This window comes from Streptomyces sp. NPDC007088 (assembly GCF_042869355.1).
GTDB lineage: Bacteria > Actinomycetota > Actinomycetes > Streptomycetales > Streptomycetaceae > Streptomyces.
Map to the genome: position 1 here is coordinate 395,516 of NZ_JBIAFO010000002.1, position 55,697 is coordinate 451,212.

Consider the following 55,697-nt stretch of genomic DNA (forward strand, 5'->3'; position numbering starts at 1 on the left):
GCCATGGACGTGGTCGAACCCCTCATCGTCGACCTGTGCACCGGCTCGGGCGCCATCGCGCTCGCCCTCGCGCAGGAGGTGCCGCGCTCCACCGTGCACGCCGTCGAGCTGTCCGAGGACGCCCTCGTGTGGACCCGCAGGAACACCGCCGGCTCCCGCGTGCACCTGCACCAGGGCGACGCCTTCGGCGCGCTGCCCGAACTGGACGGCCAGGTCGATCTGGTGATCTCCAACCCGCCGTACATCCCGCTGACCGAATGGGAGTACGTCGCTCCCGAGGCCCGCGACCACGATCCGCAGATGGCGCTGTTCTCCGGCGAGGACGGACTCGACACCATCCGCCGCATCGAGCGCACCGCGCACCGGCTGCTGCGGCCCGGCGGGGTCGTCGTCATCGAGCACGCCGACACCCAGGGCGGACAGGTGCCGTGGCTGTTCACCGAGGAGCAGGGCTGGGCGGACGCCGCCGACCACCCCGACCTCAACAAGCGCCCGCGCTTCGCCACCGCCCGCAGGGCCACGCCGTGACCCTCGCCCGCCCCTGTCCCACCCACCCGCTCACCACCACGCACCTTGAGGAGACCGGCTGATGGCTCGGCGATACGACTGCAACGACGCGACCGACCGCGCCACCGGCCTGCGCGAGGCCGCCTCCGCCGTCCGCCGCGGCGAACTCGTCGTGCTGCCCACCGACACCGTCTACGGGATCGGCGCGGACGCCTTCGGCGCCGACGCGGTCGCCGACCTGCTCGACGCGAAGGGCCGGGGCCGCAACATGCCCACCCCCGTGCTGATCGGCTCGCCGAACACCCTGCACGGGCTGGTGACCGACTTCTCCGAGACCGCGTGGGACCTCGTCGACGCGTTCTGGCCCGGCGGGCTCACCCTCGTCGCCCGCCACCAGCCCTCCCTGGCCTGGGACCTCGGCGACACCCGGGGCACCGTCGCGATCCGGATGCCGCTGCACCCGGTCGCGATCGAACTGCTCACCGAGTTCGGCCCGATGGCCGTCTCCAGCGCCAACCTGACCGGCCACCCGGCCCCCGAGACCTGCGACGCCGCCCAGGCGATGCTCGGCGACTCCGTCTCCGTCTACCTCGACGGCGGCCCCACCTCCGGCAACGTGCCCTCCTCCATCGTCGACGTGAGCGGCGACACCCCCGTGCTGCTGCGCAGCGGGGTGCTGGACGCGGACGAGCTGCGCAAGGTGGTACCCGACCTTGAGGTGGCCAATTGACGGCCCCCGCAGAGGGGCGAGGCATACCGGCCGGGACATACGCTCCGGCCCCCTTCCGCATCCTCCACGTCAGCACCGGGAACGTGTGCCGCTCGCCCATCACGGAGCGGCTGACCCGGCATGCCCTCGGTGACCGGCTCGGCGCCTGGCCCGGCGCCGAACTCGTCGTGGAGAGCGCCGGCACCTGGGGACACGAGGGCGCCCCCATGGAGGCGCACGCCGAGACGGTGCTCGCCGACTTCGGGGCCGACGCGAGCGGCTTCAAGGGGCGCGAACTCCTCGACGGGCACGTGATCCAGGCCGACCTCGTCCTCACCGCGACCCGCGACCACCGCGCGCAGGTCATCTCGATGGGGCACTCCGCCGGGCTGCGCACCTTCACGCTCAAGGAGTTCACCCGGCTCGTACGGGCGATAGACCCGGCCACGCTGCCCGACCCGCTCCAGGACGGCCTCGCCGAGCGGGCCAGGGCCCTCGTGCGGGCCGCCGCGGCCCTGCGCGGCTGGCTGCTGGCCCCGACCGTGGACGCCGACGAGGTGCACGACCCCTACGGCGCCCCGCTGACCTTCTTCCAGGCCATCGGCGAGGAGATCCAGGAGGCGCTCGGGCCGGTGGTGACCGCGCTCACCGGCCTGCCCGGACCGCGCTGACCGTGACCCGCGCACACCGGGGACGGCGGAGGGGGCCGGTGATTTCCGCCGGATCACGGGCTGCTGCCCCTGTGTGTACGGGTTTTCGGGCAACCGGCCTCGCTACCCGGAAGTCCGGGGACCCCTGCACGCGAAGCTAGGGTGTGCACTGGAGATGGCCGGCGAAATCTGTGGGGAAGCCCGTGCGTGAATACCTGCTGACGCTCTGCATCACGATCGCGGTGACGTATCTACTGACCGGACCGGTGCGGAAGTTCGCGATCGTGGCCGGGGCGATGACGGAGATCCGCGCGCGTGACGTGCACCGCGAACCCACGCCCCGGCTGGGCGGGATCGCCATGTTCGCGGGGCTGTGCGCGGGGCTGCTGGTCGCCGACAACCTGGACAACCTCAACCCGGTCTTCGCCGACTCCCACGAACCGCGCGCCCTGCTGTCCGGGGCGGCGATCATCTGGATCGTCGGAGTCCTGGACGACAAGTTCGAGATCGACGCCCTGGTGAAGCTCGGCGGTCAGCTGATCGCGGCCGGTGTCATGGTCATCCAGGGCCTCACGATCCTGTGGCTGCCGGTCCCCGGCGTCGGGACGGTGCTGCTCAGCTCCTGGCAGGGCAACCTGCTGACCGTGACGATCGTGCTGATCACCGTCAACGCGGTCAACTTCGTGGACGGACTCGACGGACTGGCCGCCGGCATGGTGTGCATCTCGGCGATCCCCTTCTTCCTGTACGCCTACCGCATCTGGTACGGCTACGGGCTGGAGGCCGCGGCCCCCGCCTCGCTGTTCTCGGCGATCCTCATCGGGATGTGCCTGGGCTTCCTGCCGCACAACATGCCGCCCGCCCGGATCTTCATGGGCGACTCCGGCTCGATGCTCATCGGCCTCGTGCTGGCCGCCGGGGCCATCTCCATCACGGGGCAGGTCGACCCGAGCGCGCTCAACCTGTTCGCCGGTTCCGAGCGCGACGCGGTGCACGAGACGGTGCCCTCGTACATCCCCCTGGTGCTGCCGCTGACGATCATCGCCGTACCGGCCGTGGACCTCGTCCTGGCCGTCGTACGGCGCACCTGGCGCGGGCAGTCGCCGTTCGCGGCCGACCGCGGGCACCTGCACCACCGGCTGCTCCAGCTCGGGCACTCCAAGAGCCGCGCGGTGCTGATCATGTACTTCTGGTGCGCGCTCATCTCCTTCGGCACCCTCGCCTACTCGGTGAACTCGGCCTCCATGTGGATCGTGCTGGCCGTGGTGGCGCTGAGCGGGGTGGGCCTGGTGCTGCTCCTGCTGCCCCGCTTCCGGCCCCGGGTGCCGCACTGGGCGGAGTCCGTCGTGCCGCCCCGCTACCGCCGCAGGAGGGCCGCCCTGCGCCGCGCGCGGGCCGAGGCGGCCGCCGCCCGCGAGGCCGCGGAGGCCGGCCGGCGGCCCTCCGCGCCCACCCGGACCCTCAACGGGGCCACCGCCCTGCGGGCCGGAGACGACCTGGAGGAGCGGCGCAAGGCCGCGTCGAGCCGGTGAGAGGCCGGACGGGGTCCGGACCCGGGGTGGTCACGGGTGCTCCCGCAGATCGTTGCAGGTTCACCGTAACGCGCCGTACTCATCGAACCGGGGGCAAAATCCCGTTAATACCAGACATGTTGACCAGAGGTCACGCCCAAACGGGCGGGTTAGCCCTCACGTGTGACAGTAAGCACACGTTCGAGGTAAAGACCTCATCAAATAGTTTGTGATACCGTTCACGAAGCCGAGGGAACAGGGTCGAAGAGCCGTCGCACGACGGCACGTTGGCCGGAGGTCCTCTCTCCGCCCCGGCTCTACGCTCGTCCCCGCAAACCTTGCCCCACCCAGCTGCGGAGCTGCCGCCATGTCCTCCCAAGACACCCGCCTCCTCCTGCGGACCGCTGTCCCCACAGCCGCCGCCGGCGCGATCGCCGCTGTCGTCAGCGCGTTCGTGGCGGGCGGCAAGGGCGCCCTCGGTGCCGGGATCGCCGCCCTCGTGGTGATCCTGTTCATGGGCATCGGACTCGGCGTCCTGCAGTGGGTGGCGAAGGCGTACCCGCAGATCTTCCAGGCCATGGGGCTCGCGCTGTACACCGCGCAACTCCTGCTGCTGTTCGTCTTCGTGGCGGCCTTCAAGAACACGAGCCTGTTCAGTCCCAAGGCGTTCGCGAGCACCATCGTCGCGACCACCCTCGTGTGGATCGCGGCCCAGGCGCTCGCCCACACGAAGGCCAAGATCCTCTACGTGAACCCTGAGGCGACCGACGCCAAGCCGGAGGCGAAGTCGGGGTCCGCCGCATGAGAGGTAGGGCCGGGATAAATGGCGGTTCTCGACACTGCTATTGTCCGGTTCCAACTGCGGCGTTGCGGGCGCGGGCGTCACAACTGATGCCCGCACGACCGCGACCCCGGGCGCCCGAGAGCCGCCCCCACACCCGAACCACCAGTCCAGTGCCGACCAGCGGCTCCGCGCCGCGCCGACACATCGAGGTTGCCGTACCTATGCGCCACGCTGAAGGAGCCCGCGGTGAGTGCTGACCCGACGCAGGTGCTCGCCTTCGAGACCAATTGCCACATCTTCGACGGATGTGGCTTCCCGGCCCCGGGCCTGCACTCGTTCCTGTTCGAGCCGCTGTTCGGTGACGGGGACAGCAATCTGTACTTCAACAAGACGATGCTGCTGGCCCTGCTCGGGTCGGTCATCATCGTCGGCTTCTTCTGGGCCGCCTTCAGCAAGCCGAAGGTCGTTCCGGGCAAGCTCCAGATGGTCGCCGAGGCCGGCTACGACTTCATCCGCCGCGGCGTCGTCTACGAGACGATGGGCAAGAAGGAAGGCGAGAAGTGGGTGCCGCTCGTCGTCTCCCTCTTCTTCTTCGTCTGGATGATGAACCTCTGGTCGATCATTCCGGTCGCCCAGTTCCCGGTCACCTCGGTCATCTCGTACCCGGCCGTGCTGGCCGCGGTCGTCTACGTGACCTGGATCAGCCTCACCTTCAAGCGCCAGGGCTGGACCGGCTTCTGGAAGAACGTGACGGGCTTCGACAAGTCGCTCGGTCCGGTTGCCTACCTGGCCGCGTTCATCGAACTGTTCTCGAACCTGCTGGTGCGGCCGTTCACGCACGCCGTGCGACTGTTCGCCAACATGTTCGCGGGCCACACGCTGATCCTGCTGTTCACGATCGCGAGCTGGTACCTGCTGAACGGCATCGGTATCGCGTACGCCGGGGTCTCGTTCATCATGACCATCGTGATGACCGCCTTCGAGCTGTTCATCCAGGCGCTTCAGGCGTACGTCTTCGTGCTCCTCACCTGCACTTACCTCCAGGGCGCCGTCGCCGAGCATCACTGAGCGCCCGTCCAGCAGATCCCCTGATCGTCCGGTGGCCAACCCCCACCGGCCCTTGTAAAGAGAAGGAAGAACCGGCATGTCCGCTCTCCAGACCCTTGCCGCCGATGGCGTTACCGGCTCCCTCGGTTCCATCGGTTACGGTCTCGCCGCCATTGGCCCCGGCGTCGGCGTCGGCATCATCTTCGGTAACGGCACGCAGGCCCTCGCCCGGCAGCCCGAGGCGGCCGGCCTGATCCGCGCCAACCAGATCCTCGGCTTCGCCTTCTGTGAGGCGCTCGCCCTCATCGGTCTGGTCATGCCGTTCGTCTACGGCCCCTGATCCGACCGTTCGACGAACGCCCACTAGACGGAAGGCACTGAAGTGAGCTCATTGCTGATGCTCGCGGCCGAGGACGCGGAGAACCCCCTCGTCCCGCCGATCCCCGAACTGGTCATCGGCGCCATCGCCTTCGTCATCGTCTTCGGCCTCCTCGCCTGGAAGCTCCTCCCGAACATCAACAAGGTTCTGGACGAGCGCCGCGAGGCCATCGAGGGCGGGATGGAGAAGGCCGAGGCTGCCAAGACCGAAGCCGACAGCGTGCTGGAGCAGTACAAGGCCCAGCTCGCCGAGGCCCGGCACGAGGCGGCCCGGCTGCGCTCGGAGGCCCAGGAGCAGGGTGCCGTGCTCATCCAGGAGATGCGTGCGGAAGGCCAGCGGCAGCGCGAGGAGATCATCGCCGCCGGCCACGCCCAGATCGAGGCCGACCGCAAGGCCGCCGCGCAGTCCCTGCGCCAGGACGTCGGCCGGCTGGCCACCGACCTGGCCGGGAAGCTGGTCGGCGAGTCCCTTGAGGACCACGCGCGGCAGAGCCGCACGATCGACCGCTTCCTCGACGAACTCGACGCGAAGGCAGAGGCTGCGCGATGAACGGAGCGAGCCGCGAGGCACTGTCCGCCGCCGTTGAGCGTCTCGACGCCCTGACGGACTCCGCGTCCGTGGACGCCGTCACGCTCGCCGACGAGCTGGCAGCCGTCACTGCGCTGCTCGACCGCGAGGTGTCCCTGCGTCGGGTCCTCACCGACCCGGCGCAGCCCGCCGAGGCCAAGGCCACCCTGGCCCAGCGCCTCATCGGCGGCCAGGTCAGCGGTGCCACCGCCGATCTGGTGGCCGGAGTCGTGCGCGCCCGCTGGTCGCGTTCGCGCGATCTGGTGGACACCCTGGAGGAGCTGGCCGCCCTGGCCGACCTCACGGCCGCACAGCGGGCCGGTGCGCTGGACGACGTGGAGGACGAACTCTTCCGCTTCGGCCGGATCGCCGCCTCCGACCACGCGCTGCGCGCCGCGCTGACCGACTCGGCCGCCCCGGCCGCCGCCAAGGCGGAGCTGGTGCGGTCCCTGCTGGCCGGCCGCGCGCACAGCACGACGGAGCGCCTGATCGCGCGCCTCGTCTCGCAGCCGCGAGGACGTAGCCTGGAAAGCGGTCTGGAGACCGTGTCCAAGCTGGCCGCGGACCGGCGCAACCGGCTGGTCGCCATCGTGACCTCCGCGGTCGCGCTGACCACGGTGCAGCAGCGGCGGCTCGGCGACGCGCTCGCCAAGCTGTACGGCCGCACGATGCACCTCAACCTGGAGGTGGACCCCGAGGTGGTAGGCGGAGTCCGGGTCCAGGTGGGCGACGAGGTCATCAACGGTTCCGTCGCGGACCGTCTCGACGACGCGAGCCGTCGGATGGCCGGCTGACCCGGCCTGCCCCGCGCGGCACACCGAGCAGAACCAACAGCTAGATCCAACGGCCCGGTTGGGCCGTCCACAGGATGAAGAAGTTCTGGGGGGAGCCCCCAGGAACCCCCAAAGTACTTCGGGCCCAACAAGGAGAGCAGGGAACCCAGATGGCGGAGCTCACGATCCGGCCGGAGGAGATCCGGGACGCGCTGGAGAACTTTGTCCAGTCGTACAAGCCGGACGCGGCCTCGCGCGAGGAGGTCGGAACTGTCACCGTCGCCGGCGACGGCATCGCCCGGGTCGAGGGACTGCCCTCGGCCATGGCGAACGAGCTGCTGAAGTTCGAGGACGGCACCCTTGGTCTCGCCCTCAACCTTGAGGAGCGCGAGATCGGTGCGATCGTCCTCGGCGAGTTCAGCGGCATCGAGGAGGGCCAGCCGGTCACGCGTACCGGTGAGGTCCTGTCGGTCGGCGTGGGCGAGGGCTACCTCGGCCGCGTGGTCGACCCCCTCGGCACCCCGATCGACGGCCTCGGCGACATCGAGACCTCGGGCCGCCGCGCCCTCGAACTGCAGGCCCCCACGGTCATGCAGCGCAAGTCGGTGCACGAGCCCATGGAGACCGGGTACAAGGCCGTCGACGCCATGACCCCGATCGGCCGCGGCCAGCGCCAGCTGATCATCGGCGACCGCCAGACGGGCAAGACCGCCCTGGCCGTCGACACGATCATCAACCAGCGGGACAACTGGCGCAGCGGCGACCCGAAGAAGCAGGTCCGCTGCATCTACGTCGCCATCGGCCAGAAGGGCTCCACCATCGCCTCCGTGCGTGGTGCGCTCGAAGAGGCCGGCGCCCTGGAGTACACGACCATCGTGGCCTCCCCGGCGTCCGACCCGGCCGGCTTCAAGTACCTGGCGCCGTACACCGGTTCCGCCATCGGCCAGCAGTGGATGTACGAGGGCAAGCACGTCCTCATCATCTTCGACGACCTCTCCAAGCAGGCCGACGCCTACCGCGCCGTGTCCCTGCTGCTGCGCCGCCCGCCGGGGCGCGAGGCGTACCCCGGAGACGTCTTCTACCTGCACTCGCGTCTCCTGGAGCGTTGCGCCAAGCTCTCCGACGCGGAGGGCGCCGGCTCCATGACGGGTCTGCCCATCGTGGAGACCAAGGCCAACGACGTCTCGGCGTTCATCCCGACCAACGTCATCTCCATCACCGACGGCCAGTGCTTCCTGGAGTCCGACCTGTTCAACGCCGGCCAGCGGCCCGCGCTGAACGTCGGTATCTCGGTCTCCCGCGTCGGTGGCTCCGCCCAGCACAAGGCGGTGCGCCAGGTCTCCGGCCGGCTGCGCCTGGACCTCGCCCAGTACCGCGAGCTGGAGGCCTTCGCGACCTTCGGCTCCGACCTGGACGCGGCCTCCAAGCAGCAGATCAACCGGGGTTCGCGCCTGGTCGAGCTGCTCAAGCAGGACCAGTACCAGCCGATGGCCACCGAGGATCAGGTCGTCTCCGTCTGGGCCGGCACCACCGGCAAGATGGACGAGGTGCCGGTCTCCGACATCCGTCGCTTCGAGCGCGAGCTGCTGGACTACCTGCACCGCAACGAGCAGGGGCTGATGACCTCCATCAAGGAGGGCGCCAAGATGTCCGAGGACACCCTGACCGCCGTCGGCGACGCCATCGCGGCGTTCAAGAAGCAGTTCGAGACCTCGGACGGCAAGCTGCTCGGCGACGACGCCCCCGCGACCGCTGCCAAGTGACGACCGAAGGGACCTGACTCATGGGAGCCCAGCTCCGGGTCTACAAGCGTCGCATCCGGTCCGTCTCCGCGACCAAGAAGATCACCAAGGCGATGGAGATGATCGCCGCCTCGCGCATCGTCAAGGCGCAGCGCAAGGTGGCGGCCTCCACGCCGTACGCGACCGAGCTGACGCGCGCGGTCACGGCGGTGGCGACCGGGTCGAACACGAAGCATCCGCTGACCACCGAGTCCGAGGCGCCCACCCGGTCCGCGGTCCTGCTCCTCACGAGCGACCGCGGCCTCGCGGGGGCCTTCAACGCCAACGCGATCAAGGCGGCGGAGCAGCTCACCGGGAGGCTGGAGAGCGCGGGACGCGAGGTCGAGACGTACGTCGTCGGCCGCCGCGGCATCGCGCACTACAACTTCCGTGAGCGGCCCCTGGCCGACTCGTGGACCGGCTTCACCGACGAACCCACGTACGGGGACGCCAAGACGGTCGCGGGGCCCCTCATCGAGGCCATCGAGAAGGACACGGCCGAGGGCGGTGTGGACGAGATCCACATCGTCTACACCGAGTTCGTCTCGATGATGACGCAGACGGCGATCGACGACCGCCTGCTGCCGCTCAGCCTCGACGAGGTGGCGAAGGAAGCAGCCCCCCAGGGCGAGATCCTGCCGCTGTTCGACTTCGAGCCGTCGGCGGAGGACGTCCTCGACGCTCTGCTGCCGCGCTACGTCGAGAGCCGTATCTACAACGCGCTGCTCCAGTCGGCCGCTTCCAAGCACGCCGCCACCCGCCGCGCGATGAAGTCGGCGACCGACAACGCCGGAGAGCTGATCAACACGCTCTCCCGGCTTGCCAACGCGGCCCGCCAGGCCGAAATCACCCAGGAAATCAGCGAGATCGTCGGTGGCTCCAGTGCCCTGGCCGACGCGAACGCGGGGAGTGACAAGTAATGACGACCATTGTTGATACGGCCGTCGCGACGGGCCGCGTCGCCCGGGTGATCGGCCCGGTCGTCGACGTGGAGTTCCCCGTCGACGCGATGCCGGAGATCTACAACGCGCTGCACGTCGAAATCGACGACCCGGCCAACGCCGGTGAGCGCAAGACGCTGACCCTGGAGGTCGCCCAGCACCTGGGCGGCGGCCTGGTCCGCGCGATCTCGATGCAGCCCACCGACGGTCTGGTCCGCCAGGCCCCGGTGACCGACACCGGCACCGGCCTCACCGTGCCGGTCGGCGACTTCACCAAGGGCAAGGTGTTCAACACCCTCGGCGAGGTGCTGAACGTCCCCGAGGAGAACGCCAACGTCGGTGAGCGCTGGCCGATCCACCGCAAGGCGCCGAACTTCGACGAGCTCGAGTCGAAGACCGAGATGTTCGAGACCGGCATCAAGGTCATCGACCTGCTGACCCCGTACGTCAAGGGCGGCAAGATCGGTCTGTTCGGTGGTGCCGGGGTCGGCAAGACCGTGCTGATCCAGGAAATGATCTACCGCGTCGCCAACAACCACGACGGTGTGTCGGTGTTCGCGGGCGTCGGTGAGCGTACCCGTGAGGGCAACGACCTCATCGAGGAGATGTCCGACTCGGGCGTCATCGACAAGACCGCGCTGGTCTTCGGCCAGATGGACGAGCCGCCGGGGACGCGTCTGCGCGTCGCGCTGGCCGGCCTGACCATGGCCGAGTACTTCCGCGACGTCCAGAAGCAGGACGTGCTGTTCTTCATCGACAACATCTTCCGCTTCACCCAGGCCGGTTCCGAGGTCTCCACGCTGCTGGGCCGTATGCCCTCCGCGGTGGGTTACCAGCCGAACCTGGCGGACGAGATGGGTCTGCTCCAGGAGCGCATCACCTCGACGCGTGGCCACTCGATCACCTCGATGCAGGCGATCTACGTCCCCGCGGACGACCTGACCGACCCGGCGCCGGCGACCACCTTCGCCCACCTCGACGCGACGACGGTTCTCTCCCGTCCGATCTCCGAGAAGGGCATCTACCCCGCGGTGGACCCGCTGGACTCCACGTCCCGCATCCTGGACCCCCGGTACATCACGCAGGAGCACTACGACACCGCGATGCGGGTCAAGACGATCCTGCAGAAGTACAAGGACCTCCAGGACATCATCGCCATCCTCGGTATGGACGAGCTGGGCGAGGAGGACAAGCTCGTGGTGTGGCGCGCGCGCCGCGTCGAGCGCTTCCTGTCGCAGAACACCCACGTCGCCAAGCAGTTCACCGGCGTCGACGGTTCGGACGTGTCCCTCGACGAGTCGATCACGGCCTTCAACGCGATCTGCGACGGCGAGTACGACCACTTCCCCGAGCAGGCGTTCTTCCTGTGCGGTGGCATTGAGGACCTCAAGGCCAACGCCAAGGAGCTGGGCGTCTCCTGAGCCTCGTGCTCCAGGCCGGAGGGCGGGCCGCGTGCCCGCCCTCCGTGCCCGCCCCCTAGAATCTTTTCCCAACACCCGGCCACGCGGCCGGGTGGTGACCCGAGGAGCACCCCTTGGCTGCTGAGCTGCATGTCGAGCTGGTCGCCGCGGACCGCAGTATCTGGTCCGGCGAGGCCACTCTGGTCGTCGCCCGCACCACCTCCGGCGACATCGGCGTGATGCCCGGACACCAGCCGCTGCTCGGTGTGCTGGAGTCGGGCCCGGTGACCATTCGCACCACCGACGGTTCCACGGTGGTCGCGGCCGTGCACGGCGGCTTCCTGTCCTTCGCGGACGACAAGCTGTCGCTGCTGGCCGAGATCGCGGAGCTGTCCGAGGAGATCGATGTCCAGCGCGCCGAGCGTGCGCTGGAGCGCGCCAAGGCGGAGACGGACGCCTCCGCCGAACGGCGTGCGGACGTCCGGCTGCGGGCGGCGGCGGGACGCTGACCGTACGAGGCGACGTAACCTAGTGCCTCAGCACTAGAACCTCAGCCGCGGCCGGGACTGGAGACCTCCAGACCGGGCCGCGGCTGAGGCCATGCGGGTGCAGTAGAGGCAAGTCCGTCACAGATGAGGCGAGGAGGTCGGTACCGATGTTCCTCACTCTGCTGGTGTGCGGGCTGGTCGTGGTGCTCGTATTGGCGGGGCTCTTCGTCTTCGGCCTGCGCCGCAGGCTCATCCAGCGTTCCGGCGGCACCTTCGACTGTTCCCTGCGGTGGAACGCCCCCGAGCGCGGCGAGACCTCCGGCAAGGGCTGGATCTACGGGGTGGCCCGCTACAACGGCGACCGGCTCGCGTGGTTCCGCGTCTTCTCGTACTCCCCGCGCCCGCGCCGGCTGCTGGAGCGCTCCGCGATCGAGGTGACCGACCGGCGTACCCCCGACGGCGAGGAGGAGCTGGCCCTGCTCTCCGACGCCGTCGTCCTCGGGTGTCTGCACCACGGGGTCCGGCTGGAACTGGCCATGAGCGAGGACGCCCTGACCGGCTTCCTCGCCTGGCTGGAGGCGGCCCCGCCCGGCCAGCGCGTCAACGTCGCCTGAGACGAGGGGCGCGCGCCGGCCGCGGGTCCTCCCGGACGGAGTGCGGGGGAGGGTCAACACGGCCCGAGGGCGCCTACCCCGGGCGCGTACGTACGGATCGCCCCCCGGCCCCACGGACGATCCTCGCAGGACGCGACCTCCGGTACGGGGCACATCCGGGGCGGCGGACAGCGAGAAGCCGGGGAGACAGGGGGCGTACCCGTCTCCCCGGCTTCGTTCCGGGGGGTGGTGTCCCCGGGCCGGTCGGCCGGCCCGGGAGCGGGGGTTACTTCAGTCCGTCGCTGATCGCCGTGACGAGTTCGCCGTTGCTGGTGTCACCACTGAACTCCCAGAAGAAGGCGCCGCCGAGACCCTGGGACTTCGCCCAGCTCATCTTGGAGGCGATGGTCGCCGGGGTGTCGTAGCTCCACCAGTTGGTGCCGCAGTGCGCGTAGGCGGTGCCGGCCACGGTGCCGGTGACCGGGCAGGCCGTCTTGAGCACCTTGTAGTCCTCGATACCGGCCTCGTACTTGCCGGGGGCGGCGCCGGTCGCGGTGCCGCCGGGAGCGTCCTGCGTGACGCCGGTCCAGCCGCGGCCGTAGAAGCCGATGCCGAGCAGCAGCTTGCTCGCGGGCACGCCCTGGGCCTTGAGCCTGGCGATCGCGTCGGCCGAGGTGAACCCGGCCTTCGGGATGCCGTTGTACGAGGTGAGCGGGGAGTGCGGGGCGGTCGGGCCCTTCGCGTCCCAGGCGCCGAAGAAGTCGTACGTCATGACGTTGTACCAGTCCAGGGACTGGGAGGCGCCCGCGTAGTCGGCGGCGTCGATCTTGCCGCCGGGGGTACCGTCGGCGGTGATCGCGGCCGTCACGAGGTAGTCCTTGCCGAAGGCCGAACGCAGGGCCGTCGCCAGGTTCTTGAGGGCGGCCGGACCGCTCGTGTCACAGGTCAGCCCACAGGCGTTGGGGTACTCCCAGTCGATGTCGATGCCGTCGAAGACATCGGCCCAGCGCGGGTCCTCCACGAGCGCCTTGCAGGACTGGGCGAAGGCCGCCGGGTTCTTGGCCGCCTCGGTGAAACCGCCGGACCAAGTCCAGCCGCCGAAGGACCACAGCACCTTGATGTTCGGGTTCTTCGCCTTGAGCTTGCGCAGCTGGTTGAAGTTGCCGCGCAGCGGCTGGTCCCAGGTGTCCGCGACGCCGTCCACGGACTGGTCCGCGGTGTACGCCTTGTCGGTGGCCGCGTAGGCGTCACCCATCACGCACTTTCCGCCGGTCGTGTTGCCGAAGGAGTAGTTGATGTGCGTGATCTTCGAGGCGGAGCCGGAGCTCGCGATGTTCTTGACGTGGTAGTTGCGGTCGTAGACACCCCACTCGGCGAAGTAGCCGAGCTTGACCTTGCCGCCGCCGGTGCCCGGGGTGCCCGGGTCGGTGCCGCCGCCACCGGTGGTGCGGACCTTGACCGCGCCGCTGACCGGTCCGGTCTGGTCGGCGGTGTCACGGGCCTGCACGGTGTACGAGTAGTCCGTACCGGCGCTCAGCGCGTTGTCGGTGTACGAGGTGGTGGTGACGGTCGCGACCTTGGCGCCGTCGCGCAGCACGTCGTAGTTCTTGACGCCCTTGTCGTCGGTGGCCGCGCTCCAGCTCAGCTTCGCCGAGGTGTTGGTGACCGCGGAGGCCGTGGGGGTGCCCGGGGCGCTCGGCGGGTTGTCGCCGGGCACCGAAGTACCGTCACAGGAGGAGCCGTTGAGCTTACAGCCGGCCGGGGAGCCGGTGCCGGTTCCGTTGAAGCCGAAGGACACCGAGGCGCCGGGGGCGAGACTGCCGGCCCAGCTCTTGTTCTTGGCGCTCCAGTGGTCACCGGAGTTGGTGACGTCCGCGTCCCACGCGGAGGTCACCTTGGTGCCGGAGGGGAAGTCCCACTCCAGGGTCCAGCCGGCCAGGGCGGTGGTGCCGGTGTTCTTGACCGTCCACTTCCCCTCGAAGCCGGAGCCCCAGTCCTGGGTCTTGGTGTAGCTCGCGCTCGCCGTCGTGGCCTCGGCGGCCGCCCCGGCGGGGGAGGAGCCGAGACCGACGAGGGCGGCGAAGGGAAGGATCAGGGTGGTGAACCCTGCCAGGGCTCTGAGACGCAGACGTCTACCGCGTCCGCCGGGGGTTCCTGAGCTCAAGGCGCACTCCAAGGCTTGAGTACCGATGGTGGGGTGGAACCCTGCGCGCCCGTGAACACGCCCTGTTCGCAGAGGCTTTGCGGCCCCGGCTGTTGACGTGCTCACCGCAGATGGCTGTGAGAGTAGAAAGGTCTGGACCATCGGTCAAGAGGTCTGGACCAAAAGAGGGGGAGTGCGGGGGCCGCGCTCGCGGGCAGGGGTGGGCGAGGACAGGGGAGGCCGGCGGGGTGCCGCCCCCGCCGGCCTCCCGGGTGTGCCTGGCTCAGCGCTCCCCGCCCGGCACCCACAGGACGTCGCCGATCTCCTTGTTCGCCACGCGGGCCAGGATGAACAGCAGGTCGGAGAGGCGGTTGAGATAGGTCGCGGTGAGCGCGTTCATCGTCTCGCCGTGCACCTCGATCGCCGCCCAGGTCGAGCGCTCGGCGCGGCGCACCACCGTGCACGCCTGGTGCAGGAGGGCGGCGCCCGGTGTGCCACCCGGCAGGATGAAGCTGCGCAGCTTCTCCAGGTCCTCCAGGAAACGGTCGCAGTCCGCCTCCAGCTTGTCGACGTACGCCTGCTCGACCCGCAGCGGCGGGTACTTCGGCTCCGCGACGACCGGGGTGGACAGGTCGGCGCCCACGTCGAACAGGTCGTTCTGGACGCGGGTCAGCACCGCGGCCACCCCGGCGGGCAGGGAGCCGAGCGCGAGGGCCGTGCCGATCGCGGCGTTCGCCTCGTTGGCGTCCGCGTACGCGGCGATCCGCAGATCCGTCTTGGCGGTCCTGCTCATGTCGCCGAGCGCCGTCGTGCCCTGGTCGCCGGTCCGGGTGTAGATACGCGTCAGATTGACCATGCGCACCACAGTAGGGGCAGGGCCCGGACGGCGCCCCGTCGGCGGCAGTGGTGTGATGTCCGTCAAAGGCGACGTGACGCGCATCTCTTCACCGCCAAACAGGGCCCGGCGGGCGCTAATCTCCGCCGGGGAGCCGGTGGCTAAACCGGCGTCACCGGCGAGCGCGGACAAGGCACACGGGGTGTACGAGGCCCCGGGCCGGCGCGGCCGACGACCGGGGTGCGGGACGCGCCCGGCGGCGGCGCGCGAGACCGGGCGCGCGCACTCACGAAGCGAACACACGAAGAGGTGCGGAAGTGGCCAGGAAGCTCGCCGTCATCGGGGCCGGACTCATGGGGTCCGGCATCGCACAGGTCTCCGCCCAGGCGGGCTGGGAGGTCACCCTGCGGGACGTCACCGACGCGGCGCTCACCCGGGGCACGGACGGCATCAGGCGCTCGTACGACAAGTTCGTCTCGAAGGGGAAGCTGTCCGCCGAGGACGCCGGGGCGGCGCTCGCCCGGATCACCCCGACCACCGACCTCGACGCGGTCGCGGACGCCGACCTCGTGGTCGAGGCCGTCTTCGAGAAGCTCGACGTCAAGCACGAGATCTTCCGGACCCTGGACGGCATCGTGAAGGACACCGCGGTGCTCGCCTCCAACACCTCCGCCATCCCGATCACCAAGATCGCCGCGGCCACCGCGCACCCCGAGCGGGTCGTCGGCACGCACTTCTTCTCGCCGGTGCCGATGATGGCCCTGTGCGAGCTGGTGCGCGGCTACAAGACGAGTGACGAAACCCTGGCCAGGGCGCGGGAGTTCGCCGAGTCGGTGGGCAAGACCTGCGTGGTCGTCAACCGCGACGTCGCGGGCTTCGTGACCACCCGGCTGATCACCGCCCTCGTGGTCGAGGCGGCCAAGCTCCAGGAGTCCGGGGTCGCCACCGCCGAGGACATCGACATCGCGTGCAAGCTGGGCTTCGGCCACGCCATGGGCCCGCTGGCCACCGCCGACCTCACCGGCGTCGACATCCTGCTGCACGCGGCCGACAACATCTACACCGAGTCCCAGGACGAGAAGTTCGCCGCCCCGGAGTCGATGCGCCGGATGGTGGACGCCGGGGACATCGGGCGCAAGAGCGGGCAGGGCTTCTACAAGCACTGAGCGTGGCTCACCCTTCGGGGTGAATTCGGTATCGGTTCGCTCACAGGCGGCAACTTCTGTACCTGACCACCAGTCAGTTGCTGTGACATACAAGAGACGCGAACGCTGACATGAGCACATCGGGGAGCGCATATGCATATCAGGGGCGACCACACCGAGCTGGTCGTCGGGGGCCGCCTCGACGTGCGCAGCGCGGCGGACGCCCGTACGGTCCTGCACACGGCCGTCGACGCCGGGGCGGGCGATCTGGTGCTGAACCTGTGCGAGCTCGACTCGTGGGACGCCACCGGCCTCGGGGTGATCATGGGCGTGCACCGCAGGGCCGGCCGCTGCGGACGGCGCCTGGTCCTGCGTGACGTCCCGCCGCAGATGCAGCGCCTCCTGGTCGCGACCCGGCTGCACCGCATCCTCGCGATCGAGGGCGGCATCGCGGCGGAGGCGCTGCCGCGCGCCTGAGCGGAGGAGAGGCGGGGGCGGACGGATGCCGGGAGCCCTCCCGCGACCTCCGGGCGCGCTCGGCCGCGCTCGCCCGTCGTCCGGCCTCGGCGCGCTCGTCCGTCCGGCCCCGGCGCGCTCGTCCGTCCGGCCCCGGCGCGCTCGTCCGTCCCGCCCCGGTCGGCTCCGTGGCGTCGTGCCTCCCGCGCCCGCGCGCCGGGAGCGGTCAATCCTCACGAGACTGTGATGTCCCGGACGCGGTGGTACCCCGCCTGTTCATAGATACTGTGTGCAGGTTTATTGTTCGGTCGCCCACCGGTCGCAGGACCACCGGGCGGGCGCCGGACCAGGGGCGACAGTGCGGCCCCGCACGGGGACGGAGTGAGGCCGGGCCGCTCCGCGCGCACTCGGTCCGGGCCGGGACCGGACCGGACCGGCGGTGGCAAAGGCGCGGCACGACGCTTCTTGGGGGCTTGGACCATGGACCCGAACAATCCGCACGACGGGGAACCGCAGGGGCGGGACGACGAGCACCGTCCTCCCGTGGCCGGGCCGGCCTCCGGTGACCTGAGCAGGGCCTCCGGGCCCGCCGACGCCCTCGCGCCCCAGGACGCGCCCGTGCCCTTCGACGCCTTCGGGGTCCTCGGCGGCGCCAAAGCCCCCTCCTCCCCGCCCGCCGGGGCCGACGTGGGCCGGTCCGGCGCCAAGGACCTGTTCGGCGCACCCCTCGACCGAAGCACCGGGTCCGCCTCCGCCGCCGGAACGCCGGAGGAGGCGGACGAGGCGCCCACCGCCCGGCGCCGGCCGCGGGTCACGCGCGATCCGCTCGGGCCCGACTTCGGCCCCTCCTCCGGGGGCCTGGCCCGTACCGCCCGCATCGTCAGCGACGACCTGCTGATCACCGTCAACCCCGTCGACGGCAGCGAGGCCGAGCCGTGCCCGCCCGGAGCGCTGCCCGCCCGTCCGGCCAGACGCGGCCCCGCCGTACGCGCCGAACGGCGCCGGGCCGCCCGTCCGCCGGTCCCGGCGGGCCCCGCGCACAACGGGGGCGGCGGCCTCCTGGAGCGCACCGAGACGAAGGAACGGCTGACCAGGCTGCTGGCCCGCGGGCGCTCCGTACGCCTGACCGGTCCCTGCGGCTCCGGCCGCACCGCCCTGCTCGACGTCGTGGCGAGCGCCTGCGAGTCCCTCGCCCCCGACGGGGTGGTCCGGCTCTGCGGTCGCGGCCGTACCCCCGACGACCTCCTGCACGAACTGTTCGGCGAGGTCTACGAGGCCCCGCTGCACCGGCCCGGCCGGGCGCTGCTGCTCGACCTGCTGCGCGAGGTCGGCGCCGTCGTGATCGTCGACGACCTGGAGTTCGGCGGGGCGGCCCTCGACGAACTGCTCGACGCGACCCCCGAGTGCGCCTTCCTCGTGGCCGCCACGCCCGACACCCCGGCGCCCTCCGCGGACGCCCACTTCGAGGAGGTCTTCCTCTCCGGGGTCGGCCGCGGCAGTGGACTGGAACTCCTGGAGCGCGCCGTCGACCGGCCCCTCACCGACGAGGAGGCCAACTGGGCGGGTGACCTGTGGTTCGAGTCCGAGGGGCTGCCGCTGCGCTTCGTCCAGGCCGGGGCGCTGCTGCTCCAGCGCGACCGGCTGCGTGCCGACCCCTCCGCCTTCGAGGAGTTCGGCTACTTCTCCCCGAACCCGGTGGACACCGCCTTCGACACGAACGACGGCGAGGTGCTGCTGCCGAGCCTCGCCGAGGGCGCCGCCCCGGCCGCCGCCCTCGCCTCCCGGCTCAGCCCCTCGGCGCGCGAGGCGCTGCGCTACGCCGTCGCCCTCGGCGGTGAACTGCCGCACCCCGCGCACCTGCCGGCCCTCACCGGCGACACCCACGCCGACGCCGCGCTCGCGGAACTGACCGACACCGTGCTGGTCACCCCCGCGGGCGCCGGCTACCGGCTGGCCGGCGGGGTGCTGGTCCAGCTGGAGGCCGCCGGATACGCCGAGGACGCCGCCGAGCGCGCCGACGCCGCCGCCCGGCACTACGCCTGGTGGGCCGCCCACCCCTCGGTCAGCCCCGAGCGGGTCGCGGCCGAGGCCGAGTGCGTCCTGGCCGCGCTCGCCGCCGTGACCGCGCGGCCCACCGCCCCGGCCGAGGACGGCGAGGAGCCCGAGGAGGGCAGCGCCGGGGTGCTGCTCGCCCGCGCCGCGGCCCCCGCCTTCGCCGCCGCCCTGCACTGGGGCGCGTGGGAACGGGCCCTGCGGGCCGGTCAGGAGGCCGCGCGCGGCGCCGGCCAGGTCGCCGACGAGGCGTACTTCCACCACGAACTCGGGGTGCTCGCGCTGTGCGAGGGCGCCCTCGACCGGGCCCGCGCCGAACTGGAGGCGTCCATAGCCCTGCGCGGGGCCCTCGCCGACCGGCGGGGCACCGTCGCGGGGCGCAGGGCGCTCGCGCTGGTCACCGACCGCTCGGGAGAGACGTCCCCGCCGGGCGCCGCCGCGGTGACCGAGGAGCTGCCCTTCGCCCGGCCCGAGGAGCCGTCCACGCCCCCCGGCGGGCTGCCGCCGCTCGTCGCGCAGCTCCCCGGCCGTCCCGAGCCGCAGCCCCCGTTCCCCCCGCTGCTGTCCACCGGCGCCGGGCAGACGGTCTCCGTCGGGCGGACGCTCCCCGTCGAGCAGCCGAAGGGGACCGCCGGACGGCGCGCCGTCCTCACCGGGGCCCGCCGCAACCTCGTGGCGGCCGGGGCCGGGGCCCTGCTCGTCGCGGTCCTCGGCACCGTCGTCACGCTCGGCGCGACCTCCGACAAGGACGAGGCGCCCGCCGACCGCGTCAAGTCCGAGCAGTCCGCGAACACCGACGACGGCGAGGACGGTCCCAGCGCCGACCGTCCCGAGGACAGCGCCGACGCCTCCACGCGCCGGCCCGGGGCGGACGCCTCCGCGACCGACCCCGGCGAGGACGGCGTCCTCGGTACCGCCGACGATCCGACGCCCAGCGCGCAGGGCAGTGACACCCCGGGCGCCACGGACAGCGGGGACCCCTCGACGCCCGGCGGCACGGACGAGGACGACAGCGGGGAGGGGGACGAGCCGGGCACGTCGGAGAAGCCCAGCACCTCGCACCAGCCCGGCAAGCCCGGTTCCGGGAAGCCGACCGGGTCCGGCAAGCCCAGTACCTCCAACCCGCCGCCCGCCTCCGAGGACCCCACGGACGAGCCGGGCACGCAGGAGCCGCCGACCGACCCCGAGGAGCCGCCCGCCACCGAGGAGCCGCCGACCGGGCCCAGTGAGCCCGAGACCTCGGACTCCGCGAGCGGCCCGGTGCCGAGCACCCCGGCCGAGGAGACCGCCTCGCAGTCGGCCCCGGCCACCGCCGGGCCCACCGGGGACGGCGACAGCGGCGTCATCTGACCGCGTACGGCGGCGACGAGGAGGGCGGGGCGGGACCGAGCGAGCCGGTCCCGCCCCGCCCTCCTTCACCGGGTGGTGGCGGCGCGCGCCGTCACGCTTCGCCACTGGGCGCACGCGGTGCGCTCGCGCACCGCGTGCGCCCAGTGGCGAAATGCGCGGGGATGCCCCTCTTGGGGAGCGCGGGTTCAGGCCGAACCCACACAGGCCGAGGGCATATGCCGCTGGCGCTCAGAACAGCCGCAGCTTGTCGTCCTCGATACCGCGCAGCGCGTCGTAGTCGAGCACCGCGCAGCCGATACCCCGGTCCGTGGCGAGCACCCGGGCCTGCGGCTTGATCTCCTGCGCCGCGAACACGCCCTTCACGGGAGCCAGGTGCGGGTCCCGGTTCAGCAGCTCCAGATAGCGCGTGAGCTGCTCGACTCCGTCGATCTCCCCGCGCCGCTTGATCTCCACCGCGACGGTCGCCCCGTCGCCGTCCCGGCACAGGATGTCCACCGGGCCGATCGCCGTCGGGTACTCGCGACGGATCAGGGTGTAGCCGGCGCCGAGCGTTTCGATGCGGTCCGCGAGCAGCTCCTGGAGGTGGGCCTCCACACCGTCCTTGATGAGCCCGGGGTCCACCCCGAGTTCGTGCGCGGACTCGTGGAGGATCTCCTCCATGGTGATGATCAGCTTCTCGCCGCCCTTGTTCACCACCGTCCACACCGGGACGCCGTCCTCGGTGCTCTCCTTCAGAGTGCACGGCGGAGACATCCAGTTGAGGGGTTTGTAGGCCCGGTCGTCCGCGTGGATCGAGACGCTCCCGTCCGCCTTCACGAGGATCAGGCGGGGAGCCGAGGGGAGGTGGGCGGTGAGCCGGCCCGCGTAGTCCACGGAGCATCGGGCGATGACAAGACGCATGGTCGGCAACGCTATCCGACCCGCCCGCCCCGGCGCGATTCGCCCTGGAAGGACGCCCTCGGAGGTGGCCGGTAGTGTGCGCAAACTCCTGGTGCGCCACGGAAAGGATGCATAACGTGTTGGCGGGAGGTCGCGACGCGAGCACGCTGCGTGTCGGGGCTTCCCGCCCTGTCCGAGGACCCCCGCCGCTCGGGGGTGCGAGAGGAGTACCCATGTCGCTCGACGTCTCACCGGCACTGTTGGAACAGGCCGAGCGAGGCGAGGTGGACGAAGCGGAATTCGTCGACTGCGTCCGGACCTCCCTGCCCTACGCATGGGAGATGGTCAGCTCCCTGGTGGCCCAACTGAAGGTGGACGGCGGAGACTTCGCCGACAACCAGACGCCGCCGCCCAGCGAGAAGGAGCGTGGTCAGCTGCTGCGCGCCCTCGCCAGTGACGCCATCCGCGGGGCGCTCCAGCGCCACTTCGGCGTGCGTCTCGCCTTCCAGAACTGCCACCGGGTGGCGGTCTTCCCCCTCGACCCCGCGGTCGACGAGCGACTCACCCGCTTCACCTCCGTGCGCGCCCAGCTCCTCAACCAGTCCCCGGAGCTGCGCGACTGCTGAGCCCCGTGGCCGAGGGGCGGGGCCCCGGATTCCGGTCCGCCGCGTGCGGGCCGCGCTACCGGGGCGCCCTCCCCTCGCCGCCGTAGGGCCCCCTGCGCATTCCGTACGGCGGTGTCCGCACGGTTTCAGGACAGTCGGGCGCACGGGGCGACCGGAGCCCGAGCGCCCCCCGGTCAGAGCAGCCGGGGCAGCAGCTCGGCGCCGGCCCGCCGGATGTTCTCCTCCGTCGCCGCCAGGTCCCCCGAGCCCTCCATGACCAGAGCGAACCTGCTGATCCCCGTGCGCTCCGCCGTGGCCGCGAGCCGCCGCACGCAGGTCTCCGCCCGGCCCACCGGGTGGAGGGAGCACAGGAACTCGGTGTACGCCACCGGGTCACGCATCGAACGGCGCCTGCCGTCGACCGTGACGTGCGCCCCGAGCCCCGCACGGAACCACCCGGGCATCGCCTTGGTCAGCACCTGCGCCGCGTCCTCGTCCCCGTCGGCGATCTGCAGGACGCCCGCGCTCACGTGGGCCGCCCCCGCCACCTCCTCCGGAGCGCGACCCGCGGCCAGCGCCTCCCGCCGCCACAGCGCCACCATCCCCGCCTTCTCCTCGTCGCCGGCGTGCATGCCCAGCAGCATCGGCAGCCCGCGCGCCGCGGCCAGCCGGACACTCGCCGGGGAGGTGCACGCGAGGACCATCTCCGGACCGGCCGGCGCCCCGCCGAGCGCCTCCGCGGGGCGCGGGACGACCGCGACCTCACGGAAGGCGTACCGGGGGCCGGACGCGCCCACCCGCTCCTCGCGCAGCCAGCGCAGCAGCAGGTCCAGGGACTCGGGGAAGCCGCTCTCGAAGGCCGCGAGACCCGCGCCGAACACCTCCAGGTCCACCCAGGGGCCGCCCCGCCCCACGCCGAGCGAGAAGCGGCCCTCGGACACGACGTGCAGCAGGGCCGCCTGCTCGCCGAGCGCCACCGGGTGCGCCGTGGGCAGCACACTCACCGCCGTGCCGACCCCGATCCGCCGGGTGCGCCCCAGCAGCAGCGCGGCGAGCGTCACCGCCGAGGGACAGGTGCCGTACGGCACGAAATGGTGTTCGGCCAGCCACACCGCGTCGAGGCCCGCCGCCTCCGCCGCCTCGGCCGAGCGCACCGCACGGTGCAGCGCCTCTCCCTGGCCCTGACCCGGGTACTGACCCGCCAGGACAAAACTGCCTACCCGCATGGACTCCTTGCCTTCCTCGTGCCGCCGCGGCAGCTCCCGCTACGGGCAACAACGCCTGACACGTGCCAAAGGCACGGCCTGCGGAAGGATTGGCGGATTGTCCGGAGATTCGCGGCGGCGGCGGTGTCCGGAGCCGCTCCGGACACCGGCCGTCTTCCGCGTAGGCTTGATGTCGCCGAAGTCCGCTTACCGCCTGCGAGGTGTGCCGTGTCCCCCCGCCGAAACCGCCCCAAGGCCGCCCCGGAGTCCGGCAGGCGGGCTGCCGAGGACCACGGCGACCGGTACGGGCTGCACCGTACGGAGAGCTGGCAGGACGAGGACTGGTCGGTCCGGCACGTCGCGGGCGCCGCCTCCGCCGGGAAGGTCTACCGCTGCCCCGGCTGCGACCAGGAGATCCGTTCCGGCGTCCCGCACGTCGTGGCCTGGTCCGAGTACAGCGGGGTCGACGAGCGCCGGCACTGGCACAAGTCCTGCTGGAACGCGAAGGACCGCCGCACCACCCGGGTGCAGCGGTCCCGCAACGCGCCCCGCTACTGACCGGGGAGCGGGCTCACACGTCCCTGCGCTCCAGCAGGGCGAAGGCCCCGGCCACCGCCGCCGCGGTCACCACCACGAGGAACAGCAGCTGGTTGTGGCCGTCGTCCGCGCCGTCCGGCATCGTCAGATACGTCAGCGCGGTGGGCGCGCTGTACTCCATCATCCGCTCGCCCAGCCCCTTCGTGGAGGCCGAGATCATCAGGAAGGCCGGCAGGACCGAGGGCACGAGCATCGCGGCCAGCATCGTCGTGATGGCCCCCGCCGAGTGCCGCAGCATCGAGCCGACCGCCAGAGCGAGCACCCCGAGCAACGACACGTAGAGCGTCGCGAGCAGCGCCGGGCCGCCCCAGTCGCCGCCGGCCTCGGCGTACGAGCCCTCCGCGATGACGGACACCAGCCCGACCGACACGAGCCCCACCACGAAGGTGAGCCCGAAGAAGACCAGGATCTTCGCGAGCAGCACCCGGTGGCGCTGCGGAGAGGCGGTGAGCGTGGGCCGGATCAGCCCGGTGCCGTACTCCGAGGTGACGACCAGCGCGCCCAGCGTCATGACGCAGATCGAGCCCAGCAGCAGGCCCGGGAAGGCGAACAACGTGACGGTGTCGGTCTCCCCGAGCCGCTCGCCGACCTGCGTCGTGAACAGCACCCCGACCCCGAGGACCAGCAGGAAGAACACCCCGAGCGTCCACAGCGTCGAACGCACCGAGCGGATCTTCGTCCACTCCGACAGCAGCGCGTGCCCGAGGTGGACCCGCACGACGGGGATCGGCGACTCGTACCCGGCGGGCGCCGCGCCCGCCCAGGGGCCCTGTTGCCCGTACGGCTGCGGCCCCCGCGGCGGGTACGGGGCGCCGGAGGCCGGCGGGAGCGGGCCGTGCGGCGGCGGGGCGGTGGGCGTGCTCATCGGTGGTCCTCGCTGTCCTGGTCCTCACGGCGCTCCTCGGCGCCCCGGGCGTCCGCGCTCTTGCCGCCCGGCGCCGGGACGGTGACGGGCGCGGCGTACGGGTTGGCGACGGCCGGCCCGGCGGACGGCGCCGGGCCCCCCGCGTACGGGCTCGCGGCAGGCGGCGGGTACCAGCCGGGCTGCCCCGCCCCGGGAGGGGCCAGAGCCGCGTCCGGCTGGAGCGCCCATCGCGGCGGCGACTCCTCGAAACCGGCCAGCCGGTCGTCGGTCGAGCGGTAGTCCACGGCGTGCTGCGTCATCCGCATGTACGCCTCCTCCAGGGACGCCTGGTGCGGCGACAGCTCCCACAGCCGTACGTCCGCGCCGTGCGCCAGCTCGCTGATGCGCGGCAGCGGCAGGCCCGTGACCCGCAGCGCCCCGTCCGGCTCGGGCAGCACCTGGCCGCCCCCCTCGGTGAGCGTCGCGGTGAGCTTCTCGCGCTGCTCGCCCTCGCCCGCGGGCACCCGCACCCGCGCGAAGTCCGCCGAGTTGTGCGAGATGAAGTCGCGCACGCTCATGTCGGCGAGCAACCGTCCGCGCCCGATGACCACGAGGTGTTCTGCGGTCAGCGCCATCTCGCTCATCAGGTGCGAGGAGACGAACACCGTGCGGCCCTCGGCGGCCAGCGACTTCATGAGGTTGCGCACCCACAGGATGCCCTCGGGGTCGAGTCCGTTGACCGGCTCGTCGAACAGCAGCACCTGCGGGTCGCCGAGCAGGGCCGCCGCGATGCCCAGGCGCTGCCCCATGCCGAGCGAGAAGCCCTTGGAGCGGCGCCTGGCCACGTCCTGGAGGCCCACGACCCCGAGCACCTCGTCGACCCGGCGGGCGGGGATGCCGGAGAGCTGGGCCAGCGACAGCAGGTGGTTGCGCGCGCTGCGGCCACCGTGCACGGCCTTCGCGTCGAGCAGGGCGCCCACCTGGCGGGGCGCGTTCGGCACCTGACGGTAGGGGTGCCCCCCGATCGTCACGTGGCCGGCGCTGGGCCGGTCGAGGCCCAGGATCATCCGCATCGTCGTGGACTTGCCGGAACCGTTGGGGCCCAGGAACCCGGTCACCGTCCCGGGCCGTACCTGGAAGGACAGGTCGTACACGGCTGTCTTGTCGCCGTAGCGCTTCGTCAGGCCGATTGCCTCGATCATTCTCCGCACCCATCGATACCCGGCGGCCCGCGGGCCGCAGGGGCGCACCGCCCCCGTAAGGGTTAGGAGGCTATCGGTGGAGTGACGGTTCCCGCCAAGATCGGGCAAAGTCCGGACGGCCCGGCCGGACGGCCCGCCCGCTCAGGCGTCCCGTTCGCGCAACAGCAGATAGCCCACCAGGAGGGCGACCGCGACCCACAGGATCATGATGCCGAGACCGCCCCACGGCCCGTACGGGGCGTCGTCGTCGGGCGGCTGGATCACCTGGAGGATCTTCTGCCCCGCCTGGTCCGGGAGGTACTGCGCGTACTTCTTGGTCGCCGAGACGCTGCCCAGGATGTTGGAGACCAGGAAGAAGAACGGCATCAGGATGCCCAGCGACAGCATGGGGGAGCGCAGGATCACCGCGATCCCCATCGAGAACACCGCGATCAGCGTCATGTAGAGCGCGGCGCCGAACACCGCGCGCAGCACCCCCGGGTCGCCGAGCGCCGCGCTGTGGTCGCCGAGCGCCGCCTGCCCCACGAAGAAGGTCACGAAGGCCGTGGCCACCGCGACCACGAAGGCCAGGGCGGTCGCCACCAGGACCTTGCAGAAGAAGAACACGCCCCGGCGCGGCACCGCCGCGAGCGAGGTGCGGATCATCCCGGTCGAGTACTCGTTGGAGACGACCAGCACGCCGAACACGATCATCGCGAGCTGACCGAGGCCCATCCCCGCGAAACTCGTGTACGTCGGGTCGAAGGTCAGCCGGTCCTCACGGTTCATCGAGCCGAAGTCGTTGTTGGTCAGCCAGCTGATCAGCAGACCGAGCCCGATCGTGGTGACCACGGCGAGCGAGAGGGTCCAGACGGTCGAGGCGACGGAGCGGATCTTCGTCCACTCCGAGAGCACTACCTGCGGAGCGGCCATCGTCACTTGCCCTTCTTCCAGTCCTCGCCCCAGCCCGGCTGCGGGGAGGCACCTCCCGGACCGGGGACCGGCGGCCCCCCGGCCTCACCGGCCGGCACGGACCGGCCGGTGTGCGCGTGGTACTCCACCGACTCGGCGGTCAGCTGCATGAACGCGTCCTCCAGCGAGGCCGACTGCGGGCTCAGCTCGTGCAGCACGATCTCGTTCCCGGCGGCCAGCTCGCCCAGGCGCGCCGCCTCCACGTCGTCGGCCTCCAGCGTGCCGTCGGGGCCCTGCGTGACGCGTACGCCCGCCTCGTGCAGCACGTCGCGCAGCCGCTCCTGCTCGGGGGAGCGCAACCGCACGTAGGTGCGGGAGTTGTCCCGGATGAACCCGGCCATCGAGGTGTCGGCGAGCAGCCGCCCCTGACCGATGACCACGAGGTGTTCTGCGGTCAGCGCCATCTCGCTCATCAGGTGCGAGGAGACGAACACCGTGCGGCCCTGGTGCGCGAGGGTCCGCATCAGGTTCCTGATCCAGTGGATGCCCTCCGGGTCGAGCCCGTTGACGGGCTCGTCGAACATCAGGATGCGCGGGTCGCCGAGCAGCGCGCCCGCGATCCCCAGGCGCTGCCCCATCCCCAGCGAGAAGCCCTTGGCGCGCTTCTTCGCGACCGCCGTGAGCCCCACCGTGTCGAGGACCTCGTCGACCCGGGAGGCCGGCAGTCCGTTGCTCTGCGCGAGGCACAGCAGATGGTTGCGGGCCGTGCGCCCGCCGTGCATCGCCTTGGCGTCGAGCAGCGCCCCGACGTCCGTGAGCGGGTCCTTCAGCCCGGCGTACCGCTTGCCGTCGATCAGGACCTCGCCCGACGTGGGGTTGTCCAGCCCCAGCATCATGCGCATCGTCGTGGACTTCCCGGCGCCGTTGGGCCCGAGGAAGCCCGTGACGATGCCGGGGCGCACGTTGAAGGTCAGATTGTTGACGGCGAGTCTCTCGCCGTAACGTTTGGTCAGGCCGGCCACCTCAATCATGCGACCCACGCTAACGCCCGCCACCCCGTTTCGCCCGGCCCCCTCCCCGTACGCCGGAAACGACGAACGCCGGGCGGACCGGGAAGTACCCGGCCCGCCCGGCGCGAGGACCACGGGCCCCCGAGGACGGACGGCGCGCCTGAGAGCGCGTCAGCGGGTCTGCTGCGCGGGCACCCCGCGCGAGACCGGCTCGTCCTCGGCCGGCGAACCGGCGGCCGCCACCGCGGCACCCGTGAGCGTCGCCAGCATCTCGCGGACGTTCGTCAGCTGCGCGTTGATCGAGTCGCGGCGGTTGGTCAGCGCCGCCAGCTCCCGCTCGGACTCGCTGCGGATGCGGTCGGCCTTCGCGTTCGCGTCCGCCACGATGTCCTCGGACTGACGCTGCGCCGTCTCCACCGTCTGACGGGCCCGGCGCTCCGCGTCCGTGCGCAGCTTCTCGGCCTCCAGGCGCAGCTGCTCCGCCCGGTGCTCGATCTCCGCGAGCCGCTTCTCCGCCTTGGCCTGACGCGAGGCGAGGTCCCGCTCGGACTGCTCCCGGCGCTTGGCGAGGTTCGTCTCGAAGTCGGCCGCGGCCTGCGCGGCCTTGGCCCGGGTCTCCTCGAAGAGCGCGTCGGCCTCCTCACGCTTGGACTGCGCGTCCTTCTGCGCCTCCGCCCGCAGCGTGCCCGCCTCGCCCTTGGCCTTCTCGACGATCCGGACGCCCTCGTCCTCCGCCTTGGCCTTGCGCTCGGACGCGAAGGACTCCGCGTCGTTGCGCACCTGCTGGGCGGCGGACTCGGCCAGCTCCCGGTGCTGCTCCGCGGCGCGCCTGGCCTCCTCACGCAGGTCCTTGGCCTCCTCCTCGGCGAGCCGGAGGATCTTCTCGACGCGCGCGCCGAGCCCCGCGTACGAGGGCTCCGCGTCCGATACCTGTGCCTGCGCGTTCTGCGTTTCGAGGTGCAGCTCCTCAATGCGCTTTTCCAGGGCGGTGATACGGGCCAACGCGCTGTCACGGTCGGAGACGAGCTTGGAGATGCGTTCGTCCACCTGAGCGCGGTCGTACCCACGCCGCACAAGCTCGAAGCCGTAGGGGGAAGTGTCGCTCATGGGGTTCCTGTCGAATGAGACCGGTGAGGTGATAAAGGGAATCCTAGGGGTCCGGACGGCGTGTCATCGAGCAAATGCCCGTTTGATCTGGAGAATGCCACCCCTTTTGTGTGGTCGATGGCCGGATTCTTCCGGATCGGCGGCTTGTGTCCGTGTCACCGGGGCCCCGCCGGACAACCGACGCCCCGTCAAACCTCCCGGGCCGCACCCCAGTAGAACAAGCGCGGCCCGGGACACCGCCTAGCCGTCCGACTGCTTACCACCCGAACGAGTCGATCCGGCCGAGGCTCCCGCCTTGACGCCGGTGGCCTGTCCGCGTCCGTCCGTGCCCTTGGCCGACCCCTTGCCCGAGGCCCCGCCCGGACCGGCCGGGGCCGGGACCTGCTTCCCGCCCGCGCCGGGGGTCTCGAAGGACTCCAGGGCCTCCAGCACGTCCTGGACCCGGCCGATCTCGGCGTTGATGTCCTGCCGGCGGCGCACCAGTATGTCCAGCTCCCGCTGGCCCTCGGCCACGACCTGCTCCGCCTCGGCCCTCGCCTCGCTCAGCACCCGCTCGGCCTCGCCCACCAGTTCGGCCTTCTTCTGGCTGGCCTCCTTGAGCAGCCCCTCGGCCTTCTTCACCGCGGCGATCCTGACCTTGCCCGCCTCCGAGTCGGCCGCCGAGACCAGCTCCTCCGCCTTGGCCTCGGCCTCGGCGAGCTGCTCCTGCGCGGCCTGTACGAGCGCGTCGCAGCGCTCGCCCGCCGTCCGCATCGTCTCGGCCGACTCGCGCCTGGCCCGCTCGTGCAGCTCCTCGATCTCGGCGGTGACCCGCTCCCGCAGCTCCTCGGCCCGCTCCCGGATCGCCGTCGCGTCCCGGCGCGCCCCGACGAGGAGTTCGTCGGCGTCGGTACGCGACTTCTCGACCAGCGCGTTGCCCTCGCCCCGCGCCTCGGCGACCAGCCGCTCGGCCTCCTTGCGCGCCGCGCCCACCATCCGGTCGGCCTGCTCCTCGGCGTCGGCGGTCGCCTTGAGCGCCTGCTCCAGCGCCTCCGTCGTCAGCTTCTCCGCCTCGGCGGTGGCCTCCGACACGAGCCGGTCGACCTGCTCCGCGGCCTCCGTGCGCCGCTTATTGGCCTCGCCCCGCGCCTCGTCGAGCAGCCGCTCCGCCTCGGCCCTCGTCTCGGCCCGCGTGCGCTCCGCCTCCTCGACGCTCCGCCGCTCCAGCTCCTCGGCCTCGGCCCGGGTGCGCTCCGCGTGCCGGCGCGCCGACTCCACCGTCTCGGCGGCCTCGGCCCGCAGCCGCTCCGCCTCGTCGGCCGCCTCCGCGACCCGCCGCTCCGCGTCGGCCTTGGCCTCGGTGATCCGCCGGGCCGCCTCCGCCGTCGCCGCCACGACCTGCTGCTCCGTCTCGGCCGCGGTCCGCTCGCGCAGCCGCGTCGTCTCCGCCGTCGCCTCCGTGACCAGGGTGTCCGCCTGCGCGGCCGCCTCGTTGCGGATACGGTTCGCGTCCTCCCGCGCCTCGGCCCGGGTACGCGAGGCGTCCTGCTCCGCGCTCGCGATCGCGTCCGAGGCCTCGGTGCGTACCCGCTGCGCGTGCCGCGCCGCCTCCGACTTCAGCCGCTCCGCCTCCGCGAGGGCCTCCGTCACCGTCCGCTCGGCGAGCGCCTTCGCGTGCTCCGACGCCTCCTGCGCCTCCCGCCGCAGCCGCGCGGCGTCCTCCCCGGCCCGCTCGCGCTCGGTGTGCGCGTCGGTCCGCAGCCGGTCGGCCTCCTCCTGCGCCTGCGTACGCGTACGGTCCGCGGCGTGCTCGGCGGCCGAGCGCAGACCGGCGATCTCCTCCTGCGCCGCCTCCTGGAGGCCGGCGACCGAGTCCCGTACCTGCTGCGCCGTCTGCTCGGCGGCCGACACCAGTTCCCCGGCGCGCGTCTCCGCCTCCTCGACCAGCCGGACCGCCTCGGCCTCCGCCTCCTCGACCCGCTTGCGGGCCGCCGCGAGCAGCTCCTCGGAACGCTCCCGCGCCCGCTCCCGCTCCTCACCGGCCTCGGCCCGCGCCGACTCCAGCGTCTCCTCGGCGCTGCGCCGGCGCCGCGCCGCCTCCTCCTGGGCCGCCGCGAGTTCCTCCGCGGCCTGCTCGGTGACCCGCTCGGCGGCCGTCTGCGCCTCGCCGCGGACCCGGTCGGCGGCCTCCTTGGCCTCCGTGCGCACCCGCTCCGCCTCGGCCTCGGCCTCGGCGCGCAGCCGTACGGCGACGGTCTCCGCCTCCGCGCGGGAGGCCGCGACGTCCGCCGCCGCCTCGGTGCGCAGCCGCTCCGCCTCCGCCTCGGCCTCCTCGCGCACCGCGCGCGCCCGCTCCGTCGCCTCGGTGCGCAGCCGCTCCGTGTCCTCCGCGGTCTGCGCCCGCAGCCGCTCGACCTCGGCGCGCGCCTCGGTCAGCGCCTCCTCGGCGCCCCGCAGCCGCTGCTCGGCCTCGGTGCGCAGCCGGGTCAGCTCCTCCTCGGCGCCCTCGTGCAGCGCCTTCGCGGCCCGCTCGGCGTCCGCGCGCAGCTCGGTGGCGGCCTCCTCGGCGGCCGCCCGCTCCGCCTGCGCCTGCTCCTCGGCCCGCTCCGTCAGCTCCCGCGCCTCGGTCCTGGCCCGCTCCAGCAGCTCCTCGGCCTGGGCGCGCAGCGCCTCGGCCCGCTCGGTGCCCTCGGCCCTGGTCCGCTCCGCGTCCTCCGCGGCGCCGCCGCGCAGCTCCTCGGCGTCCGACCTGGCCTTGGTCAGCAGCTCCTCGGCGCGGCCCGCGGCCTCCTCGATCTGCTGGACGGCCTCGCGCCGCGCCTCGCCCCGGATGCGCTCGCCCTCGGCGACGGCCTCGGCCCGCAGCTGCTCGGCCTCGCCGCGCAGCCGCCGGGCCTCCTCCTGGAGCTCGACGGTCTTGGCGCGGTACTCCTTGGTGTCGTCCTTCGCCGCGCCCTTGAGCTGCGCCGCCGTGTCGGCGGCCTCACTGCGCAGCCGGTCCGCCTCGGCCTGCGCCTCGCCCCGGATGCGCTCGGCCTCCTCGGTGGCCGCGCGGGTCGTCGCCGTCGCGTCCGCCGAGGCCTTCGAGAGGACCTCGTCGGCGCTGCGGGCCGCCTTCGCCAGCGCCGCGGCCGAGTCCTCCGCCGCGACGGTGCGGGCGTTCTCCGCGGCCTCGGCGAGGACGCGCTCGGCCTCCGCGATCGCGTCCTCGCGACGCTGCCGCGCCTCGGCCCGCAGCGTCTCGGCCTCCTTGGTGGCCTCGCCGACCAGCCGGGCGATCTGCTCCTTCGCCGTACGGGTGCGCTGTTCGCTCTGCGACTCGGTGCTCGCGAGCAGTTTCGCCGAGCGCTCCTGCGCCTCGGCGGCCAGCCGCTCGGCCTCCGCGCGCGCCTCGCGCAGCGCCGTCTCGGCCTGCGCGGCCCGCTCCTCGGCCAGCCGGGACTGCTCGGCGGCACGGCGGCGTTCCTGCTCGGTCTCGGCGTGCGCCGAGGCGCGCAGCCGCTCGGCGTGGTCGGTGGCCTCCTGGGCCTGGCCGGAGGCCGCGTTCAGCAGCCGCTCGGCGTCCGTGCGGGCGCGCCGCAGCAGGGCCTCGGCCTCGGCGCGGGTGCTCTCCGCCTCGGCGGCGATGCGCTGCCGGGTCTCCTCGACCACGCGCTGGGCCTCGGCCCGCGCCGCGCTCAGGGACTGCTCGGCCTCGGCGCGCGCCTCGTCGACCAGCCGGCGGGCCTGCGCCTCGCTGCGCGCACGCAGCTGCTCGGCCCAGGCGACGTTCTCGTTGACGTGGGACTCGACGGTCGCGCGGCGCTCGGACAGCTCCTGGTCGAGCTGCTGGCGGCGGTTGACCGCCTCCTGGTGCAGTTCGGCCTGGAGCCGCGCCTGCTGCTCGGCGTGCTCCTGGAGGATGCGCTGCGTCTGCGAACGGGCCTCGCGCAGCTCCCGCTCCGCGTCCATCCGCAGCTGGTCGGCCTGCATCTGCGCGTTGCGCAGCATCTGCTCGGCCTGGTACCCGATGTCCGTGCCGTCGTACGCGGGACGGGTCGCGAGGGCACGTCGCGCCTCGTGCAGCTTTGCGCGCAAGACCTCGACCTGATAGCCGAGGTCGTCGGCGTGCTGGACGGCCTTCTCCCGTTCGGTCTTCAGCCGCTTCATCTCGGCTTCGAACCGTGACAGGTGGTCGTCGTCAGCAGCTTGGTGGCTCTCCTGGCGTTCGTAGCCCCGCACCGCGCGGTCCCATCCTTCCCCAAGCTCTCAACTTCGGTCGAGCAGGGGAGGCCCCAACCCTGGTCGTTCTCCGAACGAGCACCGTCCAACCGCCGGACGGGGCCCCCGGGGAATGGTGTCAGATCCACAGCCGAGCACGCACTGCTGCCCTGACGCTCGCCCCCCGAAACCCGGACCCCGGCCCGAGACCGCCCGGCACGGCCGGTAGGTCGAGCCCAACCCTACCGGCCCCGCTATCCGGAGGTCAGTCCTCCGTCCCCTCATAAGACGGAGCGGGTGCGCCGGAGGCGGCCACGGGGGCGGCTGTGACCAGTTCCGTGAGCACTCCGTGACAGTCCTTGGGGTGCAGGAAGGTGATCCTGGAGCCCATCGAACCGGTGCGCGGCTCGTCGTAGAGCACCCGTACGCCCTTGTCGCGGATCTCCTCGGAGTCGGTGTCCACGTCGGCGGTCCCGAAGGCGATGTGGTGCACGCCCTCCCCGTTCTTCGCGAGCCACTTGCCGACCGCGGAGTCCTCCCTGACGGGTTCCAGCAACTGGAGGTAGGAGGCGCCGCCGTCCGAGGTCTCGTTGATCTTCAGCATGGCCTCACGCACGCCCTGCTCCTCGTTGACCTCGGTGTGGAACACCTCGAACCCGTACGTCGCCCGGTAGAACTCGACGGTGCGGTCGAGGTCGAAACAGGCGATACCGATGTGGTCGATACGTGTCAGCATGCCCCCAGTGCAGCGGTAGACGGGGTGATTACGCAACGTGCGCGCGATCACACCGACGGCCCGATGACCCGGCCCGGTACTCGTCAGTACATTGAGGTAAACCCTCGTTCACTCTCATCTCAAGGGGCTGTGCCTCATGGCTGGAACAGCTGGAACGCCCGGCGGTACGTCGGTGATCGTCGCCGGGGCGCGTACGCCCATGGGGCGGCTGCTCGGTTCGCTCAAGAGCTTCTCCGGGGCCGATCTCGGCGGCTTCGCGATCAAGGCCGCGCTGGAGCGCTCCGGGATCACCGGGGATCAGGTCCAGTACGTGATCATGGGACAGGTGCTGCAGGCGGGGACCGGGCAGATCCCCGCACGCCAGGCCGCCGTGAAGGCCGGCATCCCGATGAACGTGCCGGCGCTCACCGTCAACAAGGTGTGCCTCTCCGGCCTCGACGCGATCGCCCTCGCCGACCAGCTGATCAGGGCCGGCGAGTTCGACATCGTGGTGGCCGGCGGCCAGGAGTCCATGACCAACGCCCCGCACCTGCTGCCGAAGTCCCGCGAGGGCTACAAGTACGGCGCGATCGAGATGCTCGACTCGATGGCCCACGACGGGCTCACCGACTCCTTCGAGAACATCGCGATGGGCGCCTCCACCGAGAAGCACAACACCCGGCTCGGCATCGGGCGCGCCCCGCAGGACGCGTTCGCCGCGCTCAGCCACCAGCGGGCCGCCGCCGCCCGGAAGGACGGCGTCTTCGAGGCGGAGATCACCCCGGTCGAGGTCCCCCAGCGCAAGGGCGAACCGGTCGTCGTCACCGAGGACGAGGGCATCCGCCCCGACACCACCACCGAGACCCTCGGCAAGCTGCGCCCGGCCTTCGCCGAGGACGGCACGATCACCGCGGGCACCTCCTCGCAGATCTCCGACGGGGCCGCCGCCGTCGTCGTCATGAGCCGCGCGAAGGCCGAGGAGCTGGGCCTGGAGTGGATCGCCGAGATCGGCGCGCACGGCAACGTCGCGGGCCCCGACAACTCCCTCCAGTCGCAGCCCTCGAACGCGATCGCGCACGCGCTGGCCAAGGAGGGCATCGGCGTCGGGGACCTCGACCTCGTGGAGATCAACGAGGCGTTCGCCGCCGTGGCCGTCCAGTCGACGGCCGACCTCGGGCTCGATGCGGAGAAGGTCAACGTGAACGGCGGCGCGATCGCCCTCGGTCACCCCATCGGCATGTCCGGGGCCCGTATCGTGCTGCACCTCGCGCTGGAACTGAGGCGGCGCGGGGGCGGCGTCGGCGCGGCCGCCCTGTGCGGGGGCGGCGGACAGGGCGACGCGCTGATCGTGCGGGTGCCGAAGGGCGCCTGAGCGCTCGGGGTCCCGCCCCCGCCGCGCCCTTCCCGGGCCGCGCCGTAAGGGCGGGACCCGCCCCACCCCCCGCCGTCGCACTGACCGAACGGAGCTGTGAGCTGTGATGCAGGACGTCTCCTCGCTGGTGGAACAGGCCCGCGAGGGCCGCCCCCGGGCCGTGGCCCGGCTCATCTCGCTCGTCGAGGGCGCCTCACCGCAACTGCGGGAGGTCATGGCCGCGCTCGCCCCCTTCACCGGCCGGGCCTACGTCGTCGGGATCACCGGCTCGCCCGGCGTCGGCAAGTCCACCTCGACCTCGGCGCTGGTCTCCGCGTACCGCAGGACCGGCAAACGCGTCGGGGTGCTGGCCGTCGACCCCTCCTCGCCCTTCTCCGGCGGGGCGCTGCTCGGCGACCGGGTCCGGATGGCCGAACACGCCTCCGACCCCGGCGTCTACATCCGTTCCATGGCCACCCGCGGCCACCTCGGCGGCCTCGCCTGGGCCGCCCCGCAGGCGATCCGGGTGCTCGACGCGGCGGGCTGCGACGTCGTCCTCGTGGAGACCGTCGGCGTCGGCCAGTCCGAGGTCGACATCGCCTCCCAGGCCGACACCTCCGTCGTCCTGCTCGCCCCCGGGATGGGCGACGGCATCCAGGCCGCGAAGGCGGGCATCCTGGAGATCGGCGACGTCTACGTGGTCAACAAGGCCGACCGGGACGGGGCGGACGCCACGGCGCGCGAACTCAACCACATGCTCGGCCTCGGTGAGGCCCGCGAACCGGGCGACTGGCGCCCCCCGATCGTCAAGACCGTCGCCGCGCGCGGCGAGGGCGTCGACGAGGTCGTCGCCGCCCTGGAGAAGCACCGGGCCTGGATGGACGAACACGGCGTCCTCGCGGACCGCCGGGTGGCGCGCGCCGCCCACGAGATCGAGACGATCGCCGTGACGGCGCTGCGCGCACGCATGCTCGACGTCCGGGGGGACCACCGGGTCGCCGCGCTCGCCGCCCGGGTGGTGGAGGGGGAGCTGTCGCCGTACCAGGCGGCGGACGACGTGCTGTCCCGTCTGTGACCCGCGGGCGCCCGGCGGGCCTTCACCACCGCCGGGCGCGCCGCGCACGGCGCCGCCCGTCCGGCCGGCGGGCCCGTCCGACGCGTCCCGGCGGACCGGCCCCGGGTGGCAGGCGGGGGCCCGGCCTTCGGGCGCGCGGGCGGACCGGACCGGCCCGGCCTTCGAGCGCGCGGGACCGGACCGGCCCGGCCTTCGAGCGCGCGGGACCGGACCGGCCCGGCCTTCGAGCGCGCGGGCGAAGCCGCGGGAGAGCCCGCCGCCCCCGTCGCCCAGGGGCGGCGCCGGCGGGACAGCGGCCCCGTCAGTCGTCGGAGCGGTCGGGCGTGACCCGCAGGCCGTCCAGGGGCACGGACCACTCCGTCCCGTGCCCGTCGGAGACCTCGACGCTCCAGTGCGCCCCGCCGTCGTCGTCCAGGTCCACCGAGACCACGCGGCCCTTGTCCGCCGCGGCACGGGCCGCCTCCGAGGCGGAGGTCGTCGTGCCCGCCAGGGCCCGGCCGTCCTCCTTCGCGTCGGCGGCCGCGTCGTCGTCGCGGTCGCGGTGGGCGGTCAGCGCCTTGCCGGTGGCCGGGTCGACGTCCACGTGGTACGCGACGCCGTGCCGGTCGAGGACGTCGACCTCCCACACGAGAGCGCCGCGCCGGTCGTCGTCGTCCAGCTCGGCCGAGGTCGCCCGTCCGGGGACCCGGTCCAGTGCCGCCCCGATCGCCTGCGGCGCGCTCAGCCGCTTCGCGGCCCTCGCCTCCGCGCGGTGCTCCGCCGCGTCCGAGTGCTCGTCCTGCCCGGCGGTCCGCGCGGCCGTCCCGCCGGGTGTCCCGCCGCCCGTCCCGCCGGAGTCCGAGCCGAGCGTCGCGGCGGCGACCCCGCCCCCGGCGAGCAGGACACCGGCGGTGACGGTGGCGATGACGATGTTGCGCTTCATGAGGGAACCTCCCCGAGTGGTTCTTCTTGCTGACCTCCTCACTGTTGCCCGCCACGCCTGAAGCGGTCCTGAAGGAGCCTGAAGACAGCTTCAGCTCCGGTTTGCGAGGCTGGGCGCATGCGCCTGTTGATCGTGGAGGACGAGAAGCGGCTCGCCGTGTCGCTCGCCAGGGGCCTGACGGCCGAGGGGTACGCCGTGGACGTCGTCCACGACGGCCGGGAGGGGCTGTTCCGCGCCTCCGAGGGCGGCTACGACCTGCTGATCCTCGACATCATGCTGCCCGGCACGAACGGCTACCGGATCTGCGCCACGCTCCGGGCCGCGGGCCACGACGTGCCGATCCTGATGCTCACCGCGAAGGACGGCGAGTACGACGAGGCCGAGGGGCTCGACACCGGCGCCGACGACTACCTGACCAAGCCCTTCTCGTACGTCGTGCTCGTCGCGCGCGTCAAGGCGCTGCTGCGCCGCCGGTCGGGCGCGCCCAGCCCGGTGCACGTGCTCGGCCCGCTCAAGGTGGACACCGCCGCGCGGCGGGTGTGGGTCGGCCAGGACGAGGCCGCCCTGACGACCAAGGAGTTCGCCGTGCTCGAACAGCTCGTCGTGCGCCCCGGGCAGATCGTGTCCAAGGCGGAGATCCTGGAGCACGTGTGGGACTTCGCCTACGAGGGCGACCCGAACATCGTCGAGGTCTACGTCAGCACCCTGCGCCGCAAGCTCGGCGCGGACCTCATCCGCACCGTGCGCGGGGCCGGCTACCGGCTGGAGACGGGGCGATGAGACGCCTCTTCGGCTCCGTACGGGCCCGTGCGACGCTGGGCGCGACGCTCGTCGTGGCCGTCGTCCTGGTCGCCGCCGGCGTCGCCGTCCTGCAGTCCCTGCACGCGAACCTCCTCGGGCAGGCGTCCTCCGACGCGGAGGCGCGGGCGCGCCGTATCGCCTCGGTCGTCGCCTCGGGCCGGCCCTTCGCGCGGATCGACCTGCCCGACGACGACGACGAACCGGTGCAGATCGTGGACGAGGACGACCGCGTCCTCGCCGTCAGTGAGGATTTGGAGGCCGTCAGCGGTACGGGGGTCGCCGGCGTACGCGCCGTCCCGGAGAAGAAGCAGGAGGACTCCTCCAGGGACGCCCCGGACGCCGGGGACGACGGCGGCGTCGGCGACGAGGCCGCGCTCAGCACCGGCTCCGCCACCATCGACGGCCACCGGGCGGCCTACCGCTGGGCGGGCGTCGAGGCCGAACGGGGCGGGGGTGACGGGGACAGCGTCACGGTGTACGCCGGGGCCCCGCTGGACACCGAGGAGGGCGCCGTCGGGACGGCCTCGACCGTCATGCTCATCGGGCTGCCGGTGCTGCTCGCCGTGGTCGCCGCCGTGACCTGGCTCGTGACGCGGCGGGCGCTGCGCCCCGTCGAGGGCATCCGGCGGGAGATGGCGGCCATCACCGCCTCCCAGGACCTCGGCCGACGGGTGCCGGAGCCCGGCACGCACGACGAGATCGCGGCCCTGGCCCGCACCACGAACGAGACGCTGTCCGCCCTGGAGTCCTCCGTGGAACGCCAGCGCCGCTTCGTCGCGGACGCCTCGCACGAACTGCGCAGCCCCATCGCCTCCCTGCGCACCCAGCTGGAGGTCGGCGCCGCGCATCCGGAGCTGCTCGACGTGGACGGGGCGGTCGCCGACACCGTGCGCCTCCAGCAACTCGCCGCGGACCTCCTGCTGCTCGCCCGCCTCGACGCCGGGGAACGCCCACGGGACCGGCCGGTGGACCTGCTCTCGCTCGTCGCGGCGGAGCTGGACCAGCGGGCCCACGACCGGGTCCCGGCGCGCTTCCACGCGGGCACCGATGCCGCCGAAGTCCTCGGATCGGGCAGCCAGTTGCGGCGGGTCCTCGGGAACCTCCTGGACAACGCGCAACGCCACGCCCGCTCCGAGGTGTCCGTGGAACTCAACCGCGGCGACGTGTTCGCGGAGTTGGCGGTGGCCGACGACGGCGCCGGGGTGCCGCCCGAGCAGCGCGAGCGGATCTTCGAGCGTTTCGTCCGGCTCGACGACGCCCGCGCCCGCGACGAGGGCGGCGCGGGGCTCGGCCTCGCCCTCGCCCGTGACCTGGCCCTGCGCCACGGCGGCACGCTGACCGTGGGGGAGCGGCCCGGAGGGGGCGCCCGCTTCGTGCTGCGGCTGCCGCTCTCCCGCTGAGCGGCGGCCTGCGATACGGTGCCTCTCATGGGAACGCCCCCGAACCTCCGTGCCGGCACGCCGCCTTGTCGCGGCGTCCACGGCGGTCGCGTTCCCGGCGGGATGAGTTTCCTGCGCCGTCGTGGCCGGGTGGGTTCGCCCCCGGCCCTTCGATGTTCCGGCCTCCAGTAGCCGAGGCCCCGCGCGCCGTGCGTCCGCACGCCGCCCCCTCTTCCCCTCACCGCGGATCCCGTGCCACGGATTCGCCACGGACCGGCTCGGTCCCACGTCTCCACCCGGCGTCCCCGACCGGACGTCGCCACCCCGAGCGGACCCACCGCGCCGCGCGTACCCGCGCCCCGCCCCGGTCCCTCCCGCCCCGGAGGAGAGCACGCACATGACCCTGGCCCCCACCACCCCCGTACCGCCCGCGCTGCGGGAACACGCCGTCCCCGCGGACAGCATCGTCGAAGGCCCCCGCATCCTGCGCCGCACCCCCGCGGGCTGGGACGACCGGCCGTACGAACTCTTCGAACTGAGGCCGCTGGGACGGGTCATCGGCGCCGAGATCCACGGACTCGACCTGTCCCTCCCGCTCACCGCCGCCCAGCGCGCGGAGATCAACCGGGCCCTGCTGGAGTGGAAGGTGCTGTTCTTCCGCGCCCAGCACCTCAGCTCCGACGCGCAGCGCGCCTTCGCCTCCCACTGGGGGCCGCTGGAGACCAACCCGCTCGTGATGAGCGGGGACTCGGCCGAGATCGCGCGCTTCGACCGGGGCGCCGTGCCGAGCTTCGAGAACGTGTGGCACACCGACGTGACCTTCCGCGAACGGCCCGCGCTCGGCGCCGTCCTCCAGGTGCGCGAGGTGCCGCCGGTCGGCGGGGACACGCTGTGGGCCGACATGGCGGCCGCCTACGACAACCTGCCCGAGGAGCTGCGCCTGCGCCTCGACGGGGCCCGCGCCGTGCACGACTTCCTGCCGGGCTTCGAACGGTTCACCCCCGCCGAACGGCTCGCCGGTTTCCAGGAGCAGTTCCCGCCGGTCGAGCATCCCGTGGTGCGGCGCCATCCCGAGACCGGCCGCCGGATGTTGTTCGTGAACTCCTCGTTCACCACCCGCATCGTGGGCTGGGAGCGGGGCGAGAGCGACCGCGTGCTGCGCCTGCTCTTCCAGCAGGCGCACGTCCCCGAGTATCAGGTGCGCTTCCACTGGCGGGCCGGGGACATCGCCTTCTGGGACAACCGGGCCACCCAGCACTACGCCGTGGGCGACTACGCCCCCTACCGCCGGATCGCCGAACGCGTGGCCGTGGCCGGTGACCGCCCCTACTGATCCGGCCTTCGGCCCGTCGCCCACGGGCCGAAGGCCCCCGGGGCCCCGCCCGGTCAGCGCTTGGCGCGCTCCTCGCGCAGCCGGGCGGCGATCGGGGCCAGGAACTCGCGCAGTGTGCCGAGTTCCTCGGGGCTGAGCTGATCGATGAAGTTGCGCCGCACCGAGTCCACGTGGTGCGGCGCGACCTTCCGCATCGTCTCCAGGCCCGGACCGGTGAGCACGGCGAACAGTCCGCGCCGGTCCGACTCGCAGTTCTCCCTGCGCACCAGACCGGCCTTCTCCATCCGCGTGATCTGGTGCGAGAGCCGGCTCTTGGACTGGAGGGTCGCGGCGGCGAGATCGCTCATCCGCACCCGGTGTTCCCCGGCCTCCGAGAGGTTGACCAGGATCTCGTAGTCGTTGATGGTCAGCCCGAACGGCTGGAGGTCCTTCTCCAGTTGGTACGTGAGCAGCCTGTTCACTTCCAGGTGGGTGCGCCAGGCGCACTGCTCCGCGTCGCTGAGCCAGCGTGTGGCCGTCTCGGTCTCCATGAAGGCATTCTACCTAAGATGTTGAATATCCAACAATCCCTCACCGTGCCCGAGTGGACACGCAAGGTGACCGTGCCCGGCCGTCCGGTGCCCGGCCACCGCAGCGTAACCGCTGGACGCGACCGCCGCGGACACCTGGGCGGCCGACCCGCTCAGAGCCCGAAGCGTCGCTGAATGTCACCGAGCTGTCCGGGCATACGGGGCAGCCCCGCCTGTCCCGGCTGCCCGGGGCCGTGGCCCGGCATTCCCGGACCGCCGTGCCCGCTGCCGCCGGGTACCCCGGGACCGGCCGGCACCGTGCCCGTGTTCTGCTCGGGCATCAGCTGCTCCGAGGACTGGAGCAGGACCGTGCCCGCGCCGACGAACTCGAACTGGTGCTCCTCGCCCGAGGCCCCGCCGAGCCCGGTCAGCGCCCGCACCCCGCCCAGGAAGCCGCTCATGTACTGGTGGTCGTAGTGGTGGCAGGGGGAGGGGCAGTCCGCCCAGCCCACGAGCGCCTGCGGGTCCACCCGCAGCGGCGGTTCCATGAAGACCACCGGCCCGTTGGAGGCCGCCACGAACTTCCCGGTCCCGATCAGGGTGAGGAAGCCCGGCACGATCGACTGCTTGAGCGCCAGCGAGGGCTCGTAGGCGAGCAGGTTGCCCGAGCGGACGGTCAGGTTGCCGTCCTGGAGGTCGAAGGAGTTCACGTCGAAGGCGCGGTCGGCGAGCAGCATCTTGCCCTGCCCCTGGGCCACCACCCAGTCGCTCGCGTGCAGCGGGGAGTGGAAGCTCGTGCGCAGCAGCCGGTCGAAGCGCCCGTGGCCGATCCCCTCGAAGTCGATCCGCCCGTAGTAGGCGATCATCTTGCCCTTCTGCAGGAACCACTGGCCGCCGGTCAGCTCCACGCAGAAGGTGTACGGGTTCACGTTGTCGTCGGCGGGCAGCGTCGCCGGATCGAAGACCGTCGGCCCGCCGGGCATCGCGACACTCACAGCTTCTCCTCCGACGCCTGGACGAACACCGCTCCGGTGCCGGACAGCTCCAGCTGGAACGCCTCTCCCGATCCGCGTCCCACCATGTCGCGCCAGCCCAGGGCCGTGGACAGTTTGTTGCGTACGTCGCCGTGGTGCGCGACGTACGCCTGCGGGTCGACGTGCACGGGGCGCCCCGGGGTGATCGGCACCTCGATCACCCCGCCGTGGGCCATCACCGCGACCGCGCCGTGGCCCTTGAGTGTCGTGGTGAACAGGCCCTGGCCGGTGACCTGGCCGCGCACCAGGCCCATGACCCCGCCCTGGGCGCCGAGGAACATGGTTCCCTGCTCCAGGGAGCCGTCGAAGGCCAGCAGCCGGTCCGCCTCGACGTACAGGGTGTCGCCCTCCAGGCCGATGACCTGCACGTGATGACCGCCGTGGCCGAACAGCACCGTGCCCTCGCCCTCGACCGTCATCAGCGGAGTCGCCTCGCCCGCCACCCGCCGGCCGATCATCGACATGACGCCGCCCTGGCCGCCCTGGATGTTCGGCGTGAAGCCGACCTCGCCCCGGTAGGCGAGCATCGCGCCGCGCTGGCTGTACATCCGCTGCCCGGGAGTGATCCTGGCCTCGACCATCCGGGAGTTGATCTCGCGGAAGGGCATCAGACATCGCCTCCGATCGTGTTGCGCTCGCTGGGCTGGACGTAGACCAGGCCCTCGCCCTCGAAGCGGATCTGGAACGCCTCCCCGCCGCCCTCGCCCATGAAGGTGCGGAAGGACACCCCCGACTGGAACTGCTGCCGCAGCTCGCCCTGGTGCGCGATGTACGCCCCGGGGTCGACCTGGAGGGGGTAGCGCGCGCTCACCCGCAGGACGACCGCCGGCCCGTCGGACAGCAGGGCGGCCTGTCCGCTGCCCTCCACCGTCGTCGTGAACAGGCCGTTGCCCTGGCTCGCCCCGCGCAGCCCGGTGAACGTCGTGCCCGTGCGCAGTCCCGCGTCGGTGCACAGGAGGTTGCTGGACTCGACGTACAGCTTCTCGCCGCGCAGCGACACCAGATTGATCTCGCTCGCCCGGTCCGCGAACCAGCACGTGCCCTCTCCCCGTACCTCCATCACCTCCATCTGCTCTCCCGTCAGCCGGCGCGTGACCATCCCGCGCAGACCGTCACCACCGCCCGTCATCTTCTTGAACGCCATCCGGCCGTCGTACGCGACCATCGAGCCGTTCTTCGCCTTCACGGCATCGCCGGACAGGTCGACGGCGAGCACCTTGCTGCCTTGGAGTCGGAACTGAGCCACGTACCGAAGGTATCGGGCCGGGGGCGGGGCCGGCAGGCCGTACGGAGAACACGCCCCGTGGCGCGTCGCCGGGGACCCTGATTCGGGGGTGCGCGCGGCGGCTGACAGAATGGGCCCGAGCTTGTGCGCGCGTTCACAAGATCGCCTGCCCCGTCCCGCCCCATCCCGCCCCGCCATCCGCTTTCCCGAGCCGAAGGGTCCGCGCCCGTGGACATCAAGACAGCCTCCGCCCTCCGTCGCCTCCGCCTGGTCTCGGCACCCGAGGCGGTCTCCTTCCTCCTCCTGATCGTCTGCTCCGTGCTCAAGCGCACGACGGACTTCAACGCCGTCCCCGTCATGGGCATGGTCCACGGCGTGCTGTTCATCCTGTACGTCCTCTTCTGGCTCGACGCGTGGAACCGCGCCAAGTGGCCGCTGGGCCGGGGCGTCCTCTACTTCGTGCTCTCCGTGCTGCCCACCGGCGGCTTCTTCGCCGAGCGCAAGCTGAAGGGCGAGGCCGAGGATGCGGTCATCGCCTCCCGCGCCCGCCGCGAGGGGATCGTGAACGCGTGATCGTCGCCTTCTCCGTCTCCCCGCTCGGCGTCGGCGAGGACGTCGGCGAGTACGTCGCCGAGGCCGTACGCGTCGTGCGCGAGTCCGGCCTCCCGCACCGCACCGACGCGATGTTCACCAGCGTCGAGGGCGAGTGGGACGAGGTCATGGACGTCGTCAAGCGGGCGACCGCCGCCGTCGAGGCCCGCTCCTTCCGGGTGTCCCTCGTCCTGAAGGCCGATATCCGCCGGGGCGTCACCGACGGGCTCACCGCCAAGGTGGAGACCGTCGAGCGCTATCTGGCCGCCGACGCGGACCAGGGCGCCGGTCCGGACCCGGCGGGCGAACAGGGCTGACACCCCCGCGCCCCCGGGACGGCCCCCCCGGGACGGCCTTCGCGCAACGCGCGTCCGACTTCCGCAAACGCACTCGAAGTACCGGAGTACCCGTCGAGAGCCCCCGCTCCCGCGCCCCGTCGGCGCGGTGGGCGGGGGCTCTCGTGTGCCCGCGCGCGGGGCCTGGCACGTGCTCCGCGCGGGTGTCCGGGCCGGCTGCCCCGTGAACGATTTTGAGCGGCTGCTCAAAGAGGTCTTGAGCGATCGCTCAAACCGCTGCTATCTTCGCCGCAACGGGGCGTTGAGCACTCGCTCAAAAGGCCCCTCTTCGAGCAGGGGGACGCGTCATGAGAACGGCTCGGGCGAGCGTCAGCAGGATCTACGTGGAGACGTCGGTGCGTACCGACATGGAAAGCCTGTGGGCGCTCACCCAGGACCCGGCGCAGCATCAGCGCTGGGACCTCCGGTTCTCCGAGATCACCCCACTGCCCGAACCGGGGGCCGGGGCCGAGGAGGCGGCCGCCGCCGCGAGCGGCGCGCGGGAGAGCGCCGAGGGGTCCGGGGACGGGGCGGGCGCGGGACCCGACGGGGCACCGGGGCCGGCGTCCTCGCGCACAGCACCGGCGGTCGTCTCAGCGACTCGCTTCCGCTACGCGACCCGCGTCCTGCCCTTCCTCACCGTCTCCGGCACCGGCGTGTCCGCCGGTGACCGGCTGCGCGCCGACGGGGAACGCACCTCGGCGCTGCGCTTCGTGTGCGCCCACCCGCTCGTCCTGCTCGCCGAGGGCAGCGGCTACTGGCGCTACGTACCGGACGGGGCGGAGGTGCGCTTCCTCACCGGCTACCAGTACCGGACCCGCTGGGGCCGCGTCGGCACCCTCCTGGACCGGCTCTTCCTGCGCCCCGCCATGGGCTGGGCCACCGCCTGGTCCTTCGACCGGCTCCGGCTCTGGCTGGAGCGGGGCGTGAGCCCCCGCCGCTCCCTGGGGCGCGCGCTCGCCGAGGGCGCCGTACGGCTCGCGCTGCTCGGGCTCGCGGCGGTGCTCGTCCTGCTCGCGGGTCCCGCCGTGCCGGTCGTCGCGCTGCTCGGGCCCTGGCTCGGGCTCGGCTCGGTCCTGCTGACGGTAGCGAGCGGACTGGTGCTCGCCGCGCTCGTCCTCCTGGTCCCGCCGCTGCCCGGCACCCCCTCGGCCGGCCGCTGCCTGCGCACCCCGCCCCTACGCGTACGCGCCCCCCGACTGCTCGCCTCCCTGAAGCGCCCGTGAACGCCACTGACGCGGGGCCGCCCGTGACCGGCGCCGGCGCGGCGAAGACGCGTGTGAGCCCGGCCGGCCGCTGCGTGCCTGGGAGCCCGGCCGGCCGCTGCGTGCCTGTGAGCCCGGCCGGCCACAGCGTGCCCGCGAACAGCGCTGACCGACTCAGGTACGCCCGTGAGCACCGACACAGCAGAACGCCCGTGAGGACCGCCGACCCAGGAGTACCCGTGAACGCCGCGACCGGACCCGCCTCGATCTTCCGCACCGTGCTCGGCGAGGCGGCCTTCGCCCGGCTGCACCCCGAACTGCGCCGGCGCTTCTCCACGGGACTGGACAGCGGCCTCGCGTGCACCGGGCGCGGCGTCATGGACCGCGTCTGGCACGGTCCCGGTTTCGTCCGGCCCTTCCTCCTGCTCGGTGCGACGCGCCACATCCTCGTGCCCCGGGCGGGCCGCTCGGTGCCCTTCACCATCGAGAACGTGCCGTACCTCGACCGCTTCGGACGTGAGACGGTGAGCTTCGTGCGCACCTTCGCCTTCCCCCACCGCTCCGGCGTGCCCCGTCCGCACCGCTTCGACGCGCAGATGGTGCTCGCCCCCGAGGGCGACCGGCTCGTCGACTACCTCGGTACCCACCAGCACCTCGCGAGCGAACTCCACCTGTCCGCCGGGCCCGACGGCTCCCTGCTGATCCGCTCCGGCCTCCACCGCCTCCGCGAGGGCCCCGTGGACGTCCGCGTCCCCGAGCTGATCGGGGCGGACGCCGAGGTCCGCGAGTCCTTCGACGAGCGCACCGGCCGCTTCCGCGTCCGCGTGCGCGTCGTCAACCGCCGCTTCGGCCCCCTCTTCGGCTACGAGGGCTCCTTCACGACGACCTACGACGACGTACGCACCCTCGGCGTCCGGCCCGGACTGCGCCCCGTCCGCGAGGAGGCCCGCCTGTGAGCACCCCCCAGGACCCGGCCCCGGCCGAGCCCGACGAGTCCGGCGAGGCCGGGGAAGCGGGCGCCGGTGCGCCCGGGTCCGCCGCACCTTCCCCGCCCCCGGCGACCCCCGCGCCTCCGCTCTCCGAGACGCAGCGCAAGCTTCTCGACGGCGCCCTGCGCACGCTCACCGAGCAGGGACTCGCGAAGACCTCCGCGCGCACCGTCGCCGCGGCGGCCGGCGTCAACCAGGCGCTCGTCTTCTACCACTTCGGCTCCGTCGACGAACTCCTCGCCGCCGCCTGCCGCTACGGCACCGAACGCCAGCTCGCCGACTACCGCGAAGGGCTCGCCGCCGTCACGACCCTCGGCGGGCTCCTCGACTTCGGGCGCGCCATGCACGCCCGCGAACGCGCCGCCGGACACGTCGCCGTCCTCGGCCAGCTCCTCGCCGCCGCCCAGACCCAGCCGCGCCTGCGCCCCGCCACCGCCGCCGGGCTCGCCCTGTGGACGGAGGAACTGGAGAAGGTACTGCGCCGGGTCCTGGCCGCCTCCCCGCTCGGGGAGTTCACCGACCCGCCGGGCCTCGCGCGCGCCGTCGCCGCCTCGTTCGTCGGCATGGAGCTGTACGAAGGGGTCGACGAGGAGGGGGCGGGCCGGGCCCTCGACGCCCTCGCGCACCTCGCCGTCCTCGCGACCGCCGTGGACGACCTAGGTCCCGTGGCGCAGCGCGCCGTCCGCCACCGGCTGCGCCGTACGGCCCGCAAGGAGCCGTACGCCGCCAAGTAGCCCCACAGCCGGGGCCGGGTCCCTCGCCCGGCCTCAGCCCTCGCCGGTGTCGCCCTTTGCGAGGGCCGTGCCCAGCGCCGTACGCCGGTACAGGACCTCACGGCCGTACCGGCGCGGGGCGAGCAGCCCGGCCGCGCTCAGCGAGGTCAGGTGCGCCGACACCGAGGACGGGGCGAGGCCCAGCCGCCGGGCCAGGGAACTCGTGGTCGACGGGGCGCCGAGCGCCACGAGGACCGAGGCCCGGCCCCGGCCGAGCACCCCGGTCAGGGCGCGCCCGGGGCGCCGCGCCGTCTCCTCCCACAGAGCGCCGATCCCGCGCGCCGGATACACCACGACGGGCTGCCAGGGCGCCTCCAGACCGCTCACCACGTCCGGCCACGCGAACACGCTCGGCATCAGCACGAGGCCCATGCCGCCGAGCACCCGTTCGTGGTCGCCGAGCCCGTGCACCGTCAGGACGCCCTCGTGCCAGGACAGCCGGGTGTCCAGCTCGGACAGCAGCCCGCCGAAGCCCACCTCCGCGAGCCGGCGCGCGTGGTGCGCGACGTCCGCGTCCAGGAGCGCCCGCAGCCGGGGCCACTCCGGGGCGACCAAGGCGTGCCAGGCCCGCTCCAGCAGGTCCGCCAGTGTCGAGACCGCCCGCGCAGGATCGGCCAGCAGGGCGCGGCCCGCCGCACCACGGGCCGCCCCGGGCACCGAGGCCAGAGCCTGTTCCAGGTCCCGCCGCGCCGTCTCCGGGTCCGTCGCCCGCACCCGCGCCAGTTCCTCCCCGATCGTCACCGAGGGGCCCGACGGCGCCAGCGACCAGAAGTCGGGGGAGAAGCCGCGGCGCGGCATGAGCAGCCACAGCGGCTCCAGGTCCAGGCCCTCGACGGCCGCACGCATCCGCTCCAGCCGGTCCGGGTGGTACGGGAAACGGTCGGGCCGCCGCAGCGTGCGCACCGCCTCCGCCGTCTCCCACAGCGGGGACACCGCGAACCGGCAGCGCAACAGGTCCTCCTCGCCGAACAGCAGCCGACAGGTCATGCGCCCCTCCTCGGGAGTGCCACGCGATACACGACGCGGCGCACGGCGTCGGACATCGCCGTCACCGGGACGTCCGCCGTCGCCGTCAGCGGGACGTCCGGAGTCGCCGTCAGCGGGACGTCCGGCATCGCCGTCACCGGGGCGGTGGACAGCGCCGTCGCCGGCACCGGGACGCGCCGTCCCGCCCGTAGCGCCCCCGCCGACAGCCCCCGCCGATTCGGCTGGAGCCGAAACTCTACGGTGCGCGTGCGCCGGACCGCACGCTCCTGTCATGACCACCGCTCAGGAAGCCGGGCCGGGGGCGGAAGCGCCCCGTGCCCGCGCCCCCGGCTGGACGGACCTGCTCCGGACCGCCGAGTTCCGCCCCGTCCTCGCCGCCCACCTCCTGTCGCTGCTCGGCGTCGTCGTCAGCGAGGTCGCGCTGTCCGTCCTCGTCTACGGCCTCACCGGTTCGCCGTTCCTGAGCGCCCTCACCTTCGCGCTCGGCTTCCTGCCGTACCTCTTCGGCGGGACGCTGCTCGCGGGCATCGCCGACCGCCACCCGCCCCGCCGCGTCCTGGTCCTGTGCGACCTGCTGTGCGCGGCCTGCGCCGCCGTCATGGCCCTGCCCGCGACGCCGGTGGCCGGGCTGCTGTTCCTGCGGGTCGTCCTCGCCGCGGTCGCCCCGGTCTTCGCCGGGACCCGGATGGCGACGCTCGCCGACATCCTCGGCGAGGGGGAACTGTTCGTCCTCGGCCGCTCCCTGCTGCGCATGGTCTCGCAGAGCGCCGTACTGACCGGCTTCGGCGCCGGGGGAGTGCTGCTCACCGTGGCCGGCCCGCGTGGCGCGCTGCTCGTCACGGTCACCACCTTCCTGCTCTCGGCGACCCTGCTGCGCCTGGGCACGCGGCGCCGCCCCGCCCGCACCGCGGCGCGCGGGGAACGGACCTCCCTGCTGCGCGACTCGCTGGGCGGGGCCCGCCGCGTCCTGGCGCACCGCCCCACCCGGGGGCTGCTCCTGCTGTTCTGGGTGCCGCCGTTCTTCAGCGTCGCGCCCGAGGCGCTCGCCGCCCCGTACGCCGCGCAGATCGGTGTCGGCAGCACGGGCCTGGGCCTGCTGATGTGCGCCATGGCCATCGGCACCATCGCCGGGGAACTGCTCGCCGGCACCCTGCTGTCCCCCGCCTCCCGGGCCCGGATCGCCCTGCCGCTCGCCGCCCTGACCCTGCTGCCGCTCGTCGTGTACGCGGCCGGGCCCGGCCGCGTGACGTCCCTGTTCGTCCTCGTCGCGACCGGGGCCGGATCGGCGTACACCCTCGGAGTGGACCGCTGGTTCGTCGACGCCGTGCCAAAGGAGCTGCGGGGCCGGGCCATGACGCTCCAGACGGCCGGACTCATGACCCTCCAGGGCCTCGGAATGGCCCTGGCCGGAGCGGTGGCCGAACTGTTCTCGGCGCGGGCCGCGGTCGCGGGCGCCGGGCTCCTGGGCACCGTGTGCTGCGCGCTGCTCGCCCTGGACGTCCACCGCACCCGTACCCGGGCGAAGGGCGCACGGCCACCGGGCCCGCGACCGAAAGGCGAGACGGGGCGGACCGGCATGTGACCGGCCGGTAGGGTGCAGGCGTGCCGAAGCCGCTCAGCCTTGCCTTCGACCCCATCGCCCGCGCCGACGAGTCGTGGCGACAGCGTTGGGGCCACGTGCCCTCGATGGCCGCGATCACCTCGATCATGCGGGCCCAGCAGATCCTGCTCGCCGAGGTCGACGCCGTCGTCAAGCCGTACGGACTGACCTTCGCCCGCTACGAGGCGCTCGTACTGCTGACCTTCTCCAAGGCGGGCGAACTGCCGATGTCCAAGATCGGTGAGCGGCTCATGGTGCACCCCACCTCGGTGACCAACACCGTGGACCGGCTCGCGCGCTCCGGGCTCGTCGCCAGGCGGCCCAACCCCAACGACGGCCGCGGCACCCTCGCGTCCATCACCGACAAGGGGCGCGAGGTCGTCGAGGCGGCCTCGCGGGACCTCATGGCGATGGACTTCGGGCTCGGGGTCTACGACGCGGAGGAGTGCGCCGAGATCTTCGCCACACTCCGCCCGCTGCGGGTCGCGGCGGGCGACTTCGAGGAGTGAGCCCCGTTCCGGGAGCCCGCTCCCGGCCCTGGTGACAGAGGCGCCGGACCGCCCCCGCACGGGCCCGAAGTGGCGCCACCCCCGCGTAGATCGCCCGATCCGCCCGGTTAGGCTCGGCTCCATGAAAAAGAGCGTGCTGACCCGCTACCGGGTGATGGCGTACGTCACCGGTGTGCTGCTGGTTCTGCTGACGATCGGTGTCATCGCCAAGTACCTCCTGGACATCGACGGGGCCACCGGTTTCACCCGGGTCGTCGCGATCGCGCACGGCTGGCTCTACGTCGTGTACCTCGTCGCCGCCTTCGACCTCGGCTCCAAGGCGAAGTGGCCGGTCGGCAAGCAGCTGTGGGTGCTGATCGCCGGGACCATCCCCACCGCCGCCTTCTTCGTCGAGCGCAGGATCACGCCCGAGCTGGAGGCGAAGATCGACCGGCGAAACGGCACCGTGCCCCCGGCCAGGCCGGCGCCCGCCGGTCGCGGCGGCACCGTCAAGAAGGGCTGAGCCCCCTGGGCGGGGCCCGGTCCGCGGGTACGGGCTGAGCGCCTCTCCCCGGCGGGGCTTCCGCCGGACGGGGCGGGCCGCGCCCGCGCCGTCACCGCCGTACGAGCGTACGGCGGTGTGCCCATCGACATTTACTTGGACGTCCTAGTAAATTCGGAGTATGGACGCTCACGCGATCGAAGAGGGCCGCCGTCGCTGGCAGACCCGGTACGACGCGGCCCGCAAGCGCGAGGCCGACTTCAGCACGCTCTCCGGCGATCCGGTCGAGCCCGTCTACGGGCCCCGTCCCGGCGACGTCTACGAGGGTTTCGACCGGATCGGCTGGCCCGGCGAGTTCCCCTTCACCCGGGGCCTGCACGCGACGGGCTACCGGGGCCGGGCCTGGACCATCCGCCAGTTCGCGGGCTTCGGCAACGCGCTCCAGACGAACGAGCGTTACAAGATGATCCTCGCGGCCGGTGGCGGCGGGCTCTCGGTCGCCTTCGACATGCCGACCCTCATGGGCCGCGACTCCGACGACCCGCGCGCCCTCGGCGAGGTCGGGCACTGCGGTGTCGCGATCGACTCGGCCGCCGACATGGAGGTCCTGTTCCAGGGCATCCCGCTCGGCGAGGTCACCACCTCCATGACCATCTCGGGCCCCGCCGTCCCGGTCTTCTGCATGTACCTCGTCGCCGCCGAGCGGCAGGGCGTCGACCCGGCCGTGCTCAACGGCACGCTCCAGACCGACATCTTCAAGGAGTACATCGCGCAGAAGGAGTGGCTGTTCGGGCCCGAGCCCCATCTGCGCCTCATCGGCGACCTCATGGAGCACTGCGCCGAGAAGATCCCCGCCTACAAGCCGCTGTCGGTCTCCGGCTACCACATCCGCGAGGCCGGGGCCACGGCCGCGCAGGAACTCGCCTACACCCTCGCCGACGGCTTCGGCTACGTCGAACTCGGCCTCTCGCGCGGCCTCGACGTCGACGTCTTCGCCCCGGGGCTGTCCTTCTTCTTCGACGCCCACGTGGACTTCTTCGAGGAGATCGCCAAGTTCCGCGCCGCGCGCCGCATCTGGGCCCGCTGGCTGCGCGACGTGTACGGGGCGCGCACCGACAAGGCGCAGTGGCTGCGGTTCCACACCCAGACGGCCGGGGTCTCGCTGACCGCTCAGCAGCCGTACAACAACGTCGTGCGCACGGCCGTCGAGGCGCTCGCGGCGGTGCTCGGCGGCACCAACTCGCTGCACACCAACGCGCTCGACGAGACACTCGCGCTGCCCAGCGAGCGGGCCGCGGAGATCGCCCTGCGCACCCAGCAGGTCCTCATGGAGGAGACCGGAGTCGGCAACGTCGCGGACCCGCTCGGCGGCTCCTGGTACATCGAGCAGCTCACCGACCGGATCGAGGCCGAGGCCGAGAAGATCTTCGACCGGATCAAGGAGAAGGGGGCCCTCGCCCACCCCGAGGGGCGCCACCCCGTCGGCCCGATGACCTCCGGCATCCTGCGCGGCATCGAGGACGGCTGGTTCACCGGGGAGATCGCCGAGTCCGCCTTCCGCTACCAGCGGTCCGTCGAGAAGGGGGACAAGCGCGTCGTCGGCGTCAACGTCGCCGAGGGCTCCGTCACCGGCGACCTGGAGATCCTGCGGGTCAGCCACGAGGTCGAGCGCGATCAGGTCGCCGCCCTGGCCGAGCGCCGCTCCGCGCGCGACGAGAGCGCCGTGCGCGCCGCCCTCGACGCGATGCTGGCCGCCGCCCGGGACGGCTCCAACATGATCTCCCCGATGCTCGACGCGGCCCGCGCCGAGGCGACGCTCGGGGAGATCTGCGGGGTCCTGCGCGAGGAGTGGGGGTCCTACACGGAGCCGGCGGGGTTCTGAGCCGAGGGCCGGCCCCTGTCCCCTAGTGCCCCCCGGCCCACGGGGCGCGCCTGGCGCCGTGAACGGTCCCGGCCGCCGGGAGGGGATCGCGCACGCCGTCGAAATCGCCCGCGCCGTCGAAAGGGACGGGGCGCCCGGTCCGCGGGGGTGCGCCTGGTGCGCCTGGTTCCGTGAACCGTCCCGGCCAGGTGCCGGGCCGGGGCGGCGCGCGCCGACGAGACGGACGGGGCCCGCGAGAGCCGAGGACGGGGCGGGACTGACGGGAGCGCGCCCTCTCCGCCGCCCCGCCACGCCATCCCTCCGTGACGCCGCCGTCACGGCACCCGCGCTCCGGTACGCCGTGCTGTGCCGTGCGGTGCGGAGCGGAGCGGTGGTGGTGCGCGGTGCGGCGCCCAGGGGGCGCCGCGTTGTCCCTCTGTGTCCCTCTGTGAAGCCCCGGCCACGGGTCCGCGCCCCGGTGCGCCGCTCCGTGGCGCGCGGTACGACCCCCACGAGGCGGCCGCGGGCATCCTCCTGCGACGCCGCCGGGCACCCCGTCACGGCCTCTTCCCGCGCCACCGCGCCACCTCTGGACGCCCCCGCCACGGCCTGCCCCCGCGCTAACGCGCCACCCCCGGACGCCCCACCACGACATCCCTCTACGACGCTGCCCCGTGGTCTACACCGCCCGTGGTCCACGCCGTTCCCCGGGCCTACGCCGTCCCGCCGATCCCCGTCACCAGCAGGAGGGCCAGGCGCTCGGCCCAGTCCGCGTCCACCGGTTGCGCGCTCACCAGCGCCCGGTGCACGACGGTGCCCGCGATGACGTCGAAGACCAGATCCGTGTTGCGGGTGGCGGCGACCGGGTCCGCGTCGGGCGGGATCTCGCCGCGTCCCTGGGCCCGCGCCCTGCCCTCCACCACGAGCCGCTTCTGGCGGTCCACGATCGCCGAGCCGATACGGCGGCGCAGGGCCTCGTCCCGGGTGGACTCGGCGACCACCGCCATCAGCGAGGTCCGCGTCTCGGGGCGCTCAAGCAGCGCGGCGAACTGCAGCACCACCGCGCTCACGTCCGAGGCCAGGGAGCCGGAGTCGGGCAACTCCAGTTCGTCGAAGAGGACCGCCACCGCGTCCACGACCAGCTCGCTCTTGCCCGGCCAGCGCCGGTAGAGCGTCGTCTTCGCCACCCCGGCGCGGCTGGCCACCTCGCCCAGCCGCAGCCCCGACCAGCCCGCCTCGACCAGCACCTCGCGGGTCGCCGCGAGGATCGCCTCGTCGGCGGCGGCGCTTCGAGGCCGCCCGCCCCGGGCGGGAGGGGACGGCGGAGAGGGGATGCGACGCTGCATGCCGTGACCATACCGGCCGGTACGACTTCGGGGCGTGAGCGAGATCACCGGGCGGAGGGGGCGCTCAGGAGTTACGCTACGAGTCGTAGCGTAAGGAGCGACAACCACGCGCGCCCGAGGTGGGGACCCCGGGCATCCACGCACTACCACGGCGGTACCCGCCGCACGCCGCCCGGCCTCGGCCGACGGCGTGTCGCCCCAGCAATGGGTGCAATATGCACCTGACTTTTCCGCAGCGACGCAGGACAGGGGAGGATGGCCTCATGCAGCCACGGAACATGTCCATGAGCGGAGTCGTCGACCTCGCCGCGGTGAAGGCGGCCCAAGAGGCCAAGGCGAAGGCGGAACAGGCGCGGGCGGAAGCCGCGCGCAACGGCGGCGGGGGAGCGGCCTCCCCGTCCTCGCTGGTCATCGACGTCGACGAGGCCGGTTTTGAGCGCGACGTCCTCCAGCGCTCCACCGAGGTGCCCGTCGTCATCGACTTCTGGGCCGAGTGGTGCGAGCCCTGCAAGCAGCTCGGCCCGCTCCTGGAGCGGCTCGCGCTGGAGTACAACGGCCGCTTCCTGCTTGCCAAGGTCGATGTCGACGCCAACCAGATGCTGATGCAGCAGTTCGGCATCCAGGGCATCCCGGCCGTCTTCGCGGTGGTCGCCGGCCAGGCGCTGCCGCTCTTCCAGGGCGCCGCCCCGGAGACGCAGATCCGCCAGACCCTCGACCAGCTCATCCAGGTCGGCGAGGAGCGCTTCGGGCTCACCGGCATCGCCGTCGACCCGGACGCCGCCCAGCCCGACGAGGCCGGTCAGGCCCCGCCGGTGCCCGCGGGCCCCTACGACGCGCTGCTGGAGGCCGCCGTCCAGGCGCTGGACGCCGGGGACTTCGCCGGCGCGGTGCAGGCGTACCGCAACGTGCTCTCCGACGACCCGGCCAACACGGAGGCCAAGCTCGGTCTCGCCCAGGCCGAACTGCTGCGACGTGTTTCCGAGTTGGACCCGCAGCAGGTCCGCAAGGACGCGGCGGAGCGGCCCGGCGACGTCTCCGCGCAGCTCGCCGCCGCCGACCTCGACCTGGCCGGCGGTCACGTGGAGGACGCCTTCGGCCGGATCGTGGAGACCGTACGGCGCACGGCGGGCGAGGACCGCGACGCCGCACGCCTGCGGCTGCTGGAGCTGTTCGAGGTCGTCGGCGCCGAGGACCCGCGCGTCGCCGCCGCCCGTACCGCCCTGGCCCGGGTGCTCTTCTGACGGGCCGCCCCCGGTAGGTGCATATGCCCGGGGCCTGTCGGGTTCCGGGGAGATTTGACGACACGGTGACGCAGCGGCCGCCCTTTACCAAATCTTGGTAATCGGCGGCCGCTGTTACTTGCAGTAAGTCACTACGGACAAAGCGTCGCGATGTGTGGGCGGATATCCCGTTATGCCCCCCTGTGTGGAGCCACCGTCCGTGGGGAGGTGGCGGAGAGGGGACCCGTCGCGGTCATCTCCGCGTTACTAGTCAGTAACGAACCCCTTGTGCGGGCGCTCCGAATGCACCACGATCGGCCACGCTCGGTCCATTCCCCCCGCCCGGCAACCAGCCGGGTGCCACGGGGGGCTTCTGGGTCCCCACCGGGCGGGCCGGAGCCTGCGGGCGCCGGTCTCTGGACAGGGGGGTCTCCGTCGGTCGGCGGGGCCTGTCCATCGGGTTGCGTGAAGCCGCAGCCAGTGGTTGTCGCTCGGGGGTGATCGCCGGAGATCCGGGCGCGCGCAGCGCCGCGAGTCCCCGGTGCTTCTTCCCGAGGACGTAGCGCTTCTCCCATCCCTGCCCGGCCGCCTTGCCGAACGGCAGTGGCCAGGGCCGGAGATGTACGTCCGAGAAGGAGGAAAGTCATGGAGTCTCTCGCTCGTGGCGGGACCAGATGGCGCCGTTTCGCCGTCGTCATGGTTCCGAGCATCGCGGCCACCGCCGCGATCGGTGTGGCGCTGTCACAGGGCGCGCTCGCCGCTTCGTTCAGCGTGTCGGGCCAGTCGTTCAAGGTGTCCGCCAAGGAACTGAACGGCAAGGGCTTCG

At 72.7% G+C, this 55,697-nt stretch carries 53 protein-coding genes (2 of these 53 running past the window's edge); 35 read left to right on the forward strand and 18 right to left on the reverse strand.

Going from position 1 to position 55,697, the window contains the following annotated elements; genetic code table 11:
• The 14 genes from prmC to ACFYMP_RS04920 all read left to right on the forward strand — a co-directional run.
• Positions 1–528, forward strand: the 3' portion of a protein-coding gene (gene prmC / locus ACFYMP_RS04855) for a peptide chain release factor N(5)-glutamine methyltransferase (protein ID WP_388850520.1). The gene continues 318 nt to the left of window position 1, outside the view; only the last 528 of its 846 coding nucleotides appear in the window; its start codon lies off the left edge, out of view; it ends in the stop codon at positions 526–528.
• Positions 529–589: 61 nt separating this feature from the next.
• Complete coding sequence (locus ACFYMP_RS04860; RefSeq protein ID WP_388850523.1) at positions 590–1,237, forward strand: L-threonylcarbamoyladenylate synthase; 648 nt, start codon at positions 590–592, stop codon at positions 1,235–1,237.
• A complete protein-coding gene (locus tag ACFYMP_RS04865) occupies positions 1,234–1,887 on the forward strand; it encodes a protein-tyrosine-phosphatase (protein ID WP_388850526.1) in 654 nt (217 codons plus the stop codon). Before ACFYMP_RS04860 ends, ACFYMP_RS04865 begins: the two co-directional genes overlap by 4 nt.
• A gap of 182 nt (positions 1,888–2,069) precedes the next feature.
• On the forward strand, positions 2,070–3,398 hold the full coding sequence (locus tag ACFYMP_RS04870; RefSeq protein ID WP_388850529.1) for an MraY family glycosyltransferase: 1,329 nt from the start codon (positions 2,070–2,072) through the stop codon (positions 3,396–3,398).
• Positions 3,399–3,744: 346 nt separating this feature from the next.
• The gene (locus ACFYMP_RS04875; protein WP_388850532.1) at positions 3,745–4,182 is read left to right on the forward strand and encodes a hypothetical protein; all 438 of its coding nucleotides are present in this window, start codon (positions 3,745–3,747) and stop codon (positions 4,180–4,182) included.
• A 225-nt stretch (positions 4,183–4,407) separates the two neighbouring features.
• Positions 4,408–5,229 carry a F0F1 ATP synthase subunit A gene (gene atpB, locus ACFYMP_RS04880; protein ID WP_388850535.1) on the forward strand — a complete coding sequence of 274 codons (822 nt, stop codon included), beginning with the start codon at positions 4,408–4,410 and terminating at the stop codon, positions 5,227–5,229.
• A 76-nt stretch (positions 5,230–5,305) separates the two neighbouring features.
• The gene (locus ACFYMP_RS04885) at positions 5,306–5,548 is read left to right on the forward strand and encodes a F0F1 ATP synthase subunit C (protein ID WP_388850538.1); all 243 of its coding nucleotides are present in this window, start codon (positions 5,306–5,308) and stop codon (positions 5,546–5,548) included.
• 42 nt (positions 5,549–5,590) lie between these two features.
• A complete protein-coding gene (locus tag ACFYMP_RS04890) occupies positions 5,591–6,136 on the forward strand; it encodes a F0F1 ATP synthase subunit B (RefSeq protein WP_388850541.1) in 546 nt (181 codons plus the stop codon).
• On the forward strand, positions 6,133–6,948 hold the full coding sequence (locus ACFYMP_RS04895) for a F0F1 ATP synthase subunit delta (protein WP_388850544.1): 816 nt from the start codon (positions 6,133–6,135) through the stop codon (positions 6,946–6,948). Before ACFYMP_RS04890 ends, ACFYMP_RS04895 begins: the two co-directional genes overlap by 4 nt.
• 149 nt (positions 6,949–7,097) lie before the next feature.
• Positions 7,098–8,690: a F0F1 ATP synthase subunit alpha gene (atpA, locus tag ACFYMP_RS04900; protein WP_388850547.1), complete on the forward strand. Its 1,593-nt coding sequence runs from the start codon at positions 7,098–7,100 to the stop codon at positions 8,688–8,690.
• A gap of 20 nt (positions 8,691–8,710) precedes the next feature.
• Entirely contained in the window at positions 8,711–9,628 is a 918-nt protein-coding gene (locus tag ACFYMP_RS04905; RefSeq protein ID WP_388850550.1) for a F0F1 ATP synthase subunit gamma, read from the forward strand.
• Complete coding sequence (atpD, locus tag ACFYMP_RS04910; protein ID WP_388850553.1) at positions 9,628–11,070, forward strand: F0F1 ATP synthase subunit beta; 1,443 nt, start codon at positions 9,628–9,630, stop codon at positions 11,068–11,070. Before ACFYMP_RS04905 ends, atpD begins: the two co-directional genes overlap by 1 nt.
• 113 nt (positions 11,071–11,183) lie before the next feature.
• A complete protein-coding gene (locus tag ACFYMP_RS04915; RefSeq protein WP_388850555.1) occupies positions 11,184–11,558 on the forward strand; it encodes a F0F1 ATP synthase subunit epsilon in 375 nt (124 codons plus the stop codon).
• Between the two features lie 146 nt (positions 11,559–11,704).
• Positions 11,705–12,151, forward strand: coding sequence for a DUF2550 domain-containing protein (locus tag ACFYMP_RS04920; RefSeq protein ID WP_363148432.1), 447 nt, complete (start codon positions 11,705–11,707; stop codon positions 12,149–12,151).
• Between the two features lie 265 nt (positions 12,152–12,416).
• Here ACFYMP_RS04920 and ACFYMP_RS04925 read toward each other — a convergent pair whose 3' ends face one another.
• Both ACFYMP_RS04925 and ACFYMP_RS04930 read right to left on the reverse strand, forming a co-directional pair.
• Positions 12,417–14,294: a glycosyl hydrolase family 18 protein gene (locus ACFYMP_RS04925; protein ID WP_388850558.1), complete on the reverse strand. Its 1,878-nt coding sequence runs from the start codon at positions 14,292–14,294 to the stop codon at positions 12,417–12,419.
• Between the two features lie 262 nt (positions 14,295–14,556).
• Entirely contained in the window at positions 14,557–15,129 is a 573-nt protein-coding gene (locus tag ACFYMP_RS04930; protein WP_388850561.1) for a cob(I)yrinic acid a,c-diamide adenosyltransferase, read from the reverse strand.
• 296 nt (positions 15,130–15,425) lie between these two features.
• Here ACFYMP_RS04930 and ACFYMP_RS04935 point away from each other — a divergent pair, with 296 nt between their 5' ends.
• From ACFYMP_RS04935 to ACFYMP_RS04945, 3 genes are all read left to right on the forward strand, one after another.
• Complete coding sequence (locus ACFYMP_RS04935) at positions 15,426–16,274, forward strand: 3-hydroxyacyl-CoA dehydrogenase family protein (protein ID WP_388850564.1); 849 nt, start codon at positions 15,426–15,428, stop codon at positions 16,272–16,274.
• A gap of 132 nt (positions 16,275–16,406) precedes the next feature.
• Entirely contained in the window at positions 16,407–16,730 is a 324-nt protein-coding gene (locus tag ACFYMP_RS04940) for an STAS domain-containing protein (protein WP_388850566.1), read from the forward strand.
• Positions 16,731–17,189: 459 nt separating this feature from the next.
• Positions 17,190–20,111, forward strand: coding sequence for a hypothetical protein (locus ACFYMP_RS04945; protein WP_388850569.1), 2,922 nt, complete (start codon positions 17,190–17,192; stop codon positions 20,109–20,111).
• Between the two features lie 228 nt (positions 20,112–20,339).
• On the opposite strand, the gene nucS is transcribed toward ACFYMP_RS04945, so the two are convergent.
• Positions 20,340–21,011: an endonuclease NucS gene (nucS, locus tag ACFYMP_RS04950; protein ID WP_363148426.1), complete on the reverse strand. Its 672-nt coding sequence runs from the start codon at positions 21,009–21,011 to the stop codon at positions 20,340–20,342.
• Between the two features lie 212 nt (positions 21,012–21,223).
• Between nucS and ACFYMP_RS04955 the strand changes: the two genes are divergently transcribed.
• A complete protein-coding gene (locus ACFYMP_RS04955) occupies positions 21,224–21,616 on the forward strand; it encodes an SCO5389 family protein (protein WP_388850572.1) in 393 nt (130 codons plus the stop codon).
• A gap of 173 nt (positions 21,617–21,789) precedes the next feature.
• Here the strand turns inward: ACFYMP_RS04955 and ACFYMP_RS04960 are convergent, their stop codons facing one another.
• Positions 21,790–22,821 carry an LLM class flavin-dependent oxidoreductase gene (locus tag ACFYMP_RS04960; RefSeq protein ID WP_388850575.1) on the reverse strand — a complete coding sequence of 344 codons (1,032 nt, stop codon included), beginning with the start codon at positions 22,819–22,821 and terminating at the stop codon, positions 21,790–21,792.
• 207 nt (positions 22,822–23,028) lie between these two features.
• Here ACFYMP_RS04960 and ACFYMP_RS04965 point away from each other — a divergent pair, with 207 nt between their 5' ends.
• Positions 23,029–23,358, forward strand: coding sequence for an ATP/GTP-binding protein (locus ACFYMP_RS04965; RefSeq protein ID WP_388850578.1), 330 nt, complete (start codon positions 23,029–23,031; stop codon positions 23,356–23,358).
• A gap of 13 nt (positions 23,359–23,371) precedes the next feature.
• Here ACFYMP_RS04965 and ACFYMP_RS04970 read toward each other — a convergent pair whose 3' ends face one another.
• From ACFYMP_RS04970 to mce, 7 genes are all read right to left on the reverse strand, one after another.
• On the reverse strand, positions 23,372–24,262 hold the full coding sequence (locus ACFYMP_RS04970; protein WP_388850581.1) for an ABC transporter permease: 891 nt from the start codon (positions 24,260–24,262) through the stop codon (positions 23,372–23,374).
• Positions 24,259–25,443 carry an ATP-binding cassette domain-containing protein gene (locus ACFYMP_RS04975; RefSeq protein ID WP_388850584.1) on the reverse strand — a complete coding sequence of 395 codons (1,185 nt, stop codon included), beginning with the start codon at positions 25,441–25,443 and terminating at the stop codon, positions 24,259–24,261. Before ACFYMP_RS04975 ends, ACFYMP_RS04970 begins: the two co-directional genes overlap by 4 nt.
• A 141-nt stretch (positions 25,444–25,584) precedes the next feature.
• Positions 25,585–26,355: an ABC transporter permease subunit gene (locus ACFYMP_RS04980; protein ID WP_388851017.1), complete on the reverse strand. Its 771-nt coding sequence runs from the start codon at positions 26,353–26,355 to the stop codon at positions 25,585–25,587.
• Positions 26,356–26,357: 2 nt separating this feature from the next.
• Positions 26,358–27,365: an ABC transporter ATP-binding protein gene (locus tag ACFYMP_RS04985; RefSeq protein WP_388850586.1), complete on the reverse strand. Its 1,008-nt coding sequence runs from the start codon at positions 27,363–27,365 to the stop codon at positions 26,358–26,360.
• Between the two features lie 150 nt (positions 27,366–27,515).
• A complete protein-coding gene (locus ACFYMP_RS04990; RefSeq protein ID WP_388850589.1) occupies positions 27,516–28,451 on the reverse strand; it encodes a cellulose-binding protein in 936 nt (311 codons plus the stop codon).
• Positions 28,452–28,691: 240 nt separating this feature from the next.
• Positions 28,692–32,651 (reverse strand): polarized growth protein Scy, encoded by a 3,960-nt coding sequence (scy, locus tag ACFYMP_RS04995; RefSeq protein ID WP_388850592.1) that lies wholly within the window; start codon positions 32,649–32,651, stop codon positions 28,692–28,694.
• Positions 32,652–32,895: 244 nt separating this feature from the next.
• Positions 32,896–33,366: a methylmalonyl-CoA epimerase gene (mce, locus tag ACFYMP_RS05000; protein ID WP_388850595.1), complete on the reverse strand. Its 471-nt coding sequence runs from the start codon at positions 33,364–33,366 to the stop codon at positions 32,896–32,898.
• Positions 33,367–33,502: 136 nt separating this feature from the next.
• Between mce and ACFYMP_RS05005 the strand changes: the two genes are divergently transcribed.
• Together ACFYMP_RS05005 and meaB are read left to right on the forward strand one after the other, a co-directional pair.
• On the forward strand, positions 33,503–34,717 hold the full coding sequence (locus tag ACFYMP_RS05005) for an acetyl-CoA C-acetyltransferase (RefSeq protein WP_388850598.1): 1,215 nt from the start codon (positions 33,503–33,505) through the stop codon (positions 34,715–34,717).
• Between the two features lie 106 nt (positions 34,718–34,823).
• Positions 34,824–35,771: a methylmalonyl Co-A mutase-associated GTPase MeaB gene (gene meaB, locus ACFYMP_RS05010; protein ID WP_388851020.1), complete on the forward strand. Its 948-nt coding sequence runs from the start codon at positions 34,824–34,826 to the stop codon at positions 35,769–35,771.
• Positions 35,772–36,072: 301 nt separating this feature from the next.
• Here the strand turns inward: meaB and ACFYMP_RS05015 are convergent, their stop codons facing one another.
• Positions 36,073–36,693 (reverse strand): PepSY domain-containing protein, encoded by a 621-nt coding sequence (locus tag ACFYMP_RS05015; RefSeq protein ID WP_388850601.1) that lies wholly within the window; start codon positions 36,691–36,693, stop codon positions 36,073–36,075.
• A gap of 117 nt (positions 36,694–36,810) precedes the next feature.
• On the opposite strand from ACFYMP_RS05015, the gene ACFYMP_RS05020 reads away from it, so the two are divergent.
• The 3 genes from ACFYMP_RS05020 (at position 36,811) to ACFYMP_RS05030 (ending at position 40,206) form a co-directional block, all read left to right on the forward strand.
• Entirely contained in the window at positions 36,811–37,473 is a 663-nt protein-coding gene (locus ACFYMP_RS05020; protein ID WP_388850604.1) for a response regulator transcription factor, read from the forward strand.
• On the forward strand, positions 37,470–38,894 hold the full coding sequence (locus ACFYMP_RS05025) for an ATP-binding protein (protein ID WP_388850607.1): 1,425 nt from the start codon (positions 37,470–37,472) through the stop codon (positions 38,892–38,894). The genes ACFYMP_RS05020 and ACFYMP_RS05025 overlap by 4 nt, the downstream gene beginning before the upstream one ends.
• 376 nt (positions 38,895–39,270) lie before the next feature.
• Positions 39,271–40,206 (forward strand): TauD/TfdA dioxygenase family protein, encoded by a 936-nt coding sequence (locus ACFYMP_RS05030; RefSeq protein ID WP_388850610.1) that lies wholly within the window; start codon positions 39,271–39,273, stop codon positions 40,204–40,206.
• A 53-nt stretch (positions 40,207–40,259) separates the two neighbouring features.
• On the opposite strand, the gene ACFYMP_RS05035 is transcribed toward ACFYMP_RS05030, so the two are convergent.
• The 4 genes from ACFYMP_RS05035 to ACFYMP_RS05050 all read right to left on the reverse strand — a co-directional run bounded on the left by ACFYMP_RS05035 (position 40,260) and on the right by ACFYMP_RS05050 (position 42,995).
• The gene (locus ACFYMP_RS05035) at positions 40,260–40,736 is read right to left on the reverse strand and encodes a MarR family winged helix-turn-helix transcriptional regulator (protein WP_388850613.1); all 477 of its coding nucleotides are present in this window, start codon (positions 40,734–40,736) and stop codon (positions 40,260–40,262) included.
• Positions 40,737–40,888: 152 nt separating this feature from the next.
• Positions 40,889–41,698 (reverse strand): AIM24 family protein, encoded by an 810-nt coding sequence (locus tag ACFYMP_RS05040; protein WP_388851022.1) that lies wholly within the window; start codon positions 41,696–41,698, stop codon positions 40,889–40,891.
• Positions 41,699–41,706: 8 nt separating this feature from the next.
• Positions 41,707–42,357, reverse strand: coding sequence for an AIM24 family protein (locus ACFYMP_RS05045; RefSeq protein WP_388850617.1), 651 nt, complete (start codon positions 42,355–42,357; stop codon positions 41,707–41,709).
• Positions 42,357–42,995, reverse strand: a complete 639-nt coding sequence (locus tag ACFYMP_RS05050; protein WP_388850619.1) for an AIM24 family protein — start codon at positions 42,993–42,995, stop codon at positions 42,357–42,359. The genes ACFYMP_RS05045 and ACFYMP_RS05050 overlap by 1 nt, the downstream gene beginning before the upstream one ends.
• Before the next feature lie 207 nt (positions 42,996–43,202).
• Here ACFYMP_RS05050 and ACFYMP_RS05055 point away from each other — a divergent pair, with 207 nt between their 5' ends.
• From ACFYMP_RS05055 to ACFYMP_RS05075, 5 genes are all read left to right on the forward strand, one after another.
• Positions 43,203–43,547 carry a DUF3817 domain-containing protein gene (locus ACFYMP_RS05055; RefSeq protein ID WP_388850620.1) on the forward strand — a complete coding sequence of 115 codons (345 nt, stop codon included), beginning with the start codon at positions 43,203–43,205 and terminating at the stop codon, positions 43,545–43,547.
• The gene (locus ACFYMP_RS05060) at positions 43,544–43,882 is read left to right on the forward strand and encodes an MTH1187 family thiamine-binding protein (protein ID WP_388850622.1); all 339 of its coding nucleotides are present in this window, start codon (positions 43,544–43,546) and stop codon (positions 43,880–43,882) included. Before ACFYMP_RS05055 ends, ACFYMP_RS05060 begins: the two co-directional genes overlap by 4 nt.
• A 326-nt stretch (positions 43,883–44,208) precedes the next feature.
• A complete protein-coding gene (locus tag ACFYMP_RS05065) occupies positions 44,209–45,126 on the forward strand; it encodes a hypothetical protein (RefSeq protein WP_388850625.1) in 918 nt (305 codons plus the stop codon).
• Positions 45,127–45,344: 218 nt separating this feature from the next.
• Complete coding sequence (locus ACFYMP_RS05070; protein WP_388850628.1) at positions 45,345–46,061, forward strand: DUF4166 domain-containing protein; 717 nt, start codon at positions 45,345–45,347, stop codon at positions 46,059–46,061.
• Positions 46,058–46,828 carry a TetR/AcrR family transcriptional regulator gene (locus ACFYMP_RS05075; protein WP_388850631.1) on the forward strand — a complete coding sequence of 257 codons (771 nt, stop codon included), beginning with the start codon at positions 46,058–46,060 and terminating at the stop codon, positions 46,826–46,828. The genes ACFYMP_RS05070 and ACFYMP_RS05075 overlap by 4 nt, the downstream gene beginning before the upstream one ends.
• Positions 46,829–46,861: 33 nt before the next feature.
• Here ACFYMP_RS05075 and ACFYMP_RS05080 read toward each other — a convergent pair whose 3' ends face one another.
• Entirely contained in the window at positions 46,862–47,854 is a 993-nt protein-coding gene (locus ACFYMP_RS05080) for a DUF5937 family protein (RefSeq protein ID WP_388850634.1), read from the reverse strand.
• Positions 47,855–48,125: 271 nt separating this feature from the next.
• Between ACFYMP_RS05080 and ACFYMP_RS05085 the strand changes: the two genes are divergently transcribed.
• The 4 genes from ACFYMP_RS05085 to ACFYMP_RS05100 all read left to right on the forward strand — a co-directional run bounded on the left by ACFYMP_RS05085 (position 48,126) and on the right by ACFYMP_RS05100 (position 52,326).
• A complete protein-coding gene (locus ACFYMP_RS05085) occupies positions 48,126–49,436 on the forward strand; it encodes an MFS transporter (protein ID WP_388850637.1) in 1,311 nt (436 codons plus the stop codon).
• Between the two features lie 20 nt (positions 49,437–49,456).
• On the forward strand, positions 49,457–49,963 hold the full coding sequence (locus ACFYMP_RS05090) for a MarR family winged helix-turn-helix transcriptional regulator (protein WP_388850640.1): 507 nt from the start codon (positions 49,457–49,459) through the stop codon (positions 49,961–49,963).
• 121 nt (positions 49,964–50,084) lie between these two features.
• Positions 50,085–50,465, forward strand: coding sequence for a DUF3817 domain-containing protein (locus tag ACFYMP_RS05095; RefSeq protein ID WP_388850643.1), 381 nt, complete (start codon positions 50,085–50,087; stop codon positions 50,463–50,465).
• A gap of 160 nt (positions 50,466–50,625) precedes the next feature.
• Positions 50,626–52,326, forward strand: coding sequence for a methylmalonyl-CoA mutase (locus ACFYMP_RS05100; RefSeq protein ID WP_388850646.1), 1,701 nt, complete (start codon positions 50,626–50,628; stop codon positions 52,324–52,326).
• A 692-nt stretch (positions 52,327–53,018) separates the two neighbouring features.
• Here ACFYMP_RS05100 and ACFYMP_RS05105 read toward each other — a convergent pair.
• Positions 53,019–53,651: a TetR/AcrR family transcriptional regulator gene (locus tag ACFYMP_RS05105; protein WP_388850648.1), complete on the reverse strand. Its 633-nt coding sequence runs from the start codon at positions 53,649–53,651 to the stop codon at positions 53,019–53,021.
• Positions 53,652–53,914: 263 nt separating this feature from the next.
• On the opposite strand from ACFYMP_RS05105, the gene ACFYMP_RS05110 reads away from it, so the two are divergent.
• Both ACFYMP_RS05110 and ACFYMP_RS05115 read left to right on the forward strand, forming a co-directional pair.
• Positions 53,915–54,892, forward strand: a complete 978-nt coding sequence (locus ACFYMP_RS05110; RefSeq protein ID WP_388850652.1) for a tetratricopeptide repeat protein — start codon at positions 53,915–53,917, stop codon at positions 54,890–54,892.
• 624 nt (positions 54,893–55,516) lie between these two features.
• A protein-coding gene (locus tag ACFYMP_RS05115) for a DUF6230 family protein (protein ID WP_388850655.1) crosses the window boundary here: on the forward strand, positions 55,517–55,697 show its start. The gene runs 434 nt beyond the window's last position; the window shows 181 of its 615 coding nt (coding positions 1–181); it begins with the start codon at positions 55,517–55,519; the stop codon falls past the right edge of the window.

What these genes read in the sequence shown, in the direction of transcription:
- ACFYMP_RS05035 (WP_388850613.1), bottom strand. Translation starts at nt 40,736, where the DNA reads ATGGAGACCGAGACGGCCACACGCTGGCTCAGCGACGCGGAGCAGTGC.
- ACFYMP_RS05015 (WP_388850601.1), bottom strand. Translation starts at nt 36,693, where the DNA reads ATGAAGCGCAACATCGTCATCGCCACCGTCACCGCCGGTGTCCTGCTC.
- ACFYMP_RS04955 (WP_388850572.1), top strand. Translation starts at nt 21,224, where the DNA reads ATGTCGCTCGACGTCTCACCGGCACTGTTGGAACAGGCCGAGCGAGGC.
- ACFYMP_RS05085 (WP_388850637.1), top strand. Translation starts at nt 48,126, where the DNA reads ATGACCACCGCTCAGGAAGCCGGGCCGGGGGCGGAAGCGCCCCGTGCC.
- ACFYMP_RS04920 (WP_363148432.1), top strand. Translation starts at nt 11,705, where the DNA reads ATGTTCCTCACTCTGCTGGTGTGCGGGCTGGTCGTGGTGCTCGTATTG.
- ACFYMP_RS05095 (WP_388850643.1), top strand. Translation starts at nt 50,085, where the DNA reads ATGAAAAAGAGCGTGCTGACCCGCTACCGGGTGATGGCGTACGTCACC.
- ACFYMP_RS05110 (WP_388850652.1), top strand. Translation starts at nt 53,915, where the DNA reads ATGCAGCCACGGAACATGTCCATGAGCGGAGTCGTCGACCTCGCCGCG.
- ACFYMP_RS04875 (WP_388850532.1), top strand. Translation starts at nt 3,745, where the DNA reads ATGTCCTCCCAAGACACCCGCCTCCTCCTGCGGACCGCTGTCCCCACA.
- atpA (WP_388850547.1), top strand. Translation starts at nt 7,098, where the DNA reads ATGGCGGAGCTCACGATCCGGCCGGAGGAGATCCGGGACGCGCTGGAG.
- meaB (WP_388851020.1), top strand. Translation starts at nt 34,824, where the DNA reads ATGCAGGACGTCTCCTCGCTGGTGGAACAGGCCCGCGAGGGCCGCCCC.
- ACFYMP_RS04905 (WP_388850550.1), top strand. Translation starts at nt 8,711, where the DNA reads ATGGGAGCCCAGCTCCGGGTCTACAAGCGTCGCATCCGGTCCGTCTCC.
- ACFYMP_RS04885 (WP_388850538.1), top strand. Translation starts at nt 5,306, where the DNA reads ATGTCCGCTCTCCAGACCCTTGCCGCCGATGGCGTTACCGGCTCCCTC.
- ACFYMP_RS05030 (WP_388850610.1), top strand. Translation starts at nt 39,271, where the DNA reads ATGACCCTGGCCCCCACCACCCCCGTACCGCCCGCGCTGCGGGAACAC.
- ACFYMP_RS04980 (WP_388851017.1), bottom strand. Translation starts at nt 26,355, where the DNA reads ATGGCCGCTCCGCAGGTAGTGCTCTCGGAGTGGACGAAGATCCGCTCC.
- ACFYMP_RS04985 (WP_388850586.1), bottom strand. Translation starts at nt 27,365, where the DNA reads ATGATTGAGGTGGCCGGCCTGACCAAACGTTACGGCGAGAGACTCGCC.
- ACFYMP_RS04990 (WP_388850589.1), bottom strand. Translation starts at nt 28,451, where the DNA reads ATGAGCGACACTTCCCCCTACGGCTTCGAGCTTGTGCGGCGTGGGTAC.
- ACFYMP_RS04975 (WP_388850584.1), bottom strand. Translation starts at nt 25,443, where the DNA reads ATGATCGAGGCAATCGGCCTGACGAAGCGCTACGGCGACAAGACAGCC.
- ACFYMP_RS04945 (WP_388850569.1), top strand. Translation starts at nt 17,190, where the DNA reads ATGGACCCGAACAATCCGCACGACGGGGAACCGCAGGGGCGGGACGAC.
- ACFYMP_RS05025 (WP_388850607.1), top strand. Translation starts at nt 37,470, where the DNA reads ATGAGACGCCTCTTCGGCTCCGTACGGGCCCGTGCGACGCTGGGCGCG.
- ACFYMP_RS05080 (WP_388850634.1), bottom strand. Translation starts at nt 47,854, where the DNA reads ATGACCTGTCGGCTGCTGTTCGGCGAGGAGGACCTGTTGCGCTGCCGG.
- ACFYMP_RS04970 (WP_388850581.1), bottom strand. Translation starts at nt 24,262, where the DNA reads ATGAGCACGCCCACCGCCCCGCCGCCGCACGGCCCGCTCCCGCCGGCC.
- ACFYMP_RS05100 (WP_388850646.1), top strand. Translation starts at nt 50,626, where the DNA reads ATGGACGCTCACGCGATCGAAGAGGGCCGCCGTCGCTGGCAGACCCGG.
- mce (WP_388850595.1), bottom strand. Translation starts at nt 33,366, where the DNA reads ATGCTGACACGTATCGACCACATCGGTATCGCCTGTTTCGACCTCGAC.
- ACFYMP_RS05105 (WP_388850648.1), bottom strand. Translation starts at nt 53,651, where the DNA reads ATGCAGCGTCGCATCCCCTCTCCGCCGTCCCCTCCCGCCCGGGGCGGG.
- ACFYMP_RS05045 (WP_388850617.1), bottom strand. Translation starts at nt 42,357, where the DNA reads ATGCCCTTCCGCGAGATCAACTCCCGGATGGTCGAGGCCAGGATCACT.
- ACFYMP_RS04895 (WP_388850544.1), top strand. Translation starts at nt 6,133, where the DNA reads ATGAACGGAGCGAGCCGCGAGGCACTGTCCGCCGCCGTTGAGCGTCTC.
- ACFYMP_RS04860 (WP_388850523.1), top strand. Translation starts at nt 590, where the DNA reads ATGGCTCGGCGATACGACTGCAACGACGCGACCGACCGCGCCACCGGC.
- ACFYMP_RS05065 (WP_388850625.1), top strand. Translation starts at nt 44,209, where the DNA reads ATGAGAACGGCTCGGGCGAGCGTCAGCAGGATCTACGTGGAGACGTCG.
- ACFYMP_RS04960 (WP_388850575.1), bottom strand. Translation starts at nt 22,821, where the DNA reads ATGCGGGTAGGCAGTTTTGTCCTGGCGGGTCAGTACCCGGGTCAGGGC.
- atpD (WP_388850553.1), top strand. Translation starts at nt 9,628, where the DNA reads ATGACGACCATTGTTGATACGGCCGTCGCGACGGGCCGCGTCGCCCGG.
- ACFYMP_RS04940 (WP_388850566.1), top strand. Translation starts at nt 16,407, where the DNA reads ATGCATATCAGGGGCGACCACACCGAGCTGGTCGTCGGGGGCCGCCTC.
- ACFYMP_RS05020 (WP_388850604.1), top strand. Translation starts at nt 36,811, where the DNA reads ATGCGCCTGTTGATCGTGGAGGACGAGAAGCGGCTCGCCGTGTCGCTC.
- ACFYMP_RS05005 (WP_388850598.1), top strand. Translation starts at nt 33,503, where the DNA reads ATGGCTGGAACAGCTGGAACGCCCGGCGGTACGTCGGTGATCGTCGCC.
- ACFYMP_RS04930 (WP_388850561.1), bottom strand. Translation starts at nt 15,129, where the DNA reads ATGGTCAATCTGACGCGTATCTACACCCGGACCGGCGACCAGGGCACG.
- ACFYMP_RS05040 (WP_388851022.1), bottom strand. Translation starts at nt 41,698, where the DNA reads ATGCCCGGCGGGCCGACGGTCTTCGATCCGGCGACGCTGCCCGCCGAC.
- nucS (WP_363148426.1), bottom strand. Translation starts at nt 21,011, where the DNA reads ATGCGTCTTGTCATCGCCCGATGCTCCGTGGACTACGCGGGCCGGCTC.